We start from the raw sequence: 41,882 nt of genomic DNA, 5'->3' as shown, positions 1-41,882 counted from the left end.
TATAACTCCATTTTTATTAAATCTTAATTTATATTTTACTTTATACACACAACTGGCAGCATTATACTTAAGAATATATAGTATTGTGTTGCTAGTTTTTTATATTTTTTTATAAAAAAAACAACCAACAAATGTTGATTGTTTATAAAACGCAGGGGGTGGGATTCGAACCCACGTGCCCTTGCGGACAAACGGTTTTCAAGACCGCCTCGTTATGACCACTTCGATACCCCTGCATCTATTCAATTTGTCACTCGACACAAATTATATTATCATAGGAGTCGATCATTGTCAACTGTTTTTTATATTTTTTTCAATTTTATTTTTTCTCTATTTTTTCTTAATATCGTATATTTGATTATTCTATTTTAAGGGCTTAGTATTATATACTACTTATCTTCGAGTTTAGCAAACTGTTTATCTAAAACTCTTACTCTTCCTTGTCCCTGATCATTTACATCTACGATTGTTACTGAACAATTTGGTGGAACCTTACCTCTCCAAATATCTGTTTTATCTGTATAGAAATTACATAAAAAACATCTACTTGCTGCACCATGTGATGAAATCAAAATATTTTTATCCTTGTATTCCGGATTATTTACTAAGGATTCATAAAAATCTTTTGTTCTTTCAATTACATCCTTAAACGTCTCCCCATGAGGAGGTCTTTTGCATTTTAATGGATTATTATAAAATTTGTGTAAAAAATCTTCTGGAATAACTTCACTTTCACCTTCTAAAACACTTTCGCCTTCATAATCACCAAATGATATTTCTTCTATTCTTTCATCTATAATCATTGGTATATTTCTACCAACAGTAATAAGCTCTGCTGTTTGTCTTGCTCTTTTTAATGGACTACAGATAACCATATCAATTGGGACATCTAACATTGCCTCTCCTGTCTTAGCAGCTAATTCTAAACCATTTTCATTAAGTGGAATATCCATTCTACCTTGTAACTTTTTTAATTTGTTCCATGGAGTTTGACCATGACGTAAAACATATAATGTCATATCTTATCCTTTCATTTTTAAATTACTACAATTTTCCATTGCTATTTTATCACATTTTCTTTTTTTATACCAAAAAAACTAGCAGGTTCTTTTCCGCTCATACAGAACCTACTAGTTTATAAAAGTGAAACAGTTTATATGAAATACTCCCCAGTACTTCCCCGCTTCTCACCCCTTACGAGGCATATATAAATAATCCATTGACTTCTTCTCAATTAAATATATCGTCTCTTTTTTATTTTTTTATAGTTTTTTCAGAAAAAATTTTTATTTTATTTTTTATTATAAAAATTTTATTCTTACAATTATCTTGCGTTTGCTGGCTCTACATTAATTGATTTTCCTTTGATTTTAGCTTTTTTCATTGCTTTTAATACAACTTTAGCATATTCTTTTGGAACTTCAACAAATGTGTAATTATCATACATATCAATTGCGCCTACAAGTTTACCTGGAATGTTAGCTTCTCCTGCAACTGCACCAAGGATATCGCCTGGTCTGATTTTTTGATTCTTTCCAATATTAACAAATAATCTAACCATGCCTTCTTCCGCACCTGTATCACTGAAATCCCAAGAACTTTCTTCTTCAACTTCTTCTTTTGTGCCTTCAACCATACCTAATGCTTGTTTTAAAAATGCTGCTGCAATATCCATTGAAGTATAATCAGATTCATTAACTTGACTTTCAATAATATCAATCATATCGTCTAATTTTTCATTATCGATAATTCTTGAAATCTCTTCCATAATCTTTTCTGCTCTAATTTGAGCTATATCCTCTGATGATGGAATTGCCTTATGTTTAATCTTTGTCTTACAGTATCTCTGAATATCTTTTAATTTGTATACTTCTTTTCCTCTTACAAAAGTAAAAGCTCTTCCTTCTCGTCCTGCTCTACCTGTACGACCAATTCTATGTACGTAATATTCGTCGTCTTGTGGAATATCATAATTAAAAACAGCTTCCACATCATCAACATCAATACCTCTAGCTGCAACGTCTGTTGCAATTAAGATATCTGTCTTACCAGTTCTAAACTTACGCATTACTCTATCTCGCTGAACTTGTTTCATGTCTCCATGTAAACCTTCTGCAAAATATCCTCTTTGTTTTAATTCAGATACTAATTCATCAACCATTCTCTTTGTATTACAAAATACAACTGAAAGTTTTGGATTATAATAATCTAATAATCTTGATAAGACATCGATTTTATCATGTCTTTTAACGTCATAATAATATTGCTCAATATTTGGTACTGTAAGTTCTTTTTTAGTAATTTTGATATGCTTAGCATCATGTTGATATTTTCTTGTAATATCCATGATTGGTTTTGGCATTGTTGCAGAAAATAACACTGTTTGTCTATCTTCTGATGGCATATACTCTAAAATTGTCTCAATGTCTTCTCTGAATCCCATGTTAAGCATTTCATCTGCTTCATCTAGTACGATTGTTTTAATTTCATCGCATTTAATAGTTTTTCTTCTAAGGTGATCCATAATACGGCCTGGTGTTCCAATTACAATTGAAACTCCACCTTTTAACGCCTTAATTTGACGTCCGATATCTTGTCCACCATACACTGGTAAAATTTTAACACCGTGCATGTATTTTGATAATTTATGTAATTCCTCTGTTGACTGAATTGCTAATTCTCTTGTTGGAGATAATACAATTGCTTGTGTTTTTTTAATACTTGGATCTACTTTTTGTAAAAGTGGAATCCCGAATGAAGCTGTTTTACCAGTTCCTGTTTGAGCCTGTCCAATAACATCTACCCCGCTTATTACTGCTGGAATTGCTTGGCTTTGAATCGGTGTCGCCTCTTCAAATCCCATGTCTTTGATAGCTCTTAAAATTTGAGGTTTTAACTCAAGATCTTCAAATTTCACTGTTTTCATATATATCCTTTCTGTGTGTATACCTAAAAAAAGAACGCTGAATGCAGCGTTCTAATAACCTGGTTTTCTTCGTATATCTATTTTCTATTATTCTAATCTAACATTTCAATTTTATCAATTTTTGGCTTCACTGTCAAGATTTTTAATCAGTGTTTCCTTCTTATTCCTAGAATATTGTTTAATATGCCATTCTCGACTCATTGCTTCTTGTTTTGTTGGAAAAGATTCATAATACACTAACTCAACCGGTCGTCGAGTCTTTGTATATTTTGCCCCTTTTCCTTCATTATGGGCCTTAATTCTTTTCTCTAAATCATTAGTCCAACCAGTATAGTATGTGCCATCACTGCATTTTACTATATATGTATAATTCGTACATTTAGTGTCTTGGCAAGTTATTTTACTCTGTGCGTTAATCGATTCTTTAGAAAGTGCCTTATCTTTAGTTTCTTTTTTACGTATTTCTTTTTCTGTTTTTTGTACAGAATTAAATGCTAACTTTTTCACCTAGTATTCCACCCTCGTAGTCATTTTTACCTGCCTCTTTAACCTTATACAACGCTTTATCTGCAATCTCTAGATAGTCTTGCAACTTATTATCTGCACTTGGAATTCCGCAACAAATACCTTGCGATACTGTCACTTTTTTATCGCATTTAGAATATTCATGTTTAATATTCGCCCTACCTATTGCCTCGTGTAAAAGTCTTTCGTTTAAAATTGCTTGTTCTAGTGTTACGTTTTCATAGATAATAATAAATTCATCTCCACCATATCGCGCAAAAAATCCATTTTTTTTGCCAACAAATTCTTTTATTATTTTTGATATTAAACGCAAGCACTCATCACCTTGTTGATGTCCATAATTATCGTTATATTCCTTAAAAAAATCAACATCTAATATTTCTATTGCTATTGCTTTTTGATACATTCTTGCCCGTTTTATTGCCTTTTTGGCATACTCTACAAGCCCATATCTATTTGGCATCTGGGTCAGTTGATCAATCTCTGATTTTTTTTGTAAAAGTTGATTTTTTAATTCCATTTGAAGTCTACGCTTTTCTTCATTTTCTAAGCTCATTCTGATAGTAAGCATATATCTAGCCATAATATTATTTTCCTCATCCATCAATTCTGAATACTCATAATACAAACCTGTTGCCTTTAAAAATTCAGCATTTTTTTGATGGATCCTATAATATTTTATTTTTATTGACATAAGTCGCATTTGAAAATAAATCATCCTAACATTCTTTAAAATTGGCTCAACGACATTTATCACAGCCCACAAATCATCATCTAAATCTGTTTCTAATAACATATTACAATAGTCATCTATATCTTCAAAACAATCTATTATCCCCATATGATTTGGTAAGTTTTCAGTTATTATTTTTACACATGCATTTCTTGATTTGTAATCCTTTATTTTATGATAATAAATTGCTTCGATTGTAAGAAACGAAATTCTATCTATATTTTCTGAACCATCCCAAAAATTATTTACGGCAAGTCGTATTGTTTCTCTTGCACGTTCAAATTCTTCTTGCTTAATGTATATTTTAATCAAATTAGAATATATGCATAGCATTACAGTATCATTATAATCTTCTTTATTTTCAAAAAAAATTAATGCTTTATTAATCATTTTTTTGGCTTCCTCTATTTTTCCCACTGAAAAATACAAAGTACCAACATTCATTTCTATAATACTTTTTATTTCATTTAACTTTATAGAATCACAATATTTAAGGCCATTCAAATAATAATCCATAGCAATAGGAGCATTTCCACCATTTGCAGTAAAAATGCCCATTCTATTATAACTTTTTGCTATTAACTTATTTTTATTCATTTCTATTAAATATGTCAAAGCCTTGCTCGAATCATTAAAAAACTTTTCTGAATCATTTAGCCAATAATATATCTCACTCCTAAAATAATATCCTAATCCATACGCAACTACATTGCTATTTTTTCGGGCATATTTTAGCAATTTATCGCAATACTCTAGCGTTAATCTCGCATCATTTCTTCGATTGTCGAGTATTTGATCCACTATTTTTTTTACTTCATCATTGCAATCCCTTGTATTCATTTTCCACTCCTATCTAATAAATAAAAATTCATTAACGCCTCAAATTTATAACACTTAAAGTATCAATAAAACTTATCTAAAAATTAGAGCATTAGATTTCATTAAAATATCTAACATTTCAGGATAGTGTACCAATGTTATAGCCATAATTACAACTGTTCCCATCCTAAATACGCCTCCAATCACCGAAATAATATCGGCAAATGATAGCTTTTCATTAAAATTACATGTTCTATATAACAAATATATGTCCCTTATAAGGAAAAGTACTAATATGTGTCCAAAAATTTTATATCCAGCTCTTTTTATCTGAATAATATCATAGATAATGATTAAAATTATAAGGACATTTATACACATCATAAAATTTGACCATATTTCATAAGAAGTTGTATACAACAATTCATTACATTTTTCTCTTCTACTAACTTGTATCGTTAATTCTATACTTTCTCTAAATGGTATACAACTAATTAATGCTATTATAGCTTGAAAAGGCATTAGTACCGCTAATAACGACTTCGTAAAATCTTTTACTTTTTTTCTATTGCCTTTTGGTTTTATTATATAATTAAAATCATTATTGTATTGCATATATTAACCCTCTTTTAATTTTCTATTAATTATATTACTCAATTTTGCAAATTGTTCTAATGATAATTTTTCTCCTCTAATATTTAATTCTACCCCTAGTTCTTCAATACTTTCTTGTATCTGTTCTTTGCTCAATGGAATTCCACCATAATTTTTTAGTCCGTTTGCTAATGTTTTACGTCTTTGATTAAATGATGCTCTTATAACTTTAAATAACATCTTTTCATCATCTACTTCAACCGGTGGGTTTTCGTGACATGTCAATTTTATTACTGCACTACCAACCTTAGGCTGTGGCATAAAACAACTTGGTGGAACATTTAATACTATTTTAGGATTAGAATAATACTGAACTGCTAGTGAAAGTGCACCATAATCTTTACTTCCTGGGCCAGTTTGCATTCTATCTGCCACTTCCTTTTGAACCATTATTGTTATGCTTTCTACTGGTACATGACTCTCAAACAATCCCATAATAATTGGTGTAGTTATGTAATATGGTAAATTTGCCACTACTTTTATAGGACGTCCATTGTTTTTTTCTTCTGCAATTTTATTAATATCAACTTTCAAAATATCTTGGTTAATAACCTCAACATTATCATATTCTTTTAATGTATCTTTTAAAATTGGAATAAGATTTGTATCAATTTCCACTGCTAAAACTTCTCTTGCATTTTCACACAAATACTGTGTCATTGTTCCAATTCCTGGTCCAATTTCAACAACAAAATCATCTTTTGTAATTTCAGATGCTTCAATAATATCCTCCAAAACACCTGTATTTATTAAAAAGTTTTGTCCAAATTTCTTTTGAAAATTAAAATTATATTTTTGTAATACTTCTATAGTATTTTTTGGATTTCCAAGTGTTGCCATAAAATCCTCCTACTCACTTGTAACATTTTTCTTTTTGCTTAATAATCTATATTCTACCATAACTTTGCTATAGTATTCTATTTTTTATCGTTTTTGTAATACAAAACCAAATGACGCTCCTATAACACCGCCTATAATATGGCTTAAATTTGACACATTGCTTTTTACAAATAGTCCATCAAAAACCTGACCACCGATATAAAACAGTGCAACCAAAATTAATGTAATTGGAACATAACCACTCTTTGTATTAGTGAATGGCGACAATAAAATAAATGCAAAAACTACGCCACTTGCCCCTAATAATGCTCTTCCTGGAAAAAACATATAATTTACAATGCCAGTTATAAAAGCTGTCAACAGAATTATAACTAATATGTTTTTAGAACCATATTTTTCTTCTAATAATGGTCCTACTACAAGTAGCAATGTGATATTTCCTATCAAATGTTCTCTTGATGCATGACCTAATACGTGTGTGAAAAATCTAAGATAAGTTAGTGGATTAGTTAATGAAGAACGATAAACCGAAAAAAACATATGATTAATTTTATATCCTACTAATTGACTTAAAATATAAGCCCCAAAACATAGCAATGTAAATACAACTATAACTGGTGAATTGTTTGTTATTTTAAATTTTTCCAAAAATTTATTCATTCTTACTCTACTCTCCTAATTTTTTTATTATTCTCTTAATTCTTTCATCTTCTTTATAATACACTATTTTAACTGGCCAAGGGAGTCCTAAAATAAAATCTTTATCTTTTTCATTTAATTTTTCCAATTTTTTTAAAAATAAATCTTTGTCCTTATATAATAAAATTCCAAACTTTATCGGAATGTAACTTTCTTTATCAATTTCTTCTTCATCATCAATCAAAACTCTCTTTAAAGATGTCTTGCCATACTTTCCATACTCTTTAACATACTTATATTTTTTCTTGGGAGTTTCCTTTTTAGGATCTTCTAATAGTATTATTTTTTCGGAAACTAAATACTCCCAAGAAATTTCTCTTATTACATCTTCGGGCGTAGGAAAGTCTAATCTCTTTTTTATTTCTTTGGTACTTAAACCTTTTTTCGTTAAAGCTCTAATTGTTCCTGCGCTCGCCATATCATACATAAAATTTTTTAACGCTTTATGAAAATAACTATCTTCTTTGCTCATATTTTATAATTTATTTCTATGAAATAAACCACAAATCCCCTTTCTTATCACATCAAAAAATGACAATGACTTAACAAGTCTCTTCTCTGGAATATAATTTCTAACTGCTCTTAATAATTCTTTATTGTTTTTTCCTGAAAAACTATAGTATTTATCGGAATCCTTTATAAAAATAGTAAAGCGTGCAATCCACTTATTTGCATATACCGATGCTGCTATATAATCGATTTTATCCCATGGAATTTGAATATAATCTCTTTTACTTTTTTCTCCATAAAACTCAAAAGCTTTATCTCCAATCATAATCTGTCCTGTTTTTGTCATTCCAATAAAAGCACTCGCTCTCATTGTTAAATCTACTTTTGTGTTCATTGAACTTATCATTTTTTCTTCCTCTTTTAATCCTTTTTTTATATGCATAATACCCCACTTTTATAGTGGGGTATTAAACTGTAACTCATATTTTAATTATATTTCTTAGAATAAGCCGATGTATTTACCAAATATACCAACTACGAATAATAAGATAATAATTGCAATTGGAGAAACATCCTTCTTTAATAATTTACAACATAATAGTGTTAATAATAATGCTGCAAATCCTGGAATTAACTGGTCTAAGTTCTGCTGTAATGTTGTAACTTTTTCAACATTAAGACCTGTACCACCTAACTGGTTGTACTGTGTAAATGCCTCTTTTAATACTTTAGCTGTGCCACCTTTTGTTTGTGCTACAGCTGTCCAATCAATATATGCACCTTTTTGCTGTCTAACAGTTGATACAACTGGAGCGAAGTTGATGCTTACCCATCTTTGTACAAGTGCACCGATTACGAACATACCAAGGATTGAAGAACCCTGTGTGATTTTTCCTAATAATCCGCCTGATAAATCTTTTGTAATTTCTGTACCTACTTTATATCCGAAATATGTTGTATAGAATAAGAATGCGAATCTTATTACGTTCCATAATACGAAGAATAAGATAGGTCCTAAAATACTTCCACCCATTGCAAGTGAAGCACCTAAAGCACCAAGGATTGGTCTAAGTGTGAACCAGAATACAGGATCACCTACACCTGCTAAAGGTCCCATCATACCAACTTTTACACCTTGGATTGTTTCATCAGAAACGTCTGCTCCATTAGCTCTATCTTCTTCAAGAGCTAATGTAACACCCATGATTGGTGCAGATACGTATGGATGTGTATTATAGAATTCCATATGTCTTTTTAAAGCAGCTGCTCTGTCTTCTTTGCTTGTATATAATTTTTTAATAGCTGGTATTATTGAATAACACCATCCACCATTTTGCATACGTTCATAGTTCCATGATCCCTGAAGGAACTGATGACGCCATGTTACTGCAAAAATGTCGTCGTTTGATAATTTTTTCTTTTTTTCCATCATTGCAATGTCCCTCCAATTATTTATAATCGTTTAATATATCTCCAAGTGGATCACCTGAACCACTTCCACCATTTCCTCCGTTTGACTTAGCTGATTCTTTAAGTCCAAGGTAAATTAATGCAAGTGAAACACCGATTGCACCAAGAGAAATAAGTGTTAACTGACTAATAGCTGCTAAACAGAAACCGATTGCAAAGAATGGCCAAACTTCTTTTGTTGCCATCATGTTGATAACCATAGCATAACCTACGGCTGCAACCATTCCACCACCAGCTGCCATACCGCCTGTTACAACTTCTGGCATTGCTTCAAGTGTGCTCTGAACTGTTCCTGAAGGAATTGCACAAAGTGCCATTGCAGGAATCATAATACGAACACCTTGCATTATAATAGCAACCCATTGTACAACTTCGATTGTTTTAAAATCACCTTTTTCAGCAGCTGCATCCTGTACGTGTACAAGTGGAATTGCAAGTGTACGACAAATCATTGTTAAGAATAAACCTGCTACTGAAAGTGGAACTGCTGCAGCGATTGCTGAATTGATTGCAACTCCTTGTTTAACATTTCCACCGTTTAATGCTAATACCATTAAAATTGATGATGCAACTGATGCTAAAGCTGCATCTGGAGCAACTGCTGCTCCGATGTTTGCCCATCCAAGAGCCATTAATTGAAGTGTACCACCAAGGATAATACCTGCTCCTAAGTGTCCGCTTACTAAACCAATTAGTGTACACGCTACCAATGGCTGATGGAACTGGAATTCATCAAGAATACCTTCCATACCTGCTAGTAGCGCTACTAAAGCTATTAAAATAACTGTAACTACTGACATAATATTTCCTCCTTATTTAGCTAATTCTTCTTTAGCTTTCTTAAGCATTCCCTCAATGCTTGTTGGTGCATCACCAGGAACTTTTCTTACATCGAACTCAACGCCAAGTTTAATTAACTCTTCAATTGTTTCGATATCTTTTTGATCCATAGCTACGGCTTTTGATACAACAACCTTACCTGGTGTATGTGCCATAGAACCAAGATTAATTTTCTTAATGGAAACTCCACCTTTAATTGCTCTTAAAGCATCTTGTGGTGTTTCGAAAAGTAATAATGCTTTAGTGTTTCCAAATCTTGTATCCTTATCAACTTGGATCATTTTATCGATTGGAACAACGTGTGCTTTAACACCTGGAGGTGCTGCTTGTTCAATCATCTGTTTACGTAATGAATCGTGAGCTACGTTGTCAGATACTGCAATAATTCTATTTGGTTGTACAGATTTTGTCCAAGCTGTAGCAACCTGTCCATGTAATAGTCTAGTATCAATTCTAGCTAAAACATATTTAATTTTTCCATCTCCAATTACTGTTCCTTCTGGAATAGCCTGCTGTGGAGCTGCTGGTGCTGCTGGTGCAGCTGGTGTCTTAGCAACAGGTGCTAATGATTCTGGTTTAACTTTTACTCCGTCAACTGCAGTGTCCATTACAATAGTTGCAATCTCCTGTGCTGATTCTGAAGTAAATCTTGATCCACATGCTTCAATAAGCATTGGTAAATTTAGGCCACTTACTATAGCCCATGTGTCCTCGTGACCTGCAATCAAACCGTTTGCCTGATTAAAAGGTGTTCCCCCCCAAAGGTCTACAAGGAATAAAACTTGTGAAGGATCGTCGAATGAAGCAATTGCTTCTTCCATCTGTTTACGGATATCTTCTGGTCCATCACTTGGCATTAAAGTACAAGCTTTAATGTTTTCCTGTTCGCCAACAATCATTTGACAAGACTGGAGAATTCCAGCTGCAAAACTTCCGTGGCTAGCAACAATGATTCCTACCATTCTTCTAACTCCCTTTCTTTAGGATTTTTGTAATACAATGCTCGCAAAACTTTGCTGTATATGATTAATCACTTTCGTTAAACTGTTTGTACTTAACCCTTACTTGAAATTTTTATAGTTTTTCAAGTAAATTTTTACAGCGCCTATCGCATCTGCAAGTTATGATAAAGCACTTTAAGAAAAAAATCAAGCACTTTTAACAATTTTTTTTATTTTTTTCTTTGCCCATTAGTCATTTTAACTTATATATAATATATGCTCATTTAGATCTCTAAGATACGCTGCACATAATGCCTAATTAAATTATATATTAATACTCTTTTTCGTTGCTTGCCCAATTTTTAAAAAATGATTATTGACAATACTATTTTTTTCGTGATATAATTTTTCTTGTAAATAAGCATGTTACTTGTTTTTTAACGAGGCATTAGCTATCATAAACGATTTAATTAGGCTTATCTCTATAAGTCTATCTGTGTTTATGTTAGCTAATGCCTTTTTTATTTTTACGAAGGAGGATTACAATGAGAAACATTCATAGCAAAAATAATATCAACCAAACTTTATACGTTGTTTTAAGTTATTTAATTCTTTGTGTATTATTTTTATTATTTACTAGCTTCTTAAAATCTAAAGCATTATATAACTCTATTTTTGCTTATGTTATTTTTGTTGTATTTAGCTGTAGTCTATATAATTTATTGGCTAAGGCTTTTAGAAAAAGGACTCATTATGCCCTTTTTTCAGAACTTCTTAAGAACCCTAATTCTTGTGAAAGGACTGGTTTACAATTAAATATTTCACAAGATATATTAAACATTACTTTCCCTGCTTTTTGTGAAAATAAAAATCATGCTTTTTATAAAAATCTATCACTTACTCAATTCAAAAGCGGATATAACACCCTGTGTAAATTAAAGTGTTATCTGCTTTCTAAAAAGATTTTATATCTAAAGCATAAAAGCATTAACTATTTGTGTTAGATTAACATTTAAATCATAGCTGCAACTTTGGATTTAAAAAGACGAGAACACAGTAGACTTTTAATATATAAACAAATAAATATTTTGGGAATACTTAATATTCACTATGAAATTTACTTGACTGTAGGAGAGAATGTGCTCTATATTAATACTCCCCGTTTTTAATACCATATGGTTTTGCAAAAAAAACACGAATTTTTTTATATAAAATCTATTTCCTGATTAAACAAAAAAACTGCAGAACCATCAACTTTTCTACAGTCTTTTGTTTATATATTTATGTTTTATTATCTGAAGTTTTTTTATATCTAATACGTGTTTCTTCTATATTAATATATATTATATAAAACCAAAATACATATATCATAATTTGTGTTTAAACTAAAATTTAATCAACGGCATTTAATATGTAGGTATTAGCACTTATTATAACTTAAGTTTAAACTGTGCAACTGATTCTTGTAACTGGTTAGCACTATCAATCAGATCAGCACTAACTCTTGAATTTTCTTCTGAAACTTGTGAATTCACCTTGATTACTTCTGAAATCTCATCTACTTTTGCTGAAATATTCTTTAACGCAGCATTTTGTTCATCAGCATATTCTACAATTTCTTTTAATTTTTCACCTAAATCCATTGAATTTTTTACGCCCATTTGAATCGAATCAGCTGTATCACCAACTAAAGCTTTTCCTTTTTCTACCGCGTTTTTACTTCCATTTATTAAATCTGCAATATTATTACTTGCTTGAGAACTTTCATTTGCCAATTCACCTATTTCGTCAGCAACAACAGCAAATCCTTTACCTGCTTCTCCAGCTCTTGCAGCTTCAATTGATGCATTTAATGCCAACAAATTGGTTTGAGCCGAAATTCTATTAATTGTACCTATAATTTCTCCAATCTTATCGGATGTAGCATTTATCTCTTCCATCGCAATAACTACATTTTTCATTTTATCATTACCTGCATTCAACTGCATATTTGTCTCTCTTGAAATCTTATCAGCTGAGTTTGTATTATCAGTTATCTTTTCAATCTTATCCGACAAAACTTTAATTTCATCCGTCAGTTCTCCTAAGGCTTCATTTTGAGAACTTGTTCCCTCCGATACTTGTTCTGAACTATCTCTTACTTGCTCTGAACAGCTTAAAACATTAACAGAATTATCATTTACACTACTAAGTGTTTCTGTAAGTTGATCTTTAATATTATCAAGTGCATTTTCTATTTCTTTAAAATCACCTTGATATGATACATGCTTATGAACAGTCAAATTACCCTTTGCAATATTTCTAACTACATGGCTAATATCTTTTGTATATTTTCTTAACTCTTCAAGCATCTTATTAATTGAATCCGTCAATTCTGTATATATACCATAATTCCCATCAAACTTAACTGACAAGTCACCTTGTTCTACTTTTTTCATTTTACTCGTTATTTCAATTACTTCTTCATTTATAATTCCACCAGAATTAAGAATCCTTTTTATCGCAACTATTGTCAATAAATTAAATATTACAGTACCTATTGTTCCAATAAAAGCTATTATATCTATTCTTAATACGCCGAATACAGCAGCTAAAATTGCACAACCAATGGAAGAAAAAATACATACTGCCGTCATATTTTTTCCATTATCTTTGTAATCTCCATTCTCATTCATGTAAAAATCCTCCTTAGACATCAAAATTCAAACCTACTCACAACTTTTATCGGCCATTTTACTCTTCAAATTTACCAAAAAAGCAAGCCACAACAGTGACTTGCTTTTGTAAATTTTATTTTGTTTCTAATATTATATCTAAGTCCTTTGAAAGTCCCTCTCTTGATACAACCTGTACAGACTGCATTCTATAAGCAATAGCACCTTCAACATTTTCAATTCTGTCATCGAAAAATAGACATTGCGTCTCATCTAAATCGTATTTATCGCATAGTGCTTTATATATTGCTCTATCCGGTTTTGCTTTTTTTATCATGTATGAAACCATCATTCCATCGATGTCATCAAGAAAATCAGCATATCTTGTATGTTTCTTAAATAATGACTCAGGATAATTTGATAACAAATAAATTCCGTAACCTTGCTCTTTTAACATGTGAACTTTTTCCCACACATCTGGTCTTGCTACATGCATGAACTCTCCGTGTCTTATAAACCAGGAAATTGCTTTCGCATCTTTAGGATACTTTTTACAGAAAAGATCTATTATCTCCTCATCTGTTTTAGTTCCTAAATCAAATACATGCCATAATCTGTCTGGATCTTCAAATAATTCATTTCCTACTCTAATTGCATCCTCTTCACATAGACCATAATCCATAAGCATGTCTTTCCATCTATAATCTAGTAATACATCCCCAACATCAAAAACTATTGTTTTTACTTTTGATAGGATTACATTTTTTAATTCGTATTTACGTGACATAAAAAATTACTACCTCACACTTTCCTATTTAATTAAGATAAAAAATCAATGTATATTATATCAAAAGTTTGAAGTTTTCGAAAGTATTTTAGTGTATTATCATTATTATTTTTTTATTCGAAGACATCTTATTGCATTCAATACCGCAATAACCATTACTCCTACATCTGCAAAAATAGCAAACCACATATTGGCTACACCTATCGCACCTAATAAGAGACAAATCACTTTAATTCCTATTGCGAAATAAATATTCTCTCTTACTATTCTGATACATTTTTTTGATATTTTTATCGCAGTAGTTATTTTAAGTGGATCATCATCCATTAATACAATATCTGCAGCTTCTATTGCTGCGTCAGAACCAAGCACTCCCATCGCTATTCCGATATCAGCTCTTGATAAAACAGGCGCATCGTTTATTCCGTCTCCTACGAAAGCAACAACATCATTTTTTCTATCTTTATTCCCTAATATTTTTTCAAATTTCAAAACTTTATCCTGTGGCAATAATTCACTATAAACATTGTCTATCTTTAATTCATTTGCAACATTTTCTGCTGCATCTTTTGAATCACCTGTCAGCATTACTGTTTGCTTTATTCCGTTTTTCTTTAACTCTGCAATAGCACGCGCACTATTAGGTTTTAAAACATCAGAAATTACAATATGACCTTGATAAATATGATCAAGTGCAACATGTATTACTGTTCCTTTTAGCTTTGAACAATTATTCCATTTTGCTCCAATCATATCCATCAGCTTAGTATTACCAACACTTACTTTATGACCATTTACCATTGCTTCCACGCCTTGGCCAGCTATCTCTGTAATATCTGAAACATCACAGCTATCATTTTCGTCTGGAAATGCGTTTCTAATTGAATTAGCAATTGGATGATTTGAATAACGTTCAACATGTGCTACCAAATGTAGTAATTCCTTAGCCTCTAATGTTTTAGGATGAATTGCAACAACCTCAAATACACCTTTTGTTAATGTGCCAGTTTTATCAAATACTATTGTTTTTGTTTCCGCTAATCCTTCTAAAAAATTGGAACCTTTTACAAGTATTCCCTCTCTACTAGCGCTTCCTATTCCTGCGAAAAAGCTCAACGGTATACTGATAACCAATGCACATGGACATGAAATAACTAAAAATGTCAATGCTCTGTATAACCAAACTTTAAAATCTGCATCTTTTCCTGCAAACATAAGAAAGATCGGCGGACAAATAGTTAATGCTAGTGCCGCATAAACGACTATTGGTGTATAATATCTTGCAAATTTTGAAATAAATTTTTCTGATTTTGATTTTCGTGAACTTGCATCTTCTATTAATTCGAAAACTTTTGCCACAGTTGAGTCCTCATATAATTTAGTAGTCTCAACTTTTATTGCAGAATTAATATTTATACAACCACTAATAACTTCATCATTTTTTCTAACTTTTCTTGGAACTGATTCTCCCGTTAGTGCTGCAGTATCTAAACTTGTTTCTCCATCAATAACAACACCATCAATTGGAATCTTTTCTCCTGGCTTGATTACAATTTTACTTCCAACTTCAACATCTTCAGGATCAGTTTCTTCTATATTTCCATCTTCATCGAGGACATTTGCATATTCAGGGCAAATATCCATAAGGTCTGAAATATTTCTTCTACTTTTACCAACTGCGTAGCTTTGAAACAATTCACCAACTTGATAAAACCACATAACCGCGATTGCTTCTATATAATCACCGTCTTCAATTAATCCAATTGCGATTGCTCCAATAGTTGCAATTACCATCAATAAACATTCATCAAATGGCTGTTTATTTTTTATTCCTTTAAACGCCTTAATTATAATGTCATATCCAATTATAACGTATGGAACCATGTACATTGCAAATATTATCCATTTGTTTATGTTTTTTAAAACACTCACCTTTTCGACCAATAGAAGAATCGATAGCACTATAGCAGATATTATTATCCTATATAATACATTTTTTTGTTTTTTATTCATATTTCTCTCCTATATAGCTTTATCTCTTTTCCAAAAGTAATATTTCTTTATAGAAAAATCTCACAATCACTTTCAACTTTTTTGCAATTCTTTAACACCTCTTCCATTACTTCTTTTTGATTTACACCTTCATCAAATTCCACTTTCATTTTAAGAGTCATAAAATTAACAACTGCATTTTTTACTCCCTTTGTGTTGCGTGTAGCTTCCTCCATTTTGTTTGCACAGTTTGCACAATCCACATCAATTTTGTATGTTTTTTTCATAATAGCACCTCTTTCATAATATTAATTTTTACATTTCATTTTATCGATTAAACATTTATTTAATCTTTGATTTAAGAATATCCTTTTTTTATATTAATGTCAATAGAAATAAATATAAAATTTTTAAAAACAACTATCTTTTATATATTTTTTCGGACAAAAAAAGAAAGTAGAACCGGATTAATATCCTAAATTCTACTTTCATAAATTACTATTATATATTATGCAATTTCTGCTCCACTTGGCATATCTTTTTCAGGTTTCATTAGTGCAAGATTTCCTTCTGCATCTTCTGCACATAATAACATTCCTTCTGATAATACTCCAGCTAATTTTGCAGGTTTAAGATTACATAATACCATTACTTTTTTACCTACCATTTCTTCTGGTGTATAGTATTTTCTGATTCCTGATACAATTTGTTTAATCTGACTTCCAACTTTAACCTGTGAGCAAAGTAATTTTTTTGATTTTGGTACTGCTTCACATGCAATAATTTCTCCTACTTGGAATTGCATTTTTCCAAAATCATCAAAACTAATTTCTTCTTTTGGTTCAATATCAATTACTTCACCTTCAGCTTTTTCTTCGCTCTTGCCTTCTGTTGAAGCAAATTCAGCTTTTTGTTTTGCAATAATTTCTTCTACCTGTTTTTCTATCTCTTTTTGATCTAATCTAGCAAATAACATAATTGGTTTTTCAACAACCTTATTACCACTATCATATAATCCAAACTTGTCTAACTCATCAAAATCTCTGCATTGTGTATTAAGTTGTGTGAAGATTTTTTCTGCAGTCTCTGGTAAGAAACTATTTAATAAGCTTGCTCCAATTGTAATTGATTCTACTAAATTATATAAAACTTCTGATAATCTATCTTGTTTATCTTCATCTTTTGCAAGAATCCAAGGTGTTGTTTCATCAATATATTTGTTGCAACGACGGAATACATTAAACACCTCTGTAATTGCATCTGCAACTCTAAGTTTAGACATTTTTTCTTCTACTTTAGCTTTTGCATTTGTAACAACTTCCTTCAATGACTCATCTACTTCTTCGGATACACCTGTTTTTCTAACAACTCCATCAAAATATTTGTTACTCATTGAAACAGTTCTATTAACAAGATTACCTAAAATATTAGCAAGATCTGAATTGAATCGTTCTACTACTAAATCCCATGTAATGATACCATCATTTTCAAATGGCATTTCATGTAAAACAAAGTAACGAGTAGCATCTACTCCAAACATTCTTACTAAATCATCAGCATAAATCACGTTTCCTTTTGATTTAGACATTTTCTCTCCACCTTGTAATAACCATGGATGTCCAAATACTTGTTTTGGTAATGGTAAATCTAATGCCATTAAGAAAATTGGCCAATAAATTGTATGGAATCTTACAATATCTTTACCAATTAAGTGTAAGTCTGCTGGCCAGTTCTTATTGAATAATTCACTTGAGCCATCTGGATCATAGCCAATTTTGGTAATATAGTTTGTTAATGCATCCAACCAAACGTACACTACATGTTTTGGATCAAAATCTACTGGAATTCCCCAGCTAAATGATGTTCTTGATACACATAAATCCTGTAATCCTGGTAATAAGAAATTGTTCATCATTTCATTTTTTCTACTAACTGGCTGAATAAATTCAGGATGCTCATTGATATACTCAATTAATCTATCTGCATATTTACTCATTTTAAAGAAATATGCTTCCTCTTTAGCAGGTTTAACTTCTCTTCCACAATCAGGACATTTTCCATCTACAAGCTGTGATTCTGTCCAGAAAGATTCACAAGGTGTACAATATAATCCTTCATATGAAGATTTATAAATATCACCTTTGTCATATAATTTTTTGAAAATCTTCTTTACACATTTTTCATGATCTTCATCTGTTGTTCTAATAAAATTATCATATGAGGAATTTACTAAATCCCAAATTTTATGAATTTCATCTGCAACTTCATCTACGTACTGCTTTGGAGTAATTCCTTTTGCATTAGCTTTTTCCTCTATTTTCTGACCATGCTCATCTGTACCTGTCTGAAAATAAACATCATATCCTTCTGCTCTTTTATATCTTGCAATAGCATCTGCTAAAATTATTTCATAAGTATTACCAATATGTGGTTTACCTGATGCATATGCAATGGCTGTTGTCATATAAAATTTACCTTTGTTTGTTGCCATAATATTCCTCCATAATCTTTCTATTTGATAGATATAAAAATCTGTATCTATTCTTATTTTTATAATTTGTAAGTTTAATTTATTTACTACACTTACTATAAAGAGTTAAAAAAAAGCCTCCTGTATATAACAGAAGGCGAATTATTCACGTTACCACTTCATTTTACTTTTGTCTCACAACAAAAGCCTCTATAAGTAACTCATAAAATATAAATTACTTAATCACGCTATAACAGGCGCACCTGTCGAAACTTATCTACTAATTATAGTTCAGTCTCGCCACTCCAAAACCATCTTCATTCTATACGGCCGTCTCTTTCTCACCACACAAGAGCTCTCTTTATCAGCTTTAATAAAACTACTCTTTTCTTCAATGCGTTTAAATATTAAACTATACACATTTAGAGTAACATTCAACGCATAAAAAGTCAATACGACTACAGTGGAAAGTATTCGCTTAATGGTTTTTCAATTAATTTTATAATCTGCAATTCATCTCTTGCATCATACAAAGCATTATGAACTTCTTTGTATTTAAAATTTCCTGTCATCATTCTTATCATAGGTTCTACACCATAATTTCTTTTTAATCTTCCTGTTTTACAACATTCTAGATTTTTAGGAATCTTTGGATTATGCTGTTTATACGCGGCAACCTTCATAATATCAAACCATTGAAATTTTCTTAATTCATCCAAATGATTTTTATCAAAAATGGCATTATATGCAAATATCGATTCAACCGATAAGCTTTCTAACCATTCAACCATTTCATCTATAATTTCTATTCTTTTTTTTATTTTACAAGGATCACTTGCATCTACTCCTAAAACCGACGAATACATTCCACCTGTTTTATATGCGGGATCAATGATGTAGTATTGTTCATCTACGATATTAAGTGTAACTGTATCAGCTACAACAATCCCGATTGACATTACTTGATCTTTCCAATTTGTTTCTGTATCGATTACAGCAAAATTACCCATAAATATTTACCTGCTTACTTCTAATTTTATTAATATATAATCTATATTTTCTATCGTTTATTGTACTTTCTTTAAATACTAGAAGTCAAATAAATATTAATAAAGTCTTTGAATAATATCTAATATGTAGATTATTATAAATTGCTAAACCGTTAAATTACTTTTGTTTGTACTTTTATAATAATTATCAACTAGTACTTTTATTATTTTGAAAATTGAAAAATAAATTGCAGTATCAACACCAATCATTACAAAGTTCGATGCAATTCTTGGCGCGATAATAGCGTATATTCCTTTTCCTGAAATCTGTGACAACCATAAAGTATTTAAGCCAATATTTACAATTCCTTTAACTAGAACATTAGCAATTAATATTCTATGGATTGTAAGTTTTTTGTTATAAACTACGCTTCCAAATAATACACTACCTAAAATAGCATTTAAAGTAAATCCAAAATGAAAAGGGCCTGATGGATTTAATACAAACTTGATGATATCCATCACTCCTCCAAATATTCCTCCCACAATTGGGCCAAATATAAAGTCAACAATTCTATTTGCTAAGCTTCCAAACCCAATCTTTAAATATGGACCTAGCGAAATAGTTGCTGTAAAAGACAATGCAATTGATAGTGCTCCTAGGATTCCTATCAATGATATTGTTTTTACAATTTTTTCTTCTTTAAATGGTTCAAACATAGTTTTAAAATAATTCATAAAAAAATCCTCCTTTCAGCAGTTCCTAGACTACATAAAGGAAGATTCTTCTATATTGTTCCATTATGTAGCAGCGGGATGCGAGCCCTATACCGCGAATTACTTCTTCGTCCAACTGACAACTCCCTGTTCAGAAGGCACTTAACGCATAAAGCTCTACTCTGCCAATAAAAATCATAGTTTTAATAAATGTAGCCCCATTTATAACTACATCTTATATTGTTTCGCACATAATTATAGCACACTTTTCAATTAAAGCAATAGTTTTTTTTACTTTAAATCTTCTTCTGTGTAATACTGTCCTGTCATTGAAGCATTTATTTCCGCAATCTCTCTTTTGCCATTAATATAATCTGCATAAATATCCCATAAATCCATATCTGAATCATTTAATCCATCATCATCTGGAATCCATTTTTTTATTAATGCAATTCTTTCTTCTTTTGTTGTCTCACTAATTAAAAGTTTACTCATATTCTCATCCTTTCTGATAAAAAATTATGCCTACTTAATTATGATTGTATAACTAAATAGGCATATAAACAATATTCTTTTTTATTTTCGAATTTTATTCTTCTTCATCTTCTGGTAATTTATTAAAACTTACTCCACGGTTTATATCACCTTCTAAGCTTGTTCCAAAATTATAATCATTACCTGGTAAAATTGCGTTTAATAAAATTCCTAAAATTGCTGCAATTGCAAGAGATGTAAGAGTTACTGGTGTTGTACCAATTTTAAATGTTAAACCATCACCAAAACCTAATCCTGATACTAAAATAACTGCTGCAATAATTAAGTTTCTTGATTTTGTTAAATCAACTTTATTCTCTACAACATTTCTAACACCTATTGCAGAAATCATTCCGTACAAAATAAAACTAATTCCACCAATAATAGCTGTTGGCATTGTTCCAATTACATCTGCTGTTTTTGGAATAAAGCTTAATACAATAGCATAAACAGCTGCAATTCTTACTACTTTAGGATCATATACTTTAGAAAGCTCTAATACACCTGTGTTCTCTCCATATGTTGTATTAGCAGGGCCTCCGAATAATCCAGCAAATGCAGTTGCTAAGCCATCACCTAATAATGTTCTATGTAAACCTGGTTCTTCAATAAAGTTTTTACCTGTTGTTGCTGAAATTGCTGAAATATCTCCAACGTGTTCCATTACAGATGCAATCGCAATTGGTGCCATTACTAAAATTGAAGTTATATCAAACTTAGCAATAAGGAAAGGTGGCACACCAACCCAAGAAGCTTTTGCAATTGGTGCAAAATTAATAATTGCACTTCCATCTGCATTAGTCATTCCACAAGCATTCATAATTACAGCTACAATATATGATATAACAACACCTAAAAGAATTGGTATAATTTTCCACATACCTTTTCCCCAGATATTAAAAATAATCACAACTGAAAGTGCAACAATTGCTAATAACCAATTTGAAGATGCATTCTGTATAGCTGATGGAGCAAGTGAGAGTCCAATACAAATAATAATAGGACCAGTTACAACTGGTGGTAGAAAATGCATTACTTTTTTAACGCCAATGCATTTAATGATTAGTGCAAAAAGAATATAAAATAATCCAGCAATTACAAGACCACCACAAGCATATTGGAGTTTTTCTCCATAAGGCATTGTGGCAAATTTACCTGACTTAAGATTTGCTACTGTTGAAAAACCTCCTAGGAAAGCGAAAGATGAACCAAGGAAAGCTGGCACCTTAAATTTACTACATAAATGAAAAATTAATGTTCCTATTCCGGCAAAAAATAATGTTACCTGAACTGAAAGTCCTTCACCATGGAAATATCCATTAACTAAAATTGGAACTAAAATCGTCGCTCCAAACATTGCAAACATATGCTGCAAACCTAATAATAACATTTTGGGTTTACCCAATGTCGTGGCGTCATAAATCGCGTGTTTTTTTTCGCCCATTTTTTCCTCCGTTTCTTGCTAAAATGCACAAAAAAATGTGCTAAATTAGCGCATTATAAATTTACTCAACAGCAACTAGTTTAGCACAAAAAAATGTTTTAGACCACACAAAAATATAACAACATTTATTAAACTTTCTAACATGTTTATAATTTTCACACAATACGTATAACTCCATTAATCCATTACTATTGCAGCAACAATATAAAGAAGTAAGCCTGTTCCAAAACAACATATAGCAACTAACCATATTAAACGAATTATCACTGGATCAATACCAAAATATTCTCCAATTCCTCCGCATACACCAAAAATTTTTTTGTCCTGACTTTTTCTTAATCTTTTTCCATACATCTTTCATCACCTAACCTTTAATTTTTTCAAATACTCTTTAATATCTCTTGCTATTCTTCTACTCTCGATTGCTTTTTGAATAGATTTATTATGTACCCAATCATCTAATACTTGTTCTTCAAAAATACAAATTGTTTTCTCGTACTGTTTTGCTAATGCCGTCGCAAAATACCAAGCTTGCATCATCTTTATATAGTACTCTTCTCTATCAATTTGCGCAATCCAATATAAATATTCTTTATTAAAATTTGAATCTAAAAAGAACGTCATCAACATTTTTATTGCAAATCGAACGGTATATTCTTCCTTACTATCTAACCAAATTTTTATATATTCAATAAGGTTTTCTTTATTCTTTTTAAAAACCTTTGGACACATCTGATCACATGTTGCCCAATTATTAACATATGGTAAAAATTCACCTAATCTGATATAACATTCTTTTTCATCTTTTATATCTGATATAAAAAACGCTTGCAATTGATTTTCCTCAAAATATTTATGCGGCAATTTACTCATAAATGTTTTGCGCTCATCAGTAGATACACTCTTTGCTATCTTTCTAAGTATCGGCGTTCTTACACCAATTATACAGTCTTTTTCAATATTTGGTATTAATTTACTTTGAAAATTTTTATACTCAATATCTTTATTTTCAAAAATTTGTCTTTGAATAGTTTTTACTATATCATTCTCCACCTATATCCCCCTCTTGTTATATCAAATCACCTGAAAAATGCTGCATTTCATGTTGAATAATCTGTGCAGTAAAACCTGAATATTTTCCACTCTTTTTATTGAAATCCTGATCTAAATATTCAACTTCTATCTCTTCATATCTAGTACATGGTCTGACCCCTTCTAATGACAAACAACTCTCTTGTGTTTGGTACATTCCACTTTTTTTAACAATTTTAGGATTAACCATTGGTACGATAAATGGTCCTACCGAAAATACCAAAATCTGTTTCTTTACACCTATCATATTTGCTGCCATTCCAACGCATATTTCCTGGTTGGCACGCAGTGTATCTATCAAATCCACTATTACATCTTTATCTTCTTTTGTTGCAGGTAACGATTTTTGCTTTAAAAATAAAGTATCCTTTACAATATCTTTTACCATAATTAACCTCTTTCTAAAAAACAAGAGCACTGTCCTAATATTATGATATCTAGTATAAACTATCAAACACAACTAGGCAATGCTCTATATCTTTTTACTCTAATTTTGCTCCTGCAGGAATTGCATCATTTAACATTACAAGATTTAATTTTTCCTCACCGTCTTCTTCATGAATTGCTGACATAAGCATTCCACAAGATTCAACTCCCATCATACTTCTTGGTGGAAGATTAACGATTGCAAGTAATGTTTTACCTACAAGTTCTTCTGGTTCATAATACGCATGAACACCAGATAAAATTGTTCTATCTTTTCCTGTTCCATCATCAAGTGTAAACTGTAACAATTTCTTACTCTTTGGAACTGCAATACATTCTTTAACTTTTACTGCTCTAAAATCAGATTTGCAAAATGTACCAAAATCAACATTTTCTTCTTCAAAAGGAAGTAATGTTACGTTAGATTTCTTCTCACATTCTACATTTTCGTTACTTACTGTAGTTGTATTCTCAACTCCGCTAGTACATTCTTCAGTCTTAATTGTTTCAATGTTTTCCATTTATTAGACCTCCTAAAAAAATCAACATACACTATACTAACAAAAATTCAATAAATAATCTAGTCTAATCTTTACTTAACTATTTTTTCAAAGTCATCCTTTGGATGTTTGCAGATTGGACAAATAAAATCATCTGGTAATTCCTCTCCAACATAAGTGTAACCGCAAATCCGACATTTCCATACCGTTTCGCCTTCTATTGTTACACCAACTGCTTCAGGTTTTGGTTTTATATTTTCTTGATAATATTCATATGTACAGGATTGTTTATTTCTCAAAACTTCCATTCCCGTAGGCTTACAAATAAATAATGTATGTGATCCTAAATCAACCATCTGGACTACTTCTAAAGAAAAATACGCATTTGTTCCTTCTAAAATATATGGTATTCCATTGCTTGCAACACTATATTTTTTGTAATTTGCAAATTTATCAACGTTACGCCCCGATTGAAATCCGAAATGCTTAAACAATTCAAACGGAGCTTCTGTAGACAATACTGATATATTACATTTTTTTGATTCTTTTACCATATCATGGGTATAATTTGATTTATTAATTGCAATCGAAATCAAATTAGGATCTGATGCGACCTGAATTGCAGTATTTATAATACATCCATTTTTCTTTTCACCTAATACTGCTGTGCATACAAAAAGGCCATATGTCAGCTTATACATTGCTTTTTTATCCATTTCACTCATATTTATCCCTCCAAATTTCTTCATCACATTGTACATATCGTCTAATATGTATTTACAACTAATGAAAATTGGAACTTTCATATAAAAAAAGCCCCACATAAACACTCATCACAAGTATCTAGTGAGACTTTTTACTAACAATATTTATATTCCTCCGTAAAAAAATACATTCACTCCACCTAATACTATTAAGAAAATAACATTAAGAACTGTAAATATTTTTATAAACTTGCCACTCCCTGTTTGATATTCCTTAACATACGCCTTATAAGAAATGAGACTTGCCATGGATGCAATAAGAGTTCCCAAGCCCCCAACGTTTACTCCTATCAAAAGCTGGCGATAATTTTTGGCAAAACCTGATAGCATAAGAGTTGCAGGAACATTACTTATAAATTGGCTTGTAACAATACCAACTGCAAACTCATGTGTTTTTAAAACACTTTCAAGAAAAATTCGAATTGCTCTTATTTGTCCCATGTTACCTGTAAAAATGAAAAAGCCTATAAATATAAGTAACAATATATAATCTGCTTTAAACAAAATATTAAACTCACAAATTCCTACAACAACTAATACCGTTAACACAAATGCCATACAAGGAACTACTCTTACTACAGATAAAATAGCAATTACAAACAATGCAAAATACATTGTAATTTTTATTTTTTGTACATTATCATCTATCTCAAATTCTACTTCAGATGTATCTAAATCATCTTTATCATATGCAAATATAAAAATCGATATCACAATTAAAACAGTTGACACCAATGTGTATGGAAGTAATATTTTTATAAAACTTAAAAAATCTATTTTTATCAAACCATACATGTATAGATTCTGCGGATTTCCAATAGGAGTTAACATACTTCCGAGATTTGCTGCAATCGTTTGTAAAACAATAACAGGCACTACTATTTGTTCTTTTTTGCAACTCTTTAAAATCATAATCGAAAAAGGAACAAATGTAATAAGTGCAACGTCATTTGTTATAAACATACTTCCAACAAAACACATAAAAACTAAAACCATCACCAATTGCCACTGTTTGTTTACTCTTTCTAATAAAAATTTAGCTATTTTTTCAAATACATGATGATATCTTAGTCCTTGTATAATAACCATCAATCCCCATAAAATTCCAAGTGATCTAAAATCAATATAGTCTATATATTTTAGACTTGGTTTCACAAAAAAGGAAGAAATAATTGCTAACGTCCAGGCAATTACCATCACAATATCAATTTTTTTGAGTTTACTTTTTAATTTCATTTTTATTTTCTCCAAACCTTTACTTAACTTTTATATATTATTTTTCTAATCTCTAGGATACTTTTTACTATGACTATATAATACACCTAAAACTGATGTAATACATATTAATATTACAGAAATCACATCTGTATCAATTAATAACATTGCTGGATTATAGCAAAACATATAAGGCACGATAAATGCCGCAATCGCAAGTTTTGATGCCTAGAATGCAGTTCTCATTGGTTTACTTTTTCTCACATATACTATTCCATTGACAATCACCACATATTTCTTTTCTCAAATTTTTTCTTAAAATTTTATTTCTCACGATTTCTCTGAACTTACCATATTCTATCGTAGTTTTGTCTTTTAAATTGCATAACTCTAATACAGCATTATCATATTTCATGACTTTGCTTTGACTTTCACAGCATAGTCCACTATTGTTAGGACAGTGTTTACACACAATATCTGTATCTGCAGTTACCGTAATAATTTGATTTGGGTTGCTTTCAAAATTTTTGATTATCTTTCCCATATGATCTGTAAACTCACCGCTATAACCTTTTCCTTCATAAAACTCAAAACACATTCCATGATGTGGACGTAATTTCAAACCTGATTTATTCTCTTTTTTTAAAAACATATTGCCTCCATATATGATAAATTTTAGTTTTAAATTATTTAATTAAACATTTTTTATTATAACTCTTTTTATATAAAATTGTAAAAAAATACTCTCCTTACTTTTTATTAAGTAAAGAGAGTATTTTAACTTTTATTTCTTCTTTATTATCATATTAAATTTCTTTCATATTAACTATTCTTTTCAATATTATTCAAAGAATTTTATTTCTTCATTTAGCTGATCTGCTATTGTATTAAGGTTAGTTGCTGCATCTGCTAATGTTGTAACTGTTGAAGATAACTCTTCTAACGAAGCTCCTGTCGTCTCTGTTGCTGCTGCATTTTCTTCAGAAACCGCAGATAGCGATGTCATAGCATTAGATACCACTGTATTTGACGCAACACAGACATCTGCCTCTTTCTTAATTTTTGAAACACTTATAACAGTCTCTTCTATATCACCTATCATTCCATCTACTGCATGGAATGTCTCTTTAAGTGCATTCTGTTGCTCAATATTTCCACTTCTAACTTCTTCTGCAACACTAACAGCTTGATTTGCCTCAACTAAAAGTTCATCCATAAGAACTCTTATTTCTGAAGCTAAACTCTTTGAATCATCTGCAAGTTTTCTAATCTCATCCGCAACAACTGCAAAACCTCTTCCTGCATCACCAGCACGAGCTGCCTCAATTGATGCATTTAATGAAAGAAGATTTGTCTGTGCAGCAATTCCTGTAATTCCTTCAACTCTTTCGTTTATATTAGCTACTGCATGCTGAGTTGATGAAATTCTATTAGAGATTTCTTCAATCTTATTTGTCATTTCTGTACTTGTTCCCTGAAGATTTGACAATGACCTACTTGAAATTTCTGACGCACTCTTCATCCTTTCTGCAAGAGACGCCATATCTTCTGCTGAGCCTTGTACCCCTTCAACAGCATCCATAATATCTTTTGCACTCTCTGCTGATGATTGAATATCATCTGCTTGTTGAACAGCTCCACTTGCAATCTGCTGTACTGCAAGTGCTACACTTTCCGTTGTGGCAGCAATTTGATTTGCCATTCCAGATAATCTTTCTGAAGAATTTCCAACTGTGCCCGAAGATTCTTTAAGATGTCCAACGATATTTGAAAGTTTTTCAATTAACAAGTTCGTATTTCTTACTATATGTCCAAACTCATCTTTACGCTGTGTATATTTATTTATCAAGCAGAATCTACCTTTTGAAAGCTCTGCTAATGACTTATCAACTTCTTTTATTGGTTTAATGAAACTTGCAGCTAGGAAAAATGAAAAAACTGCACCTATTGCTAAAAGAATAATTCCTATTACAATTGTTATTAATGCTGACTCTCTAGCAGATTTTACAACCTCTTTAACTTCTATAGCAGAAGCAATAGTATAGCCTGACAATGGCTCCTTTACGTACGAAACATATGTATGTTTACCTACTGCATAACTCTCATAAGTGCCTTCTTGCTTACCAGATGTCATATATGGCGATTTGCTAAAATCAACTGGTTTATCCTTAACACTAATCTTGTAATTCGAATGTGCAGCTAATGTTCCTTTATTATCAACAATAAATGACTCTCCACCAGCATCAGCCAAAATATCATGGATTTGATCTAAATCATAACTTCTGTGTAATACACCGATTACTGTTTTTGTTCCTTTTTTAAAAACTGGAACAGCATAACAAACCGATCTTGTTTTAGTAGAATTACTAATCATTACAGAAGAACAACTATTATTTCCTTTAGACGCTCCCTGCCAATAATCACGTTCATGTATATCAACAAGTCCACTGTCATCAGAACGAAGAACCATCATACCTGTCATATCCGAAAGAACAATCTGATTCTTATCATCAAAATTTTTATTAACTTCGACAATCTGTCTCTTAGCTTCAGCTTTATTTCCACCCGTAACTAAAAATTCGTTTAAAGCATCTGAATCCGCCAAAGCCTCTAGTGATGCCTGTGTTCTTGTAAACAATGTATTTATTGTTGATTGAACATACCAAACTGACCATTCTAGTGTATCTTTTGTCGTAGCTTCAGCTTTTCTTGTAGATGATATATACGTAACCGTAATAGCTACAATTAACGGAATAGCAGAAACTGCGAACACTGAACATATTAGTTTTGTTTTAATGCTTGAAAAAAAAGACGATTTTTTTTCCATATTATCCTCCATAATAAAAATTTACTAAATCATCTGTGTTATGTTTTGTTTTTTTATTTTACTAATTCCGTTTTTATCCACCATGTTTTTTTAAATTCGACAAAACAAAATCACCAAAAGATTTACACAATGATCCATACTATATATCGTCACATAACCTTTATTTATACTAATATCTATATTAAAAATTATAAATTTTTTATGTCTTTTTTCTTATTTTTTATTAATAGAATAATCGTCTTTTTTCTTATGAAATTTACTTAACCTAAACCAACATCTAGCGATAACATCAGTATGAAACCTGCAGCAAAACATATTGTTGCAGTATTTGAATGTGGACCTTCTGACATTTCTGGTATCAGCTCCTCAACCACAACATACATCATCGCCCCTGCTGCAAAACTCAATAAATATGGCATTGTTGGAATCAAAAATTTTGATGCAGCAATTACAAGTAATGTACCAATAGGTTCTACAACTCCTGATAAAACTCCATATATAAAAGTTCTTTTTTTTGGTACACCTTCTCCTAAAAGTGGCACCGATACAATTGCTCCCTCTGGAAAATTTTGAATTGCAATACCAAGTGATAGCGCAAGTGCGCCTGTAAACGTAATTGATGCGCTTCCATACATCCATCCTGCGCAAACTATACCAACCGCCATTCCTTCTGGAATATTGTGAAGCGTAACTGCCAATACCAATTTCGTCGTTCTTTTTAATCCGCTTTTTACTCCCTCTTCACAATTATTAAAATGCATATGAGGTGTCACTAAATCAAGCACAAGTAAAAATAACATTCCTATTCCAAACCCAATCACTACAGGAATAAATTTTAAATTTCCCATATCATGTACTTGCTCTAACGCCGGAATAAGCAAACTAAAAAAAGATGCTGCGACCATTACGCCTGACGCAAATCCGGTTAATGCTCTCTGTAATTTTTCTCCCATTTTCTTTTTGAATAAAAATACACTTGCTGCACCTAAGCTTGTTCCAATAAAAGGAATCAAAATAATTTCCCACATTTTCAGCATATCCTTTGTATGATGTGTTAACTATGGACACAATCATACTTGCCTCCTTCCTTCTTTTTATATACTCTCTTATTTTTCTTTATTTATTCTCTCTATAAACTTTTATTCTCTATTCAGATAAAATCTGAGCTATTTCTTCAAAATCCTCTTTTGCCTCCTTAAAATATGGCAACATTGCATAGCAATGAAACATTCCTGCTCGTTCACGCACAGAATATTTGACATTATATTTTTTACAGGCATCAATAAAGCATTGCTTTGCACCGTATAAAACTTCATCTGTACTATATACAAAATGAATATTATCAACTCCGGATAAATCCCCTTTAGAGATATGAATCATATAATCAGGAACATCATTCCTTCCATGCCTTTCCAATTTTTCTACTTTCTCCATAAAAGAATAATCTACCATCATATCTTTTCTATTGTTCTTTTTCATTGCTGCTTTCTCTTCATCTTTCCATGGAACTTCCCCCGGTGAAACCGCAACAATATGACGAGGCATAGGAAGTTTATTCTTTCTTGTGTTATTATATGTTGCTATTCCTATTGCTAATGCGCCTCCTGAGGAAAATCCACATGTACTTACATTTCCTCCTCCATATAAATCAATCATCTGTCTATAGCATTCATATACCATTTCAAAAGAATCCATTATAGAACTTTTTGTACACAATGGATACATCGGAAACCATATATCACATCCTGTTTTTTTCATAAGTTTCAAAATAACACTAACATCACCCTTATCTGGGCCTAATATCATCCCACCTCCAAAAAAATATAAAATTGCTCTTTGAGATAATTTTTCACTGCTTTGTACTATCAAACACTTATTTTCCATCACTTCATGTTCCTTGTAAAACGCTTTTTTATCCTTCGGCAAATAAAATCCTCTATTTTTATTCATCTTTTTAATCTCATTTAAAAACTCATCCTCTGGCAGTAAATACTTTTTCTTTATTCCCGATAATTTTATTCCGCAATTTATTATTTTGGCTCCTAAGCTCATTATCCCGCCTCCTTATGTCTCTTCCGTTAGTTAGAACTAACTTATTTCATTCCTATTATATCTCTACATACATTAAAGAGCAATAAAAAAAATCCAAACCCTACATACTCTCTGCAAGGTTTGAATTTTTATATAAAATATTTGGTAACACATCTCTTAATATTTTTATTTATATAATTTAAAACACATTTGAGATACATCTTTTTAAAGAATGTATCCCTGCTGCTCCCCATCTGTGTAAGCATATTGTAATTGATGCCAAAAGCAATGACACTACTAACAATGCTATAGTTTTTACAGGATCTATACTTTGAGTGTAAATTCCATATACTGCTACTACCACACCAATTGTACCTGCGATAGCAAAAATAATCTCTAACATAACACCAACTAATTCTATCAAAAATGCCAATATTGATAAAAGTAATTGGATTACCCAAACAACTGGAGTTAAAATCAATTTAATAAATTTCAAAATAATCACTAGTTTTCTCCTTTACGTTAAATCCATCTGTATTTGTTCCAAATTATATCAGCTTTCCTGGGTTTCATACTTTCCAGTTTTTCTCACGATTTTAGGGTTTACCATTGAAAAAATAAAAGGTCCAACCATAAAAACATTTGATCTCTTACTATTTCTTTAACCATATGTCCTCTTGATTATTTCCAGAAACAAATATCATTTTTATCTAATCCAATATCTACACCTTTAAATTCTGGATTTTTGTTTTCTTTTAACTGTCGTTCATAATCTTTTAATGCCAAATTGACTACTTTAAATAATGCAACACAACATGGTAAGTTTATCAACGTCATAAAGCCCATTGTTATATCTGCTGCAGCCCAAGCTACATCCATTGAAACTATTGATCCAAAGAAAATTATAATAACACAAATAAGTCTAAAGATTTTGAAAAATCTTTCACTTGGTCTTTTTTTACCATTAAGGTATATTACTGCATTTTCAACATAATATAAATTTCCTAAAAGTGTTGTTATTGCAAATAGAATCATTGCTCCTGTTATAAAAATAGGACCGAATTTTCCAAAAACAGTACTAATTGCATTTTGTACATAAGGCATTCCTGCAACCTTTTCTGAAGCTTTTACTCCTGAACTCAAACACATCAAACCAGTTGCTGTGCATAGAAGCATTGTATCAATATATACTGAAACTGTTTGAACCAAGCCCTGTTTTACAGGATGACTTACATTCGCCGATGCTGATGCATTTGGTGCAGAACCAACACCTGCTTCATTCGAATACAATCCTCTCTTTACACCATATATTAAACACGAACCAGCGACACCACCTAGAATTGATTTAAAATCAAATGCATCTTCTAAGATAGTTATAAACATTGTAGGTACATTTTTTATGTTAAAAATTATTACAATTAAAGATACTAAAACATAACAAACACCCATAATAGGCACTAATATTTCTGTAAATTTAATAATTTTTTTACCGCCACCCATGGCACAAAATCCAACTAATAATGTAATAATCACTCCGACTACATATGGTGTAATATTTTTATTATAAAAACTATATGTTTCAAATGTTGATTGTAAATTATAAGAACATAATAAATTAAATCCGACCGCGTATGTAACTATTAAGCAAACACAAAATACTACTGATAACCAAGGAGCTTTTAATGCCTGTTCAATATAATAAGCTGGTCCACCATAACTATTACCATCTTCTTCTTTTTGTTTATAAATCTGCGCCAAAGTGCTTTCTACGAATGCAGAAGATGCACCTATAATACACATAACCCACATCCAGAAAATTGAACCCGCGCCTCCTAAACAGATTGCTGTTGATACGCCGACAATATTTCCTGTACCTACTCTCGATGCAGTCGAAACCATAAGTGCCTGAAATGATGAGACTTGTGACTTATCCTGTGGCTTTTCCATTACTAATTTAAAGGCATCTTTTAAATGTCTAATCTGAACAAATCTTGTTTTAATTGTAAAGTATAATCCTGCTATCGCCATAACAATAATCAAAATTGGATAATACATTACATCATCTAATTTCTGTAGTAATTCTAATATCATATATTCTCTCCGTTATAACATATATTTACCCATCCCTACTCATATATAGTATTCACCTTCATAAGATTATTTGATTATTCTAGTTCTTATTTTATATTTAATTATATCCTCTTTATAGATTACATACAATTATACAATCTATATATTATATTAAACCTTATTTTTCCTGTTACGTCAAATAACTTTAATAATATCTAATACCTATTATTTGTGATAACTTATATCTAAACCCACATAGAATTACAAAAAAAGAAGTTATCACACTTTTTTGTGTTATAACTTCTTTTTTAATACAATATATCTTTCTAAAAATAATCTTTATTACTACAACGTTTAATTATCAACTCTAATAACACCACAATAAACAGTAATGCAGTAACAATCGAAGGGACAAAAAATCCTATTAATCCATCTGCTGCATTTATTTTATAAAGTCTCAAAATTCTGCCTGGAAAAAATAATGTTCCTAAAACTTTATTATCGCTAATAATCACAATAATAACAGAAACGAATAGGTATAAACCCAAATTCGTCATCACAATACTATCATCAAACCAGGTCGACACGAAAAATTCCACAGTCAAAAGAACAAGCATTACTAAATAATAAATTGCTCCTCCCTTTATTATTTGATATAAATTCCTTATAAAATAATTCATATCAAATACCATATTAACTGCAATGTGTAACAAAATCAATATCAACTCTTCAATTGCAATATTTTTAAATAATTTATAAATTCTTTTTCTTATATTGCAATCTCGTACCAATAATAATCTTCCATACTCTTCCATATGAAAAGAATAGAAATTAGAAAAAATCAAAAACATCATTAATCCAGGCATGACTAATGCGCAAATATCTAAAATCGGAAAACCCTCCCCCATTTTTACTCCGGGTATCCCATTTGCAAAAACAAAAACTTTATTTCTCCTAAAAAAATAATACATAGTCTGAACAATACAAGCTATTACGTAACAAAAAATGTTTTCTTTATTTTTTTTCATTAACACAAGGCCTCCTAAACAGTTTTAATTTTCAATTTCTACTTTCATGCCTTGTTTTTTTGCACATTTTTCGATATTTGAATTGTTTTTTGCAACTACAACGCCTTTACAATCTAAGAAAGTCCATTTACTTACCTGTTTCACATCACCTTTAAAAAGTATTTTCTTTAGATTAGTACAACCTCCAAAGGTAGCCATTTCAGTTTTCTCAACTGAATCAGGTATTTCAATACTTTTCATCTCTTCATGACATGCAAAAACTGAATCATCTAATCCGATAACTTTATAACCATCTATTTTTGATGGCACAATAACATCTTTCTCATCAAAACAATTATAAGATTTCAATATAATGCTTTTTTTGTCTTTCAAAATCTTATATACATATTTGCCATCATTAGTTTTTTTAGTCGTTTTAATTTCTGATTCAGATACTTTAATATCATTTTCAAACATATACGCATAATTTTTTTTCAAAAAAATGTTTGAAGCCTCAGCCAATAAACACATCACACAAAAAATTCCAACTATCGTCTTTATATTTATATGAAACCTCTTAGTTTTCATTGACAACCTCCTCAATTCTTCCGGCATCAACCTTTATAATTTCATCACAGATACTTGAAAAATCTGATTTGTTATGAGTTGCCATAATTATACAAGCTCCACGTTCTTTTTCTTTTCTCAAAACATCATATACTCGAGTAACACTTTTTTCATCTAATGCATTAGTTGGCTCATCTAATAATATCAAATCTGGTTTTTCGAATATAGCTTGCGCAATATTTAATTTTTGACGCATTCCTAACGAATATTTTTTTACAGGTTTATTCGTATCTAACCCCACTTTTTCTAAAGCACTTTCTATATCCTCATCAGTTGCTATCCCCTTTATTTCTGATAAAGCTTTCAAGTTTTCCTTAGCTGTTAATTTAGGGAGTAACTCCATATTTTCTATTATAATACCAACACTTGGCGGAAATGAAATATCTTTATGCAAAACCTTTCCATCAATTTCAACTTCACCTTCTGTTGGAACTACTAACCCAGATAAAACTCTAATTATCATAGTTTTTCCTGATCCGTTTGTTCCATAAAGTCCATATATTTTACCGTTTTCAAACTCGTAATTTATATCTTCTAAAACCCTCTGATTTTTTATTACCTTTGTAACATTTTTTAATCTATACATCCTATCCATTACCTTCCTAATTTATTTTAGTTAACCTTTTCATAAATCAACAAATCTTCCTTTCCCTTCTTCCAAGATAAGATTCGACTCATTATGAATACTTCCATCGCCAATCTAAATATTCCTAAGAAACACATGAGTAACGGCATGTTATCCACACACCTCTTTGTCATCATATTTACATCATTTTCTGGAAACCAAAAATTATCCAAAACATTTCTGCTCAAAACGTATTCTACAAAATATATAATTACAATAAGCACATTTGATTTGCTCTTTCCAAAATATGATCTTAAAAACTCATAAAAAAGATACGTACATAAATAAAACAAATTTGCAGCAACAAACTGCAAAAATAGTCCTTGTATCCAATTGTGCTTCATTAGTATCTTATAATCACCTTTTTGAATTGTGAGAAAAAAACTAACTAACTCATGTACAAAAACAAAACATGCTGTAGCTTTTGTTACATTTTTAATCTGACTTTTCCAATATTCATCACGATTAACATATCTTATCATGTAACATATACGGTTATAATTCATAACATACTCTATAAAAATCAAATATACAGCTGCTTGCCAAACTGCATAATCCACAATAGTATAATAGGCCCCAGACAATAGGTCTTCATTATAGCTAACCTTTGTCATTAAACCTTTACTATACATTTCTGCGAAACCTTTATTATCAACATATACCTTAATTACATTTAAAACCAAACAGAAAAGAAGTGCAAATAACACCCTTTTATTAAATACTTTTTTTGTCAAAATATACCTCCTTCACATACCAACCACTAATATATAATATATAAACCACGAAAACACCGATAATGGTTGGTGCAACAAAGCTAAGAGAATATTCTGTAAAAGGTTGAAATACATAAAGTAATGATTTTGATAAAAACGTTGGCGCAAACCAAAATAACATAGTAATTCCATAAACTATTTTTCTATCTACAAGCATAATTGCACTAATTGTTCCAACCATAGAAATTAGACCACAAATAGCAGCCGTGATAATAATATAAATGAAATTAACTAACAAACCATTCTTACAAGCCCAAAGCAAATTATCTGTTCTTAATGAAAGCATCAAGTCATCATACTTAGGCGTTTTGCCACCTGCAAATATAATATAAACTAAAGCCATATTTATAAGTAGCATTAGCATTATCAATAAAAATGAAAAAATAAAACTTTTATATAAATGTGATTTTATATATTTTTTCTTACCTTCTTTTGCAATCACAATATTTCTTATTCCTGTTTTTCTTTCTTCTATACAATCTTCTGCTGTTAATAACAAACTATATAATGGGAAAAACCATAAGACAATACTTTGAAAGACATGAGATATACGAGTTGAACTACCAACCAAAAAACACATAAATTCTGGCCTTAACACATGAGCTTCTCTTGAAATTAAATCAAATAAATTGTAGATAATCTCCAAACATGGGAAAAATAAAACTAAAAAACAAATGAAATTTTTTATTGGATCATTCCATATTTTTTTTACTTGATACTTGAGTAACATAACTACTATCCCCCTAAAACTTTTTTACAGAGGTATTCCAAACTCATGTGAATTCAGAATACCTCTAACTTAATCTAAACTTTTATATCATTGTTAATCTGTTTCTTCATCCCAATATCCAGAAACATGATACTCTGCAGTAGTATAATTATTGTTTTCCATTCCTAAGCACACATTAGACCTTGATGCCCCCGATGTTGCCGCAAAATAATGATTTCCTGACCCTTGTGTCACATTATGTGTACCCGACACAATAGTATGTGCAGAATTTGCTTTTGCAAGCCAAAATGTTGCAATTGAACCCTTTCCTTCAGTACTATAAGCTAAATTTACCTTCCATTTATTATCTGGATTAGTTGTTTGACGATATCTTGAAGTTGTATATGTATTAGCATAGCAGGGTTTCAATCTGTAGTTTGTAAACGCTACCGCATCATTTGATGCTGATACATCCACACATGCCGTCGATACAACAACTGCCGCTGCCGCAAACAATACAGCTACCTTTCCTTTTTTTAGTTCCATTTTCCTATCTCCCTTCTAATTTACTTTTTACATTTTATATTTTAGCATTCTTTTTGTTTTTTAATAGGTATTTTGCGTATTCTGTTTGTTTTTTTGCTTAATCTGCATTATATCCCCAGTAAGCCTTGACAGCATTTCTTACATTTTTTGAATTTGACCTACTTAATGATAAAATCTCTCCATTATCCATAACAACCTCCTTATTGCTAACTTCTTTTATGAAAGCAACATTAACAATTGTTCCGCTATTAATTTTCAAAAAATGTATGTCATTTAAAGTTGACATCATTTTTTTAATAGTCGATCGTATATCAAATCTATTTCCATCTTTTATATTAATTTGAATTTTTCTATCTAATACCGTACAATAGACTATTTCTGGTTTTTTACACTTCACTATTTTAGTATCTGTTTTAAATAAAATAAAATTTTGTTTATTTTCTTTTAAAAAAATATACGCTTTTTTTATAAGTAAAATCAAATCGAGTTTTATTCTATCCTTTTTTAATTTTCCAAATGATTTAAATAGTACTGGATTAACAGAATCATCTTCAAATTTAGAAATAAAGACCACATACTCATCTGCCGCATCTTTAACATTAATACTTTTACATACCTTGAAAAAAAACAAATCAAAACTACTAATACTAAATGTTTCTAGTAACTCCTCCCCATTTTTAAACAAAACAGTTTCAATTTTTTCATTTAACTGTTTTTCTAACTTGTGCAACTCCTTTTGCATTATGTTAACGAATTCCTTTTCATCATCACATATTGCAATTTTCATAATATTTACCTCTGTGTACTCATTATTAAGTCAATTAATATTACCTTCCGAAAAATTATAACATTTTTATAATTATATTACAATTTCAAGAACATTTTTTAAACCTTAATGCTCGCTATCCATTGTAATTCTTTATCATACACTGATATAATTCTCTGTCCTTTCTTATATTCCTTATATTAAGTATGACAACTTTTTACCTATTAATATTCCCAAAACACAACATCCGACACTCAATGCCACATATATTCCTCCAGCTATATATATTCTTTTTTCAAACAAATTACACGATTCAAGTGAAAAAGTTGAAAATGTAGTAAATCCACCACATACCCCCGTTTTCCAAAAAAGTACTGCATTCGCTGATACGTCACCTTTTCTATCTGCTATCCCTACAATGAATCCTATTAAAATAGCTCCAGCTATATTTGTAACTAATGTTAAGACAGGAAATGTCATCCTTACCGGTATCAAGCTAATAGCATATCTTGCTATAGCGCCTAATGCACCACCAAGTGCCACAAAAATAAATTTCATATCTCTTCCTCTGTATTTGTGTAATCTACTGCCTGTAATACTGTTTCTTTCATTTCATTGTTCATATTCTCACTTTTCCTTTCATCATTAAGAATTTCTCTAAGGTTAACTTCATAATAATTTAATATTTCACGTCATAACATAGTTATAATATCGTATTATTCATTATACCGCAAGTTACGCTCTTTCTGTCATATTTATGCCCATAACAAAAAAGACTCTCCTAAAAGATTTCTCTTTTAGAAAGTGTCCTTGATATGAAAAATATTTGAGCATTTATTAATTATGATGTTATAATGATAAATGAATTTTATATGGAGGAATAATAATTTATGTCTAAAAATGAACTTATTAAACGCTATTTATTATTTATTATTGGATTATTTTTTGCAGCTATTGGAGTTGCCTTTACTAAACATGGTGAACTCGGTGTTTCACCTATCTCTTCTGTTGCTAATGTTTTGAGTTGTAAATACTCATTTTTGTCACTTGGAACATGGCTTGTCATTTGGAATTGTGTTTTGATTGCTTGTCAAATTTTAATTCTTAGAAAAAATTTCCAGAAAATACAATTATTACAGATTCCATTATCTTTTTTATTCGGAATTTTTACAGATATCGGAATGAAAATTGTTTCATATATTCCTGTTCCTAACTACGCCGTAAGGGTAGCATTATTACTTGTTGGAATTTTTATTCTTGGATTTGGAATTGCATTATCAGTAATAGCAAATGTAATTTTAAATTCTGGCGAAGCATTTGTAAAAGCTATTGCTGATACAATAAAAAAAGATTTTGGTGCAATAAAGACGATTTTTGATGTGTCATGTGTAATTATTGCCATCTTATTGTCTTTGTTTTTCTTCGATTATCAAATCGTTGGCACTCGCGAAGGTACTATAATTTCTGCTTTACTAACAGGTATGGCTGTAAAGCTTTTTACTAAGCATGTACAAGAGCCTATCACATCCTTTTTATGTAACTAAAAAAATGCTTTTGACATTCCCGGGAGGGTTTGTTTTGTAAAAGGCACATATGTTTTGCAGAAATGCGATTATATGTGTCTTTTTGATAGAAAAGATTTATTCTAAATAATATAAAAGGAATTTTTTAAAAAACGAGAAAAGTGTCAATGTATTATATATAAAAATGTATTATATATAAAATAACGAAAAACATTAATCAGTAGTGAATTCTTCAGCTACTATTTTACCATCTTTCATCGTAATTCTGTGATTTCCAATTTTAGCTAGTTCCAGGTCGTGTGTGACCATGATAATTGTTTTACCCGCTTTATTTAAATTTTTTAGAAGTTCGATGATATTGTTACCATTTTCTTCATCGAGTGCGCCAGTTGGTTCGTCAGCAAGAATTATATCTGTGTCAGAAATAATACTTCTACAGATTGCTACACGTTGCTGTTCTCCACCAGATAGTTCATAAGGAAAGTTGTATTCATAATCAAGAATACCGAGCTTATCCATAACTTCATATATATACGATTTTTTGGGTATTTTTTTGTTACGTCTATATTTTAAAGGAATACAAATATTTGTAATAACGTCAAAGTTTTGTATTAGAGCAAAATGTTGTACGATAAAACTTATTTTCTCATTTCTGTATGAAGATATTTGTCGATCGTTATAATTTGCAATATTATTTCCTTCAAAATAGTAATTTCCTGTAGTAGGTTTTGTAATACCGCCAAGAACATTTAATAACGTGGTTTTTCCACTTCCACTTTTACCGATAATGGTTACGAATTCACCCTTTGTTATTTCAAAAGAAACATTATTTAGGGCGATAGTCTCGGCTTCATCGCAGCCATAGTGTACTGAAACATTATTGAATTTAATCATCTTTTTTACCTCTTAATCAAAACTTTATTCTTTTCCACCAATGTAATGGTGTAAATGTAATTTTTTCATATAAAAATGAACTATAGTACAAGTAGCTATTAGTATGAATCCTATTAAAATCTGGACATACAAATATGTAATTGTGAGTTCATTAAATGTGATTAGTATTAAAAATCCAAGTAAATTGCCGTTCAAAAGAACTACAAATACGGGAACGAAAGCTTCAAAATCAATATCTACTTGTCTTGCTCCACAAAGTCTTTCGATACAGAAATTTGCATCGTTTTCACGAAGCATATTTAAAAATACACTAACAATAATCGTAAATGCTAAAAGGGTTAATGCTGCAAGAATTATTTTAAACTGATTAGTAACTTCTTTTGTCATAGATGAATAAGTTTCTAAAATGTTTTCATCATCTTTATTGTCAGTAGCAACATAAATTTGATAGTTGGTTAATCCAGTTTCCTTTTTATGTTTTTCAAAAATGTTTGCTGTTTTCTTTGCCCCTATCTTAGAACTTATTATTCCATTAGTGTGATCTAGAGCTATTTCTTTAGCAAAATATGTTTTGGTAGCTGGTGTAATTGCTGGAATAATCATATATGTATTACAAGATGACATTTCACAGGAAGAGGAATCATAAAAGAATGATTTATCTCGTAAAAAACCGATTACAATATAATGACGTTTGGTGCCCATGTATTCGGCGTCAAAAGTATTGCCCATTTTAAAGTATTTTTTGTAATCATTTCCTAGAATAACTGGAATTGTATTCTTATCATTATAAATGAAGTCATCTTTAGAGAATCGATGTCCCTCTGCTATAGATATATTAAAAATTTCAAAGAATTTGTCTGTAATCTGTAAACTTTTAACGGAATATATAGTGTTTTTATCATGTTTAGTTATACAAAAAGAGACATCGGTTGCATCTGGATTTTTAGAATCATAAGAATACAAAAATTTTTTGGGAATTTTTTTGTTATAAATATTTAGCATT

45 protein-coding genes, 1 tRNA gene, 1 riboswitch and 1 other annotated feature (1 of these 48 only partly in view) are annotated in these 41,882 nt (G+C 30.6%); of the genes, 2 read left to right on the top strand and 44 right to left on the bottom strand.

What is annotated here, in order from left to right; translation table 11 throughout:
* Positions 1-150: 150 nt before the first annotated feature.
* The 13 genes from BMY79_RS07195 to BMY79_RS07135 all read right to left on the bottom strand — a co-directional run bounded on the left by BMY79_RS07195 (position 151) and on the right by BMY79_RS07135 (position 10,918).
* A tRNA-Ser gene (locus BMY79_RS07195) sits at positions 151-236 on the bottom strand.
* Positions 237-389: 153 nt separating this feature from the next.
* Positions 390-1,019 (bottom strand): histidine phosphatase family protein, encoded by a 630-nt coding sequence (locus tag BMY79_RS07190; RefSeq protein WP_022748261.1) that lies wholly within the window; start codon positions 1,017-1,019, stop codon positions 390-392.
* 305 nt (positions 1,020-1,324) lie between these two features.
* Positions 1,325-2,926 carry a DEAD/DEAH box helicase gene (locus tag BMY79_RS07185; RefSeq protein WP_022748260.1) on the bottom strand — a complete coding sequence of 534 codons (1,602 nt, stop codon included), beginning with the start codon at positions 2,924-2,926 and terminating at the stop codon, positions 1,325-1,327.
* Between the two features lie 114 nt (positions 2,927-3,040).
* Complete coding sequence (locus BMY79_RS07180; RefSeq protein ID WP_027422328.1) at positions 3,041-3,325, bottom strand: GIY-YIG nuclease family protein; 285 nt, start codon at positions 3,323-3,325, stop codon at positions 3,041-3,043.
* Positions 3,326-3,413: 88 nt separating this feature from the next.
* Positions 3,414-5,024: a tetratricopeptide repeat-containing diguanylate cyclase gene (locus BMY79_RS07175; RefSeq protein WP_027422327.1), complete on the bottom strand. Its 1,611-nt coding sequence runs from the start codon at positions 5,022-5,024 to the stop codon at positions 3,414-3,416.
* Between the two features lie 72 nt (positions 5,025-5,096).
* Positions 5,097-5,618 carry a hypothetical protein gene (locus BMY79_RS07170; RefSeq protein ID WP_022748256.1) on the bottom strand — a complete coding sequence of 174 codons (522 nt, stop codon included), beginning with the start codon at positions 5,616-5,618 and terminating at the stop codon, positions 5,097-5,099.
* Positions 5,619-5,621: 3 nt separating this feature from the next.
* On the bottom strand, positions 5,622-6,497 hold the full coding sequence (gene rsmA, locus BMY79_RS07165) for a 16S rRNA (adenine(1518)-N(6)/adenine(1519)-N(6))-dimethyltransferase RsmA (RefSeq protein ID WP_027422326.1): 876 nt from the start codon (positions 6,495-6,497) through the stop codon (positions 5,622-5,624).
* An 84-nt stretch (positions 6,498-6,581) separates the two neighbouring features.
* Positions 6,582-7,157, bottom strand: a complete 576-nt coding sequence (locus BMY79_RS07160; protein WP_022748252.1) for a rhomboid family intramembrane serine protease — start codon at positions 7,155-7,157, stop codon at positions 6,582-6,584.
* Between the two features lie 7 nt (positions 7,158-7,164).
* Positions 7,165-7,668 (bottom strand): hypothetical protein, encoded by a 504-nt coding sequence (locus BMY79_RS07155; protein WP_029067589.1) that lies wholly within the window; start codon positions 7,666-7,668, stop codon positions 7,165-7,167.
* Positions 7,669-7,671: 3 nt separating this feature from the next.
* Positions 7,672-8,052, bottom strand: coding sequence for a DUF956 family protein (locus BMY79_RS07150; RefSeq protein WP_027422325.1), 381 nt, complete (start codon positions 8,050-8,052; stop codon positions 7,672-7,674).
* 93 nt (positions 8,053-8,145) lie between these two features.
* Positions 8,146-9,078 (bottom strand): PTS system mannose/fructose/sorbose family transporter subunit IID, encoded by a 933-nt coding sequence (locus tag BMY79_RS07145; RefSeq protein WP_197020003.1) that lies wholly within the window; start codon positions 9,076-9,078, stop codon positions 8,146-8,148.
* 16 nt (positions 9,079-9,094) lie between these two features.
* On the bottom strand, positions 9,095-9,916 hold the full coding sequence (locus BMY79_RS07140; RefSeq protein ID WP_022748245.1) for a PTS mannose/fructose/sorbose transporter subunit IIC: 822 nt from the start codon (positions 9,914-9,916) through the stop codon (positions 9,095-9,097).
* Positions 9,917-9,928: 12 nt separating this feature from the next.
* Entirely contained in the window at positions 9,929-10,918 is a 990-nt protein-coding gene (locus tag BMY79_RS07135) for a PTS sugar transporter subunit IIB (protein WP_022748243.1), read from the bottom strand.
* Positions 10,919-11,442: 524 nt separating this feature from the next.
* On the opposite strand from BMY79_RS07135, the gene BMY79_RS07130 reads away from it, so the two are divergent.
* Positions 11,443-11,901, top strand: a complete 459-nt coding sequence (locus BMY79_RS07130) for a hypothetical protein (protein ID WP_022748242.1) — start codon at positions 11,443-11,445, stop codon at positions 11,899-11,901.
* Between the two features lie 426 nt (positions 11,902-12,327).
* Here the strand turns inward: BMY79_RS07130 and BMY79_RS07125 are convergent, their stop codons facing one another.
* From BMY79_RS07125 to crcB, 29 genes are all read right to left on the bottom strand, one after another.
* Positions 12,328-13,572 (bottom strand): methyl-accepting chemotaxis protein, encoded by a 1,245-nt coding sequence (locus BMY79_RS07125; RefSeq protein ID WP_074730671.1) that lies wholly within the window; start codon positions 13,570-13,572, stop codon positions 12,328-12,330.
* Between the two features lie 115 nt (positions 13,573-13,687).
* Entirely contained in the window at positions 13,688-14,338 is a 651-nt protein-coding gene (locus BMY79_RS07120; RefSeq protein ID WP_022748239.1) for an HAD family hydrolase, read from the bottom strand.
* Between the two features lie 105 nt (positions 14,339-14,443).
* Positions 14,444-16,351 (bottom strand): heavy metal translocating P-type ATPase, encoded by a 1,908-nt coding sequence (locus tag BMY79_RS07115; RefSeq protein ID WP_029067585.1) that lies wholly within the window; start codon positions 16,349-16,351, stop codon positions 14,444-14,446.
* A gap of 47 nt (positions 16,352-16,398) precedes the next feature.
* Entirely contained in the window at positions 16,399-16,617 is a 219-nt protein-coding gene (locus BMY79_RS07110; protein WP_027422322.1) for a cation transporter, read from the bottom strand.
* Between the two features lie 221 nt (positions 16,618-16,838).
* Positions 16,839-18,821: a methionine--tRNA ligase gene (gene metG, locus BMY79_RS07105; protein ID WP_074730670.1), complete on the bottom strand. Its 1,983-nt coding sequence runs from the start codon at positions 18,819-18,821 to the stop codon at positions 16,839-16,841.
* A 129-nt stretch (positions 18,822-18,950) separates the two neighbouring features.
* Positions 18,951-19,204, bottom strand: a binding site (T-box leader).
* Between the two features lie 54 nt (positions 19,205-19,258).
* Positions 19,259-19,810 carry a 3'-5' exonuclease gene (locus BMY79_RS07100; protein WP_022748234.1) on the bottom strand — a complete coding sequence of 184 codons (552 nt, stop codon included), beginning with the start codon at positions 19,808-19,810 and terminating at the stop codon, positions 19,259-19,261.
* 144 nt (positions 19,811-19,954) lie between these two features.
* A complete protein-coding gene (locus BMY79_RS07095) occupies positions 19,955-20,527 on the bottom strand; it encodes a folate family ECF transporter S component (RefSeq protein ID WP_022748233.1) in 573 nt (190 codons plus the stop codon).
* Between the two features lie 69 nt (positions 20,528-20,596).
* A riboswitch (THF riboswitch) is annotated at positions 20,597-20,693 on the bottom strand.
* A 104-nt stretch (positions 20,694-20,797) separates the two neighbouring features.
* A complete protein-coding gene (locus BMY79_RS07090) occupies positions 20,798-21,001 on the bottom strand; it encodes a hypothetical protein (RefSeq protein ID WP_022748232.1) in 204 nt (67 codons plus the stop codon).
* 94 nt (positions 21,002-21,095) lie between these two features.
* Positions 21,096-22,484, bottom strand: coding sequence for a uracil-xanthine permease family protein (locus tag BMY79_RS07085; protein ID WP_034226354.1), 1,389 nt, complete (start codon positions 22,482-22,484; stop codon positions 21,096-21,098).
* Positions 22,485-22,661: 177 nt separating this feature from the next.
* Positions 22,662-22,838, bottom strand: coding sequence for a PspC domain-containing protein (locus BMY79_RS07080; protein ID WP_022748229.1), 177 nt, complete (start codon positions 22,836-22,838; stop codon positions 22,662-22,664).
* 6 nt (positions 22,839-22,844) lie between these two features.
* Positions 22,845-23,537 carry a DNA alkylation repair protein gene (locus BMY79_RS07075; protein WP_029067584.1) on the bottom strand — a complete coding sequence of 231 codons (693 nt, stop codon included), beginning with the start codon at positions 23,535-23,537 and terminating at the stop codon, positions 22,845-22,847.
* A 16-nt stretch (positions 23,538-23,553) separates the two neighbouring features.
* Positions 23,554-23,964: a peptide deformylase gene (locus tag BMY79_RS07070; RefSeq protein ID WP_074730669.1), complete on the bottom strand. Its 411-nt coding sequence runs from the start codon at positions 23,962-23,964 to the stop codon at positions 23,554-23,556.
* A gap of 94 nt (positions 23,965-24,058) precedes the next feature.
* Positions 24,059-24,523: a methionine--tRNA ligase gene (locus BMY79_RS07065; protein ID WP_027422318.1), complete on the bottom strand. Its 465-nt coding sequence runs from the start codon at positions 24,521-24,523 to the stop codon at positions 24,059-24,061.
* 71 nt (positions 24,524-24,594) lie between these two features.
* Positions 24,595-25,218, bottom strand: coding sequence for a flavin reductase (locus BMY79_RS07060; RefSeq protein WP_027422317.1), 624 nt, complete (start codon positions 25,216-25,218; stop codon positions 24,595-24,597).
* A 153-nt stretch (positions 25,219-25,371) separates the two neighbouring features.
* Positions 25,372-26,502, bottom strand: coding sequence for an SLC13 family permease (locus BMY79_RS07055; protein WP_083383503.1), 1,131 nt, complete (start codon positions 26,500-26,502; stop codon positions 25,372-25,374).
* Between the two features lie 229 nt (positions 26,503-26,731).
* Complete coding sequence (locus tag BMY79_RS07050; RefSeq protein WP_022748221.1) at positions 26,732-27,133, bottom strand: DUF1284 domain-containing protein; 402 nt, start codon at positions 27,131-27,133, stop codon at positions 26,732-26,734.
* Between the two features lie 189 nt (positions 27,134-27,322).
* Positions 27,323-29,308: a methyl-accepting chemotaxis protein gene (locus tag BMY79_RS07045; protein ID WP_022748219.1), complete on the bottom strand. Its 1,986-nt coding sequence runs from the start codon at positions 29,306-29,308 to the stop codon at positions 27,323-27,325.
* A 260-nt stretch (positions 29,309-29,568) separates the two neighbouring features.
* Complete coding sequence (locus BMY79_RS07040) at positions 29,569-30,336, bottom strand: ZIP family metal transporter (protein ID WP_022748218.1); 768 nt, start codon at positions 30,334-30,336, stop codon at positions 29,569-29,571.
* 118 nt (positions 30,337-30,454) lie between these two features.
* Positions 30,455-31,360: an alpha/beta hydrolase gene (locus BMY79_RS07035; protein WP_083383502.1), complete on the bottom strand. Its 906-nt coding sequence runs from the start codon at positions 31,358-31,360 to the stop codon at positions 30,455-30,457.
* 178 nt (positions 31,361-31,538) lie between these two features.
* Positions 31,539-31,844, bottom strand: a complete 306-nt coding sequence (locus BMY79_RS07030; protein ID WP_074730668.1) for a hypothetical protein — start codon at positions 31,842-31,844, stop codon at positions 31,539-31,541.
* Between the two features lie 176 nt (positions 31,845-32,020).
* Positions 32,021-33,430, bottom strand: a complete 1,410-nt coding sequence (locus BMY79_RS07025; protein ID WP_022748213.1) for an alanine/glycine:cation symporter family protein — start codon at positions 33,428-33,430, stop codon at positions 32,021-32,023.
* A gap of 305 nt (positions 33,431-33,735) precedes the next feature.
* Positions 33,736-34,437, bottom strand: a complete 702-nt coding sequence (locus BMY79_RS07020; protein WP_074730667.1) for a DUF2705 family protein — start codon at positions 34,435-34,437, stop codon at positions 33,736-33,738.
* A gap of 24 nt (positions 34,438-34,461) precedes the next feature.
* Positions 34,462-35,004 carry a leucine-rich repeat protein gene (locus BMY79_RS07015; protein WP_074730666.1) on the bottom strand — a complete coding sequence of 181 codons (543 nt, stop codon included), beginning with the start codon at positions 35,002-35,004 and terminating at the stop codon, positions 34,462-34,464.
* Positions 34,994-35,629: an ABC transporter ATP-binding protein gene (locus tag BMY79_RS07010; RefSeq protein WP_074730665.1), complete on the bottom strand. Its 636-nt coding sequence runs from the start codon at positions 35,627-35,629 to the stop codon at positions 34,994-34,996. Before BMY79_RS07010 ends, BMY79_RS07015 begins: the two co-directional genes overlap by 11 nt.
* 26 nt (positions 35,630-35,655) lie before the next feature.
* Positions 35,656-36,402, bottom strand: a complete 747-nt coding sequence (locus tag BMY79_RS07005) for a WxPxxD family membrane protein (RefSeq protein WP_022748208.1) — start codon at positions 36,400-36,402, stop codon at positions 35,656-35,658.
* Entirely contained in the window at positions 36,383-37,171 is a 789-nt protein-coding gene (locus tag BMY79_RS07000) for a DUF2705 family protein (RefSeq protein WP_074730664.1), read from the bottom strand. The genes BMY79_RS07005 and BMY79_RS07000 overlap by 20 nt, the downstream gene beginning before the upstream one ends.
* Positions 37,172-37,264: 93 nt before the next feature.
* Positions 37,265-37,696 carry a DUF2712 domain-containing protein gene (locus tag BMY79_RS06995; protein ID WP_074730663.1) on the bottom strand — a complete coding sequence of 144 codons (432 nt, stop codon included), beginning with the start codon at positions 37,694-37,696 and terminating at the stop codon, positions 37,265-37,267.
* A gap of 97 nt (positions 37,697-37,793) precedes the next feature.
* Positions 37,794-38,483, bottom strand: a complete 690-nt coding sequence (locus BMY79_RS06990; RefSeq protein WP_074730662.1) for a LytR/AlgR family response regulator transcription factor — start codon at positions 38,481-38,483, stop codon at positions 37,794-37,796.
* A gap of 174 nt (positions 38,484-38,657) precedes the next feature.
* Complete coding sequence (gene crcB, locus BMY79_RS06985) at positions 38,658-39,020, bottom strand: fluoride efflux transporter CrcB (RefSeq protein WP_029067580.1); 363 nt, start codon at positions 39,018-39,020, stop codon at positions 38,658-38,660.
* Between the two features lie 332 nt (positions 39,021-39,352).
* On the opposite strand from crcB, the gene BMY79_RS06980 reads away from it, so the two are divergent.
* Positions 39,353-40,006, top strand: a complete 654-nt coding sequence (locus BMY79_RS06980) for a YczE/YyaS/YitT family protein (RefSeq protein WP_022748204.1) — start codon at positions 39,353-39,355, stop codon at positions 40,004-40,006.
* A 192-nt stretch (positions 40,007-40,198) separates the two neighbouring features.
* Here BMY79_RS06980 and BMY79_RS06975 read toward each other — a convergent pair whose 3' ends face one another.
* Positions 40,199-40,879, bottom strand: a complete 681-nt coding sequence (locus tag BMY79_RS06975; RefSeq protein ID WP_074730661.1) for an ABC transporter ATP-binding protein — start codon at positions 40,877-40,879, stop codon at positions 40,199-40,201.
* 24 nt (positions 40,880-40,903) lie between these two features.
* Positions 40,904-41,882, bottom strand: partial view of a hypothetical protein gene (locus BMY79_RS06970; RefSeq protein ID WP_074730660.1) — the 3' portion only. The gene runs 314 nt beyond the window's last position; only the last 979 of its 1,293 coding nucleotides appear in the window; its start codon lies off the right edge, out of view; it ends in the stop codon at positions 40,904-40,906.

It is taken from the genome of Lachnobacterium bovis (genome assembly GCF_900111325.1).
Classification (GTDB): domain Bacteria; phylum Bacillota; class Clostridia; order Lachnospirales; family Lachnospiraceae; genus Roseburia; species Roseburia bovis_A.
This window is presented reverse-complemented; position numbering and strand designations above follow the sequence as displayed.

Coding starts and splice junctions, on each gene's coding strand:
- crcB (WP_029067580.1), bottom strand. CDS start 39,020: ATGAAATTTATTTTTGTGGCACTTGGTGGTGCATTAGGCGCTATAGCA.
- BMY79_RS07080 (WP_022748229.1), bottom strand. CDS start 22,838: ATGTATGGAAAAAGATTAAGAAAAAGTCAGGACAAAAAAATTTTTGGT.
- BMY79_RS07135 (WP_022748243.1), bottom strand. CDS start 10,918: ATGGTAGGAATCATTGTTGCTAGCCACGGAAGTTTTGCAGCTGGAATT.
- BMY79_RS07050 (WP_022748221.1), bottom strand. CDS start 27,133: ATGTTTTTAAAAAAAGAGAATAAATCAGGTTTGAAATTACGTCCACAT.
- BMY79_RS07000 (WP_074730664.1), bottom strand. CDS start 37,171: ATGTTACTCAAGTATCAAGTAAAAAAAATATGGAATGATCCAATAAAA.
- BMY79_RS07170 (WP_022748256.1), bottom strand. CDS start 5,618: ATGCAATACAATAATGATTTTAATTATATAATAAAACCAAAAGGCAAT.
- BMY79_RS07120 (WP_022748239.1), bottom strand. CDS start 14,338: ATGTCACGTAAATACGAATTAAAAAATGTAATCCTATCAAAAGTAAAA.
- BMY79_RS06975 (WP_074730661.1), bottom strand. CDS start 40,879: ATGATTAAATTCAATAATGTTTCAGTACACTATGGCTGCGATGAAGCC.
- BMY79_RS07010 (WP_074730665.1), bottom strand. CDS start 35,629: ATGTATAGATTAAAAAATGTTACAAAGGTAATAAAAAATCAGAGGGTT.
- BMY79_RS07190 (WP_022748261.1), bottom strand. CDS start 1,019: ATGACATTATATGTTTTACGTCATGGTCAAACTCCATGGAACAAATTA.
- BMY79_RS07065 (WP_027422318.1), bottom strand. CDS start 24,523: ATGGAAAACATTGAAACAATTAAGACTGAAGAATGTACTAGCGGAGTT.
- BMY79_RS07150 (WP_027422325.1), bottom strand. CDS start 8,052: ATGATAAGTTCAATGAACACAAAAGTAGATTTAACAATGAGAGCGAGT.
- BMY79_RS06990 (WP_074730662.1), bottom strand. CDS start 38,483: ATGAAAATTGCAATATGTGATGATGAAAAGGAATTCGTTAACATAATG.
- BMY79_RS07045 (WP_022748219.1), bottom strand. CDS start 29,308: ATGGAAAAAAAATCGTCTTTTTTTTCAAGCATTAAAACAAAACTAATA.
- BMY79_RS07110 (WP_027422322.1), bottom strand. CDS start 16,617: ATGAAAAAAACATACAAAATTGATGTGGATTGTGCAAACTGTGCAAAC.
- BMY79_RS07115 (WP_029067585.1), bottom strand. CDS start 16,351: ATGAATAAAAAACAAAAAAATGTATTATATAGGATAATAATATCTGCT.
- BMY79_RS07015 (WP_074730666.1), bottom strand. CDS start 35,004: ATGAAAACTAAGAGGTTTCATATAAATATAAAGACGATAGTTGGAATT.
- BMY79_RS07020 (WP_074730667.1), bottom strand. CDS start 34,437: ATGAAAAAAAATAAAGAAAACATTTTTTGTTACGTAATAGCTTGTATT.
- BMY79_RS07070 (WP_074730669.1), bottom strand. CDS start 23,964: ATGGTAAAAGATATTGTAAAGGATACTTTATTTTTAAAGCAAAAATCG.
- BMY79_RS07185 (WP_022748260.1), bottom strand. CDS start 2,926: ATGAAAACAGTGAAATTTGAAGATCTTGAGTTAAAACCTCAAATTTTA.
- metG (WP_074730670.1), bottom strand. CDS start 18,821: ATGGCAACAAACAAAGGTAAATTTTATATGACAACAGCCATTGCATAT.
- BMY79_RS07175 (WP_027422327.1), bottom strand. CDS start 5,024: ATGAATACAAGGGATTGCAATGATGAAGTAAAAAAAATAGTGGATCAA.
- BMY79_RS07160 (WP_022748252.1), bottom strand. CDS start 7,157: ATGAATAAATTTTTGGAAAAATTTAAAATAACAAACAATTCACCAGTT.
- BMY79_RS07060 (WP_027422317.1), bottom strand. CDS start 25,218: ATGGATAAAAAAGCAATGTATAAGCTGACATATGGCCTTTTTGTATGC.
- BMY79_RS07055 (WP_083383503.1), bottom strand. CDS start 26,502: ATGAAATTAAAAAGTAAACTCAAAAAAATTGATATTGTGATGGTAATT.
- BMY79_RS07125 (WP_074730671.1), bottom strand. CDS start 13,572: ATGAATGAGAATGGAGATTACAAAGATAATGGAAAAAATATGACGGCA.
- BMY79_RS07145 (WP_197020003.1), bottom strand. CDS start 9,078: ATGATGGAAAAAAAGAAAAAATTATCAAACGACGACATTTTTGCAGTA.
- BMY79_RS07130 (WP_022748242.1), top strand. CDS start 11,443: ATGAGAAACATTCATAGCAAAAATAATATCAACCAAACTTTATACGTT.
- BMY79_RS07085 (WP_034226354.1), bottom strand. CDS start 22,484: ATGGGCGAAAAAAAACACGCGATTTATGACGCCACGACATTGGGTAAA.
- BMY79_RS06980 (WP_022748204.1), top strand. CDS start 39,353: ATGTCTAAAAATGAACTTATTAAACGCTATTTATTATTTATTATTGGA.
- BMY79_RS07095 (WP_022748233.1), bottom strand. CDS start 20,527: ATGAATTATTTTAAAACTATGTTTGAACCATTTAAAGAAGAAAAAATT.
- BMY79_RS06995 (WP_074730663.1), bottom strand. CDS start 37,696: ATGGAACTAAAAAAAGGAAAGGTAGCTGTATTGTTTGCGGCAGCGGCA.
- rsmA (WP_027422326.1), bottom strand. CDS start 6,497: ATGGCAACACTTGGAAATCCAAAAAATACTATAGAAGTATTACAAAAA.
- BMY79_RS07040 (WP_022748218.1), bottom strand. CDS start 30,336: ATGTGGGAAATTATTTTGATTCCTTTTATTGGAACAAGCTTAGGTGCA.
- BMY79_RS07025 (WP_022748213.1), bottom strand. CDS start 33,430: ATGATATTAGAATTACTACAGAAATTAGATGATGTAATGTATTATCCA.
- BMY79_RS07100 (WP_022748234.1), bottom strand. CDS start 19,810: ATGGGTAATTTTGCTGTAATCGATACAGAAACAAATTGGAAAGATCAA.
- BMY79_RS07140 (WP_022748245.1), bottom strand. CDS start 9,916: ATGTCAGTAGTTACAGTTATTTTAATAGCTTTAGTAGCGCTACTAGCA.
- BMY79_RS07090 (WP_022748232.1), bottom strand. CDS start 21,001: ATGAGTAAACTTTTAATTAGTGAGACAACAAAAGAAGAAAGAATTGCA.
- BMY79_RS07035 (WP_083383502.1), bottom strand. CDS start 31,360: ATGAGCTTAGGAGCCAAAATAATAAATTGCGGAATAAAATTATCGGGA.
- BMY79_RS07155 (WP_029067589.1), bottom strand. CDS start 7,668: ATGAGCAAAGAAGATAGTTATTTTCATAAAGCGTTAAAAAATTTTATG.